The following is a 56,532-nucleotide window of genomic DNA, read 5'->3' as shown; positions in this document are numbered from 1 at the left end:
GGACTTGTCGTAGAACTTGGTACGGATCACGCTGTGCGGACAGACGAAACTGCAGTTTCCGCACTGGATGCAGGTGTCCGGGTCCCACACCGCGACCAGTTCCGAAATGTTGCGCTTCTCGTAGGCGGTGGTGCCGCTCGGGTAGGTGCCGTCCACGGGAAACGCGCTGACCGGCAAGGCGTCCCCGCGCCCGGCCATCATCTCCGCGGTGACGGTGCGGACGAACTCGGGCGCGTACTCGGGCACGATCGGCGCCGGCACCCGCGTGGTGGTCACCCGATCGGGCACATCGATCCGGTGCAGCTCTTCCAATGCCCGGTCCACCGCGGCCAGTTCGCGCCTCAGCACGTCGGCTCCGCGGTTGCCGTAGGTCTTCTCCACCGACTTCTTGATCCGGGCGACGGCCTGCTCGCGCGGCAGCACATCCGAGATCGCGAAGAAGCAGGTCTGCAGCACGACATTGATCCGCCCGGCGAGCCCGACCTCACGAGCGATCCGGCCCGCGTCGACCGCATACAGCGTGATCCGTTTGTCGAGGATCTGTTCCTGGACCCGGCGGGGCAGCGCGTCCCAGACCTCGTCCGGCCGGTGTCTGCAGTTCAGCAGGAGGGTCGCTCCCGGCGCGGCCGGCCCCAGGACGTCGATCTTGTCGAGGAATCGGAACTGATGGCAGCCGACGAGGTCCGCGCGGCTCACCAGATACGGTGCGCGGATGGGCCGTGGCCCGAAGCGCAGGTGCGAGACGGTCTGCGAGCCGGACTTCTTCGAGTCGTAGACGAAGTAGCCCTGCGCGTGCAGGTGCTCCTCGTCGCCGAGGATCTTGATGGTGTTCTTGTTGGCCCCGACGGTGCCGTCGGAGCCCAGGCCGTAGAAGATCGCCCGCACGGTGTCGGAGGATTCGATGTCGAAGGACGGGTCGTAGGTGATGCTGGTGCCGGACACGTCGTCGTCGATGCCGACGGTGAACCGGCGCCGGGGCCGCTCGCGGGCGAGCTCGGTGAAGACGCCGGCGACCATGCCGGGCGTGAATTCCTTCGACGACAGGCCGTAGCGTCCGCCGCAGACCCGGGGCATGACGGCCCGCTCACCGTCGGCATGTGCCTCGGCGAGGGCCGCGACGACGTCGAGATACAGCGGCTCGCCGAGCGAACCCGGTTCCTTGGTGCGGTCCAGCACGCCGATCGTGCGCACCGTCGCCGGCAGCGCCGCCGACAGCGCCTCGGCGGGGAAGGGCCGATACAGCCGCACCTGCACCACCCCGACCCGCTCACCGCGGGCGGTGAGCGCGGCAGCGGTTTCGGCCGCGGTGTGCGCCCCGGACCCCATCAGCACCAGCACCCGTTCCGCCTCGGGGTGCCCGGTGTAGTCGACGATGCGCATGTCGCGGCCGGTGCGCTCCCCCAACCGCGCCATCAACTCGTCCACCACCGCCGGAACCCGGGCGTAGAACGGGTTGACCGTCTCACGCGCCTGGAAGTAGGTGTCCGGGTTCTGCGCGGTGCCCCGGATGAACGGCCGCTCCGGCGACAACGCGCGTCCGCGGTGCTCGCGGATCAGCTCCTCGGGCACCAGGGCCCGCAGGTCGTCGTCGGCCAGCGTCTCGATGGTGTTGAGCTCGTGCGAGGTGCGGAAGCCGTCGAAGAAGTGCACGAATGGCACCCGCGTCCGCAGGGTGGCGGCCTGCGCCACCAGCGCCAGATCGTGCGCCTCCTGCACCGAGGCCGAGGCGAGCAACGCGAACCCGGTCTGGCGCACCGCCATCACGTCCGAATGGTCACCGAAGATCGACAGTCCCTGCGCGGCCAGGGACCGGGCGGCGACGTGCATGACCGCCGAGGTCAGCTCACCGGCGATCTTGTACATGTTCGGGATCATCAGCAGCAGCCCCTGCGACGCGGTGAACGTCGTCGCCAGTGCCCCGCCCTGCAGCGCGCCGTGCAGCGCGCCCGCCGCGCCGCCTTCGCTCTGCATCTCCACCACACTCGGCACGGTGCCCCACACGTTCGGCCGGTGCCGGCTGGACCATTCGTCGGCCAGCTCGGCCATCGCCGACGACGGGGTGATCGGATAGATGCAGCACACTTCGTTGAGCCGGTAAGCAACCGACACGGCCGCCTCGTTACCGTCCACCGTGGCACGCGTCATGTCGGCTCCGGAAACATCTCGATGGCGTGGACCGGGCACTGCTCGAAGCACTCTGCGCAGCCGGTGCACTTGTCGTAGTCGTACCGGTAGCCGTGGCCGGCACCCAGCTTGACGATCGCGTCCTCCGGGCACGCGCCGAGACAGCCGTCGCACTCGAAGCAGTTGCCGCACGACAGGCACCGGCCCGCCTCGAACGTCGCCGCCTCGGCCGATACCCCGCCGACCACCTCGTCGAACCCGGAAACGCGTTGCTCGACAGGCAGTTCGGGCTGCACCCGCCGATCCGCGTCGGCGAAGTACCACAGGTGCAGCTGGTCGAACGTCGCGATCGGATGCTTGGCAGGCCGCTCGTCGGGCACTCGGCGCAGCCAGGCGTCGATGTGGTGTGCCGCCTTCTTCCCGTGACCCACCCCCACCGTCACGGTGCGCTCGCCGGGCACCATGTCGCCGCCTGCGAACACCCCGGGGCAACCGGTCATCAGCGACCCGTCCACCCGTACGCTGCCGTCGCGCTCGAACTCGACTCCGGGCAGCGTGCGCATGAACGCCGACTCGGTCTCCTGGCCGATCGCCATGATCAGGGTGTCCGCGGCCAGGGTCTCGAAACGTCCGGTCGGCCGCGGACGACCGGACTCGTCGAGTTCCATGACCTCGACCTGCAGTTCGGGACCGTCGAAGGCGGTGACCGTGCGCAGCCAGTTGATCCGTACGCCTTCGCGTTCGGCGTCCTCGGCTTCCTCCTCGTGGGCGGACATCTGCTCGCGGGTGCGGCGATAGACGATGACCGCGTCCTCGGCCCCGAGCCGGCGGGCCACCCGGGCCGCGTCCATCGCCGTGTTGCCGCCGCCGTAGACGGCAACGTGCCGCCCGACGGCCGGGGGTTCCCCGGCGGCGACACCGCGCAGGAACGACACCGCGTCGATCATCGTGCCCGCGTCGCAGGCCGGGATATCGACCCGTTTGGCCAGATGCGCGCCGACCGCGACGAAGACCGCGTCGAAACCACCCTCGGCGCGTTCCGACGCGAGGTCCTCGACCCGGTGGTTGCAGGTCAGCTCCACGCCCAGCGCCGCGACCCGCTCCAGTTCCGCCTCGAGCACGTCGCGCGGAAGCCGGTAGTTCGGGATGCCGTAGCGCATCATCCCGCCGGGCTCGGAGCCGGCGTCGCGGATCTCGACGTCGTGGCCGCGGCGGGCGAGGTGACAGGCAGCGGACAGCCCGCTCGGTCCAGCACCGATCACCAGGACCCGCTTGCCGCTGCGGGCGGGCGGCGGCTCGAACATCCAGCCCTGCTCGCGCGCCCGGTCGCCGAGAAACCGCTCCACCGAATGGATGGACACGGCGCTGTCCAGAGTGGCGCGGTTGCAGACGGATTCGCAGGGGTGGTAGCACACCCGGCCGTGGATGGCGGCGAACGGATTGTCGGCGACCAACTGCCGCCAGGCCTGCTCGTAGCGGCCGGCCTTCGCGTGCGCCAGCCAGGCCTGGATGTTCTCCCCGGCGGGGCAGCGGGCGTTGCACGGCGGCAACAGGTCCACATACACGGGCCGACGCCGGCGCACCGGCCCCGCGCGGGGACGGCCGTGCACCAGATCCGGCAGCGGTGTGAGCTCCTCCGACGGCCGGGCCGGACGCCCGCCCGTCGCCCCGCCACTGCGCTCGTCGGCAGTCATCCCCTCACGATAGGGCTCCGGCCGGGTGTCCGGCACCGGATTGCGGCGGCACGGACGTGCCGACGACCCGTCTCCGACGGATCGGGCCCGCTACGGACGTGCGTCCGTAGCGGGCCCGTGGGTGTCGCTCAGCAGCACGTCGTCGCGGCGGGCGCCTTCTCGGTGCCGGTCGCCGGTTCCTGTTCGGCGGCGGTGCCGCAGCAGACTCCCTCCGAGTTCTCGCCCTGGTCGAGCAGCTTCGGGCTCGTGCCGAAGGTGTCGCTGTCGGCGAGGACGGTGTAGACCTCCCACTTCTCCCCCGCCGGGCCGGTGACCCACACCTTGTCCTGGGTGGCGAAGCAGCACGTGGTGCCGATCTCCTCGTCGGTGAACAGCCCTTCGTCCGTGAGGCGGGCGATTTCGGAGTGCACCTTTTCGCTCGACTCCACCTCCACCCCGAGGTGGTTGATCGAGCCGCCCTTGCCCGCGTTCTCGATCAGGACGAGCTTCAGCGGCGGCTCGGCAATCGCGAAGTTCGCGTAGCCGGGCTTCACCTTCGCCGGCTCGGTGCCGAACAGCTTCGAGTAGAACGTCACGGCCTCCTGCAGATCGTCGACGTTGAGGGCGAGCTGAACGCGGGACATGATGACCTCCACCTGTGAGACATACATCGAATTAGTACGCCCACTGTCACCCCCTTTTTGACATATGTCAAGAGGGGTGGATGATGGGGACATGCCCAAGGCGCTCCCGGTCATCGACGTCTCCGCCCCCATCTGCTGCGCGCCGGTCTCGGCCGCACCGATGAGCGAGGCAGCCGCCCTCGAGGTGGCGCTGCGGCTCAAGGCGCTCGCCGACCCGACCCGGATCCAGCTGATGTCGATCCTGCTCACCACGCGGGAGGACGACGTCTGCACGTGCGACCTGGCGTCGGCCGTGGGCCTGACGGAGTCGACGGTCAGCCACCACCTCGGCCAGCTGCGCAAGGCCGGGATGGTGCAGTCCACGCGCCGCGGCATGAACGTCCACCATCGCGCCTGCAACGAGGCTCTGCAGGCACTGCGTCTCGTCCTCGACCCCAACTGCTGCACGTGAGAGGGGCCGAATGTCACATGGGTTCGATCACATCGAACCCATGTGACATTCGGCCACACAGCCCCCGGCTCACACCGCGCCGAACAAGACCTGTGCGTTGTCCCAGCACACCGCGCGGACCCATTCGCTGCCGAGACCGAGCCGTTCGACCGCCTCGAGCTGATGGACGTACGGGTACGGGATGTTCGGGAAGTCGCTGCCGAACAGCACCTTCGAACCCAGTGCCTGCAGCCGCGGCAGCTCGTCCTCCGGGAACGGCATCGACTCCTGCGTGAAGTCGGTGAACGCCATGGTGGTGTCCAGGTGCACCCGCGGGTACTTCTCCGCCAGATCGAGGAACTGGCGGTACTCCGGCATGCCCATGTGCGCGACGATCAGCGCCAGCCGCGGGAACCGTTCCAGCAGCGCGGCGATCGGTCCGGGCCCGGTGTGCGTCCCCGGAGCCGGTCCCGATCCGCAGTGGATCACGATCGGCACGCCGGCATCCTCGAGCAGTCCCCACACCGGGTCGAGCAGCGGGTCGTTGGGGTCGTAGTCGCCGACCTGGATGTGCGACTTGAACACCCGTGCCCCGTGCTCGAGTGCCGCGGCCACGTAGCCGGCGGCGTCGGGCTCGGGATAGAACGTCGCGGTGTGCAGGCAATCGGGGGTGCGGGCCGCGAAGTCCACCGCCCACGCGTTCAGCCACGCGGCCATCGCGGGCTTGTGCGGATAGAGCATCGCCGTGAACCGGCGGACCCTGAAACCCCGCAGCCGCTCGACGCGCTCCTCCTCGGCGTGCCGGTAGGTGATGGGCCACGCCCGGCCCACCAGCGGCCCGGCGGAGTCGAAGTAGCTCCACACCTTGTCCATCACGTTCGACGGCATGAAGTGGGTGTGCACGTCGATCAGGCCGTTGAGGCCGTGCCGGGCCCGGAAGTCGGCCACCTGCTGCGCTTCGTCCATCACCCGAAGGTAGCGACCCCGTCGCCGGTGCGTCTTTTGGGCTGCCCCAGCCGCCCGAAGGACACACCGGCGCCGGAGGCGCCTCAGAAGTACACGGCGATGCGGCGGCCGTCGATCTCGTGCACGGCGATGTCCATGTCGTACACCTTGCGCAGCACCTCGGGCTGCAGGATCTCGTCGACGCCCCCGTCCGCGACGACGGCACCGTCGCGCATCGCGACGATGCGATCCGAGTGGCACGACGCGAAGTTGATGTCGTGGATCACCAGGATCACGGTCTTGCCCATCTCGTGGGCCATGCGTCGCAGCAGCTGCATCATGTGTTGCGAGTGCTTCATGTCCAGGTTGTTGAGCGGTTCGTCGAGCAGCACGTAGTCGGTGTCCTGCGCGAGCACCATCGCGACGAACGCGCGCTGCCGCTGTCCGCCGGAGAGCTGGTCGAGGAAGCGGTGCTCGAACCCGCCCAGGCCGGTGTACTCGACGGCGCGGTCGACCGCGTCGTGGCAGGCCGCCGAGAGCCGGCCCTTCGAATGCGGGAAGCGCCCGAACTCGACGAGTTCGCGCACCGACAACCGCACCGCCGTGGTGTTGTCCTGGCGCAGCACCGACAGTTTCTTCGCCAGCGCGTCCGAGGGGGTGGCCCGCAGGTCGAGCCCGTCGATGCTGACCGATCCGGCGTCGGTGTCGAGCAGCCGCGCGACGATGGTCAGCAGTGTCGACTTGCCGGCGCCGTTGGCACCGATGATCGACGTGAGGCCGCCGCGCGGGACGTCGAGGTCGACGGGCCCGAGCACGGTGGTGCCGGCGTAGTTCTTGGCGAGGTCCCGAACGGTGATCACAGGCGCGCACCCCTCACGAGCAGGGAGATGAAGTAGATGCCGCCGACGAAGTTGACGACGACGATGAGGCTCGAGTTGTAGTCGAGCAGCCGGGCGAGGACGAACTGCCCGCCGACCAGGGCGACGATCGCGACAAGCGTCGCGGCGGGCACCGTCCAGCGGTGCCGGAACGTGCCGACGAGTTCCCGGGCCAGGTTGGCCACCAGCAGCCCGAGGAACGTGATGGGCCCGACGAGCGCAGTGGACACCGAGACCAGCACCGCGACGACGATCAGCGCGCGGGTGACGACGCGCCGGTGGTCGACGCCGAGGCCGATCGCGTGCTCGCGGCCCAATGCGACGACGTCGAGTTGACGCAGCAGCGGCACCGAGAACGCCGTCGCCGCGACGACGAGCAGGGCCGACACGACGAGCAGGTCGACCTGCACGTTGTTGAAGCTGGCGAACAGCACGTCCTGCAGGGTCATGAAGTCGTTGGGGTCGATCAGCCGCGACACCAGCGACGACAGCCCACCGAACAGCGCGCCGAGCACGATGCCGACGAGCACCAGCACGTACAGGTCGCGGGATCCGCGGTCGAAGAGCCATCGGAACAGCACGAGCGCGAAGCCGACCATGGCAAGCACCTCGACCCCGAACTTCAGGCGCGGATCCAGTGTCGCGAGGGCGCTCGCGCCGAACAGGAACACCACGAGGGTCTGCAGCAGCATGAACAGGCTGTCGAAACCCATCACGCCCGGGGTGAGGATGCGGTTGTTGGTGACGGTCTGGAAGATCACCGCGGCGAAGGCGGTGGCGTAGCCGACGAGCACCATCGACAGCACCTGCCGGCCGCGGATCTTCATGGCGAAGTCCCACGAGCCGGTGACGAAGAGGAACAGGTAGGCGCACACCGCCAGTGCGGCGACGACGGCGAGCACGACGAGCACGCGGGCAGGGTTCCGGCGACTCGTCACGGCGGGTGCGGCGACGGCCGGGCTCATCGCGGTCCTCGCCGGGTGCGCAGGATCAGCGCGATGAACACGACGGCGCCGACGACGCTCGCGACGGTGCCGACCGGGATCTCGTACGGGTAGCGGAGGACGCGGCCGACGACGTCGCACGCGAGCACGAATCCGGCGCCGGCGAGCGCGGTGATCGGCAGGACGCGGCGCAGGTTGTCGCCGAGCGCCAGGGTGACGAGGTTGGGCACGACGAGACCGAGGAACGGGATGGCGCCGACGACGACGGTGACGACGGCGGTGGTGACGGCGACGACGACCATCCCGATGTTGATCACCAGCTGGTACGGGACGCCGAGGTTCTTCGCGAAGCCCTCGCCGAGGCCGGCCACGGTGAAGCGGTCGGCGTACAGATAGGCGACGGCCATGACGGCGACGACGACCCAGATGATCTCGTAGCGGCCGCGCAGGATGCCGGAGAAGTCACCGCTGGTCCAGGTGTTCAGGGCCTGCATCAGTTCGAGCCGGTAGGCGAAGAACGTGGTGACGGCCATGACGACGCCGCCGAACATGAGGCCGACGAGCGGCACGACGATCATGTCGGTGAACCGGACGCGGCGCAGGAGCCGCAGGAACAGGAAGGTGCCGACGAGGGAGAAGGCGACGGCGACGAGCATCCTGCCGAGCACGGACTGTCCGCCGAGGAACAGGGTGGCGACGAGGATGCCGAGCAGGGCCCATTCGACGGTGCCGGCGGTGTCCGGCGCCACGAACCGGTTGCGGGTCAGGTGCTGCATGATCAGGCCGGCCACGCTCAGGGCGGCGCCGGCGAGCAGGATCGCGATCAGGCGGGGCACGCGCGAGACGAAGAACACCTCGAGGGTCGCGGTGTCGCCGCGCAGCAGGTCGGCGGGGGTGACGTCGGCGACGCCGACGAACAGGGACGCGAAGGCGGCGACGGCGAGCAGCGCCGCGCCGATCAGGACGGGACGCAGACGCGCGGCGGGGCCGGCGGCCGCACGCGGGGTGCGGTCGCCGGCCCTGCCGGTCGTTACCGGGGAGCTCACGGGCGGGAGGCGGTCATGCCGCCGCGGCCTTGCCGACGGCCTGCCCGACGACGTCGATCTGCGACTGGACGGAGCTCAGCGCGCTCGGCGCCATGTACCAGGTGTACAGGTCGAGGTAGGTGATCCGGCCTTCCTTCGCGGCGGTGGTGCCGCCGACGAGCGGGTTGTCGAGGACTCGGGACGCGTTGGGGCCGGTGGTGTCGCCGAGGGGTGCCTCGCGGTCCTGAACGAACATCAGGTCGGGGTCGGCCTGGGCGATGTACTCGAAGGACACGGCGTCACCGTGGGCGACGTCGTCGGCGAAGGTCTCCGACACGGGCTTGACGCCGAGGTCGTGGATGATCCCGTACCGGGAGCCGGGTCCGTACGCGGTGACCTCGGCGGCCTCGACGCGCGTGATGAGTCCCCGCAGGTTCGCCTGTGCGGCGGCAGCGGACACCGCGTCGAACGACGCCTCGATGCCGGCGAACTTCTCCTCGAACGCGCCCTCGGCGCCGAAGATGGTGGCGAGGTTGCGGTTCTGCTTCGCGACGCTGGCGAGGAAGTCCTTGGCGTCGACGGAGAGGTCGACGGTCGGGGCGATCTCGCTGAGCGCGTCGTAGCTGGTGGCCGACCGGGCGGCGACGATGATGAGGTCGGGCTCGAGGGCGTTGACGGCCTCGAAGTCGGGCTCGAACAGCGAGCCGACCTTGGCGACGTCGTCGCCCCGGTAACGCGCGAACGATTCGGGCCAATTCGTGAGCGCGGGGACGCCGACGGCGTCGGGCAGGTCGAGGTCGATCATGGACTGCAGCACGCTCTGGTCGAAGACCACGACCCGTTCGGGATCGACGGGCACCTCGGTATCGCCCTGGGCGTGACTGATGACGACGGTCTCGCCGGTCTCCGCCGCGGTGTCGGAGGAGGTGTCGGAGGAGCAGGCGGAAAGCCCGAGCGAGGCGGCCGCGACTAACGCGACGGCGGCGGACAACCGGATACGCATGGGCAATCTCCTTGAAAATTGAACTTCCGAGGTAGACGGAGCCACCCGCGCAGCCCCACCCACCGCCTCGAACTCAGCCAAGCGTTGCCTAACTTAGCATGCCTTTACTTACCGTTGGCAAGGGTCGTGTCGCCCCACGGACGAGCGCGCCGCCACTACGGTCGGACCCATGACCTCCACCACGTTCTCCGCCTGGGTCGCGCGCGAGCACGACGACGCGCTCGACTTCGCCCCCGAGACCGTCGACGAGACGATGCTGCCCGACGACGGCATCACCGTCCGCGTCCTGCATTCGAGCATCAACTACAAGGACGCCCTCGCCGTCGTCCCGCGCGGCGGCGTGGTCCGCAACTACCCGATCATTCCCGGCATCGACCTCGCCGGTGAGGTCGTCACCTCCGATCACCCCGACTTCGCGCCCGGGGACCGGGTCCTTGCGCACGGCTACGAGATCGGCACCGGCCGCCACGGCGGCTACGCCGAGTACGCCCGCGTCCCCGCCGACCAGCTCGTCCGGCTCGGCGAGCTCTCCACAGCCGACGCCGCCGCCATCGGCACCGCCGGATTCACCGCGGCGCTGAGCGTGCAGGCCCTGCTGCGGCACGGCCTGACCCCGGACGACGGGCCCGTCGTCGTCACCGGCGCCTCCGGCGGCGTGGGCACCGTCAGCGTCGACCTGCTCGCCGCCGCCGGATTCGAGGTGGTCGCCTCGACCGGCAAGCCGGAAGCCCACGACCTGCTCACCGAACTGGGCGCCGCCTCGGTGATCGGGCGGCTGCCCGAGGACCCCGATGCGAAGCCGCGACCGCTCGGCAAGGCGATCTGGGCCGGGGCCGTGGATTGCGTCGGCGGCGCCACACTCGCCCATGTCCTCAGCACCGTCCAGTGGGGCGGCGCGGTCGCCGCCAGCGGACTCACCGGTGGCGCCGCCCTGCAGACCACGGTGATGCCCTTCATCCTGCGCAGCGTCGCCCTGCTGGGCATCGACTCGGTGCAGCTGCCCATCGGTCCGCGCCGGGCGCTGTGGGAGCGCCTCGCGGGCGACCTGCGGCCCCGGCACCTGGCCGACATCACCCGCCACATCCCCGCGCGAGAGCTGGTGCCCGCGCTCGACCTCGTGCGGGCCGGCAAGTTCACCGGGCGCGCGGTGATCGAGGTTGCCGGCGGATTCTGAGGGCTCGTCAGAAGAGGGTGAGCTCGACCTCCTCGACCACCTTCACCGTCCGGCGCACCGCCTTCTTCGCCCGCGCGGGTGCGGCGGTCGGCTCGGGCCGCGCATCCGCGGCGGTCGGCTCGGGCCGCGCACACGCGGCGGTCGGCTCGGGCCCGGCCGGTTCGGAGACGGGCGCGTTCGGGGCGGGCGGGGCCGCCGCCTGCGCGCGCGCCGCCTCGCCCGCGAGGGTGTCGGCGAGTTCGTTGAAGTGGTTGCCGACGTGTCCGCGCACCCACCGGAACCGCACCGGCCCGGACCGGTCGGCGAGGACGCGGTCGATGGCCTGGACCAGATCGAGGTTCTTCACCGGCGCGCCGGTCGCCGTCTTCCAGCCCTTGCGCTTCCAGCCCGGCAACCATTCCGAGGCGCACTTGATGGCGTACTGCGAGTCGGATTCGATGATCATCGGTTCCGGACCGGGATGGGCCTTCAGCGCCTCGAGCAGCGCCCGCAGCTCGGCGATCTGATTGGTGCCCGAGTGCTCCCCGCCCGAGCGGCTCGGTCCCTCGTGATTGACCCACGCCCATCCGATGGCGCCGCCCGGATTGCGAAGGCAGGAACCGTCGGTGCTCACGATGATCATGTGCCAGACCATATCCCGTGGCAGGGGCGACGTCGCGCCCGAGGCGCCGACGCGCCGCGGCTGCGCAGAAATCGCGGCACCCCTCGGCGTGTCGGCGCGAGAAGCGCACGCTCGGCGGGTCGCCGCCTTCGATCCGCACCTCGTCGCACGGTCACCTCGTCGCACAGTACGGTGGACCGGTGCCCTCCCCTGCTCCACCCAGCACCGGCGCGCTCGTCGTCCGCGCCGAGCTGCCCCGGCCGGTGGACGTCGCGCTGACGTTGCAACCCCTGCAGCGCGGGCCCTACGACCCTTGCCATCGCCGCGACGGGCAGGCCGTGTGGCGCACGTCCCGGTTGGCGTCGGGGCCGGTCACCTACCGGCTCGTGCAGGACGGTCCGCGCGGCGTGCGCTGCCACGCGTGGGGTGCCGGGGCCGAGGAACTGTCGGCACACCTTCCCACCCTTCTCGGTGCCGAGGACGACCCGACCGGGTTCCGGCCCGAGCATCCGAGCCTGGCCGAGGCCCATCGCCGCCTGCCGGCCCTGCGGATCCCGCGCACCGGCCGCGTCCTCGAGGCCCTGGTCCCGGCGATCCTCGAACAGCGGGTGCACAGCGTCGCCGCGTTCGCGTCGTGGCGGCGGCTCGTCACGTGGTTCGGCGACGTCGCGCCCGGTCCGGCACCGGAGGGGATGCGGGTGCCCCCGGCCGCCGAGACGTGGCGCCGCGTCCCGTCGTGGGAGTTCCACCGCGCCAACGTCGACCCCGGCCGGGCCCGGACCGTCGTGAGCTGCGCCCGGCTGGCCGACCGCCTCGAGCGGCTCGTCGACCTCGCGCCGGCCGAGGCGCAGCGGAAGCTGCGCTCGATCCCGGGCGTGGGCGTATGGACCGCCGCCGAGGTCGCGCAGCGCGCCTTCGGCGACGCGGACGCGCTGTCGGTGGGCGACTACCACCTCGCGACGATCGTCGGCTGGTCGCTGCTGGGCGCACCACTCGACGACGCCGGCATGGTGAAGTATCTGGAACCGCTTCGGCCGCACCGTTATCGAGCGGTGCGACTGATCATGGCGACCGGCGGGGCGGGGCGGGTCCCGCGACGGGGACCACGCACGCCGATCACCGATCACCGCGGGCGCTGAGCAGTTCCCCCGCGCCGGTCGCGCCGCCGGGGCCGGAATCGTCGGCCCGGTACCGCGGGGCTGCGCTGCCGCGGCGCCGACGGCTGACCGTCGGAATTCCGGCCGTCGAACCGTACCCTGGTGGCATGTCCGACCCAGACATTTCGACCGCGCCCACGAGGCTCGAGCGGCTCCCGAGCTGGCTGCTGACCCAATCCGCCCGCCACGTGCACCGGGTGGTGGTCGACCGGCTCGGCCAGGCCGACGCCCGCGGCTACCACTACCGCGCGCTCGCGGCACTCGAGGAGTACGGCTCGCTGTGTCAGACGGATCTCGGCCGTCGCGCGGGGATGGACCGCAGCGACATCGTCGCCACCGTCAACGAGCTGGCCGACCGGCGGCTCGTCGACCGCAGCCCCGATCCCACCGATCGGCGCCGCAACATCATCAGCGTCACCCGCCGCGGGCGGCAGCACCTGCGCACCCTCGACGACGTGCTCGTCGCGGCGCAGGACGAGGCGTTCGCGCCGCTCGACCCGACCGAGCGCGACCAGCTCGCCGTCCTGCTCGCGAAGGTGCTGGCCCACCACACCCGGCAGGCCGGCAGGTGAAGGGTTCCTCGCGGGAACCCTCCACCCGGGGCGGGCTCAGAGGGAGCGGGCGATGATCTGCTTCATCACCTCGTTGGCGCCTGCGTAGATCCGCTGCACGCGGGCGTCCTCGTACATCCGCGCGATCAGGTACTCGCGCATGTAGCCGTAGCCGCCGTGCAGCTGCACGCAGCGGTCGATCACCTCGCACTGCCTGTCGGTCAGCCAGTACTTGACCATCGCGGCGTCCGCGTCGTCGAGCTCGCCCTTCAGGTGCTGCTCGATGCAGTGATCCAGGAACACCTGGCACGTCCGGGCGATGGTCCGGCACTCCGCCAGCTCGAACGCGGTGTTCTGGAACTCGAACAGGCTGTGCCCGAACGCCTGCCGCTCCTTCGTGTAGCGGACGGTCTCCTCGACCGCGCGCTCCATCGCGCCGGCCGCCTGCGCGCCGATGATCAGCCGCTCCTGCACCAGCTGCGCCATCAGCTGCGCGAAGCCCTGCCCCTCGCTCCCGCCGAGCAGGTTCGCCACCGGCACCCGCACGTCGGTGAACGACAGCTCGGAGGTGTCGGCGCCGTGCTGGCCGACCTTGTCCAGCACCCGCCCGACCGCGAAGCCGGGGCAGTCGCGCAGGTCGACGATGAGCAGGGACACGCCCTTGGCACCGGCCTTGGGGTCGGTCTTGACGGCGAGCACGATGACGTCGGCCGACGAGCCGTTGGTGATGAAGGTCTTCGAGCCGTTGACCACGTATGTGTCGCCGTCGCGGATCGCGGTGGTCTTGATGGCCTTGAGGTCCGAGCCGGCGCCCGGCTCGGTCATGCCGATCGCGCCGAGGATCTCACCGGTGGCCATGCCGGGCAACCAGGTCCGCTTCTGCTCCTCGCTGCCGTACTCGAGGATGTAGTGGGCGACGATGCCGCTGTGCACCGAGATGCCCAGTGCGAGGTCACCCGAGTAGCCCTGCGCCTCGAAGACGGCCAGATCGTGGGCGAAGGTGCCCCCACCGCCGCCGTACTCCTCCGGCACCGAGCACAGCAGCAGCCCGAGCTTGCCTGCGGCGAGCCACACGTCGCGATCGATGCGCCGCTGCGCGTCCCACTTCTCGGCGCGGGCCATCACCTCGCGCTCGAAGAAGTCACGGGCGAGTTCGGAGACCGCCTGTACCTCGTCGTCGTGCCAGGACGGCACGTGCTTCTTGACCATCGGTGTCCTTCGGCCTTCCGTCGCGTGCGACCGAATGTCACACCGCTTCACTTCGATCGAACTCATGTGACATTCGGTCACGTGGTGCGCAGCTCGCGCTTGAGCAGCTTGCCACTCTGGTTGCGCGGCAACGTGTCCACGAACCGGACGAGCTTCGGCACCTTGAACGGCGCGAGCCGCTGCTTGACGTGGTCGATCAGCTCGCGCTCGTCGACATCCGCGCCGTCGCGCAGCACGACGACGGCGGTGACGGCCTCGATCCACTTCTCGTCGGGCGTGCCGATGACCGCCACCTCGGCGACGGCCTCGTGGGTGTAGAGCGCGTCCTCCACCTCCCGGGAGGCGACGAGGATGCCGCCGGTGTTGATGACGTCCTTGATGCGGTCGACGACGGTGATGTAGCCCTCGGCGTCGCGCGTGACGAGGTCGCCGGAGTGGAACCAGCCGTCGCGGAACGCTTCCGCGGTGGCCTCCGGGTTCTCCCAGTAGCCCAGGCACAGCTGCGGCGACCGGTACAGCACCTCGCCGGACTCACCGTCGGGCACGTCGTTGCCGTCGGCGTCGACGACGCGGGTCTCGACGAACAGCACCGCCCTCCCGCACGACGACGGCCGGTCCTCGTGCTCCTCCGGGCGCAGAACCGTTGCCAGCGGACCGATCTCGGATTGACCGAAGCAGTTGTAGAACCCCAGGTCGGGGTAGCGCCCGCGGAGCCGGTTCAGCACGGTGACGGGCATGATCGACGCGCCGTACTGGGCCTTGCGCAACGACGACAGATCGCGGGTCTCGAGGTCGGGGTGGTTCGCCAGCGGCACCCACACCGTGGGGGCGAGGAACAGCGAGCCGATGCGCTCGGACTCGACGAGCCGGAGGATCTCCGGGATGTCAGGGGCGGGCAGCAGCGTGATCGTGGCGCCGACGGCCAGGTACGGCATCATGAACACGTGCATGCCGGCCGAGTGGTAGAGCGGCATGCAGACCAGCGGGTTGTCGTCCGCAGCCAGGTCCAGCGCGACGATCGACGAGGTGTACTCGTGCACCAGCGCCCGGTGGGGCATCATGGCGCCCTTGGGCTTCGACGTGGTGCCGGAGGTGTAGAGCAACTGCACGAGGTCGGCGTCGGAGACGGTCACGTCGAGTTCCGGAACCTCGCCCGCGCACGCGGCGGTGAGCAGCGAGTCGTCGGCGTCGCGTAGCGGCAGGACGTGTTCGGCCGGGACGTCGGCGAGCACCTGCTCGAGGTTGCCGGCCAGGGCGGGGTCGACGAGGACGGCACGCGCCCCGGACTGGCCGAGCAGGTAGCTCAGCTCCTCGCCGCGCAGCGCGTAGTTGATCGGCACGTGTACCAGGCCGGCCCGGACGACGGCGAGGTACCCGACGACGTAGGCGTCGGAGTTGGTGCCGTACGCGGCGACGCGATCGCCCTGGTCCAGGCCCAGCGCGCGCAGCCGGGCGGCCGCCCGGGTGACCGCGTCGTCGAGTTCACGGTAGGTGAGGGTGCGGTCGCCGAACCGCAGGGCGGTGCGGTGGGGGAAGCGGGCGGCGCTGCGGTGCAGCACGCCGTCGACGGTGTTCGCGCGCGCGTCTGAGCTCATGATCGGACACGTTATAGGACGTCCAACCAATGGTCCAGACTTAACGCTCGATAAGCCTAGCGGCCCTGCCATACGGGACGGCGCTTCTCCACGAACGCGGTCATGCCCTCCTGCGCGTCGCAGATCATCGCGTTGGTCGCCATGGTCTCGGCCATCGCCTCGTAGGCCTGCTCCTGCGGCAGCTCGATCTGCCGGTAGAAGGCCTCCTTGCCGATCCGCACCGTCGCCGGCGACGCCGAGACGATCTTCGCGGCCAGCGCGGCGGTCTCGGTTTCCAGCGCCGCCGGGTCGACGACGAAGTTGACCAGCCCCCAGTCCGCGGCCGTCTCCGCATCGATGGTTTCGCCCGTGAGCAGCATCTGCATGGCCCGCTTGCGCCCCACCGCGCGGCTGAGCGCGACCATCGGCGTGGAGCAGAACAGGCCGATCTTCACCCCCGGGGTGCCGAACACCGCGTCCGACGACGCGACCGCCAGGTCGCACGACGCCACCAGCTGGCACCCGGCCGCGACGGCCGCACCCTGCACCGACGCGATCACCGGCTGCGGCACCGACTGCACGGTCTGCATCATCTCGGTGCAGGTGTCGAAGATGACCCGCTCGTCCTCGAGGGTGCGGCCGATCATCTCGCGCAGGTCGTGACCGGCGGAGAACACCGGTCCCTCGGCGCGGATCACGATCACCCGGGTCGCGGACTCCGCGGACAGCGCGCGCAGTCCCATCGTGACCTCGCGCATCGCCGCCGCGGACAACGGGTTTCGCTGATCGGGACGGTTCAGGGTGAGCAGGCCGATGCCGGAGGCCTCGTCGACAGCGATGAGAACGGCGGCGGGCTGGTCGGTGCGCGTGTCGGTCATGTGCTCCTGCCTACACGACCCCGACGGGGGTGGCCACCCCCCGAACGTGGGTGAGCAGTCGCAGCAGCGCGGCCGCCACCTCGTCGGCGCGCTCGACGATGAGCGAGTGCCCCGCGCCGTCGACCCGCACCAGTTCGGCGGCCGGCAGCCGCGCGGCGATGGCCCGCGAATGCGCGAACGGGGTCAGCTCGTCGGCCGACCCGCCGACCACCAGGACCGGGATCGCCGCGAGCACGGCCAGCGCCGCCGACTCGTCCAGCACCGCGAACGCCGCTAGGAAACGCGAGAGCGTCACGATCGACGTCTCGTTCGTCAGGGTCGTCGCCAGCGAACGCGCCCACGAGTCCGTGGTGCCGCGACGGACCACCGGCGCGCACATCCGCCCGCCGACGCGCATCGATCCCTGCATCACCCGCGGTGCCCGTCGCACCGCGCGGTGCAGCACGGACACCGCCGGGTGCCGCAGGTAGCGGCCGAGCCCCAGGTCGGCCAGGCCGCTCGCCGCGGTCGCGACGAGCGCGGCGGCGACGACGCGGCTGCCGATCGCCTCCGGGTACAGCCGTGCGTAGGCCATCGCCACCATCCCGCCCATCGAGTGCCCCGCCAGCACCACGGGCCCGCGGGGCACGACGGTGCGCAGCACGGCGTCGAGGTCGTGGGCGAGCTGCTCGATGGTGTACGTCTCGGGCGCGCCGACCCCCGACCGGCCGTGACCGCGCTGGTCGTAGGCGACGATGCGGACCGCCGCGCCGGCCTGCCCGGCAAGGCGCTCGCGCACCGCCGACCAGCTGTCGGTGCGCAGGCAGTGCCCGTGCACCAGCACGACCGTGACGGGCGCGTCGGCGGGTCCGTGCACCCGCACCGACAGGGGCAGGCCGTCGTCGGCGGCGACGGTCACCCGACGCAGATCCGGTCCAGGCATCGCGGCCTCCCAGCGGTCGATCTGCCCGGAATGTCGTCGGTGCCCGACGGGGACGTTACCGCCGCGACCGAATCGTGACGACGCTCGGCGCCGAACCGATCGGCACGGAACTGCCGCACGGTTCCCGGACAGTGGCGCGCTCGATTCGCGGTCGACCGCCCGGCGCGGATCCGGCACTCAGCGTGGGGCGAGGGCCCGGATCATCTCCGTAGGATCGCCCGCGGTGGTCATCGCGATCACGGGGGTGGTCACACCCGCCTCGACGTACCGTTCGATGTGCTCCCGGCACGCCTCCGGCGGCCCGTGCACGACCAGCTGGTCCACCACGTGATCCGGGATCGCGGCGAGGGCCGCCGACCGCTCCCCCTCCCCCCACAGCCGCCACATGCCCTCGAAATCCTCGCTGCGGCCCAGGAATTCGTGGAAGGCGCGGTAGACGGGGACGTTCATGTAGGCGGCGATCATGCGACGGCCGATGCTGCGGGCGGTCTCGGCGTCGAAGCCGGGCAGCACGAAGATGCGGGCGACGATCTCCTTGCCCGCTCCACCCTCGTGCACGTACGGCGCGACGGTGCGCACGTCGTCGGCCGAGAGCCAGTTGACGATCGCACCGTCGGCCTCGCGTCCGGCGAGGCGCAGCATGCCGGGCCGCAGGGCGGCGAGCAGCAGGGGCGGGGCGGGATCGGGGACGAGGCCGGCCCGGAACCCGCTGACCTCGAACGTGTCGTACTTGTGGGTGACCTTCTCACCGGCGAGCGCGGCGCGCAGGAACTGCAGCGTGTCGCGGGCCCGCTTGAACGGCTCCTCGAACGGGGTGCTGTTCCACTTCTCGACGATCACGTTGGACGAGGTTCCGACGCCGAGGACGAAGCGGCCCGGGGCGGCGGCGGCGAGAGTGGCCGCGGAGATCGCCAGGGTGGCCGGGCCGCGCGTGAACACCGGGACGATCGCGGTGCCCAGGCGCAGCGTCGGCGCCCACACACTCGCCAGCGCCAGGGGCGTGAAGGCGTCGGCCACGCTGCTCTCGGACGACCACACGTCGGTGTAGCCGAGGTCGGGCAGTTCGGCGATCAGGTTTCGCTGATCCGGCAGGGAAATGCCGTCGAGAGGGATAGTCAGGCCCCAACGGCGCGGCGTCGCATCATCGCTCATACGCCACACCTTAGGCTGCGCCGGTGCGTCCTTCGGGCTGCCACGACCGCCCGAAGGACACACCGGTCCGTATGCTGGCCCGTTGTGCAGGTCTCTCAGCTCTGGCGTTACCCGGTCAAGTCGTTCGGCGGCGAGCAACTGCAGTCGGCGGCGATCGAGTCCGACGGGCTGCGCGGCGACCACATGTGGGCGGTGATCGACGCCGAGACCGGCACCGTCGCGTCAGCGAAGAAGGTGCGGGCCTGGTCGCGGCTGCTCGAGTGCCGTGCCCGCCTGCTCGACGACGCCGACCCGTCGGATCCGTCCGTCCTCGAGATCACGCTGCCCGACGGCCGGTGCACCCGCGGCGACGACCCGCGCACCCCCGGGCTGCTGTCCGAGCTGACCGGGCGTGCGTTGACCCTGGAGGCCCGCCCCCGCACCTACGACGAGGCGCCGCTGCACCTGCTCACGACGGCCGCCGTGGAGGCGCTCGGCACGGGCGACACCGCCGGTGTCGCGCTGCGCCGCTTCCGGCCCAACCTCGTGGTCTCGACCGACGACACCGGGTTCGTCGAGGACGACTGGCTGGGCCGGCGTGTCGAGGCCGGTTCCGTCGCGCTCGTGCCGACGCAGCGCACGGCGCGGTGTGTGATGGTGACGCTGCCGCACCAGGAGGTGCCGGCCCGGCGCGACATGCTGCGCACCGTCACCGACCGCAACCGCGTCCCGAACCGGGCGGGCGGCAAGCCCGCCCCCTGCATCGGCGTCTACGCCGACGTGGCATCGGACGGCGTGCTGGCCGTGGGTGATTCGCTGATCATCCGCTGAAACGGATCCGCGCGCCGACCGGACGTCGACACGCGGTATGCACCGCGCCGCTGTCGAACCGGCGCGCGGATCCGGGGAGAGTCGGCTCAGCGGCCGGCGTCCTTCGCGGGCAGGATGCGGGTGCGGACCTCGCCGAAGCCGATTCGGGTGCCGTCCGGACCCGGCGCGGTCGCGGAGATCGCGATCTCGTCGCCGTCCTCGAGGAAGGTGCGGGTCTCGTCGCCGACCTGAACCGGTTCCTTACCGCCCCAGGTGAGTTCGATGAACGCGCCGCGCTGGTCCTTGTCCGGCCCGGAGATGGTGCCGGATCCGAACAGATCGCCGGTGCGGGTGGCGGCACCGTTGACGGACGTGTGCGCGAGCATTTGCGCCGGCGACCAGTACATCTGGGCGTACGGCGGACGCGAGACGACGTGGCCGTTCCATTCGACCTCGAGATCGATGTCCAGGCCCCACTTCTCGGTGCCCTTCAGGTACGGCAGCGGCTCCGGGTCCTGCACCGGGGTGTCGACGCGGGCGGCCTCGAGTGCGGCCAGCGGCACGACCCACGGGGAGATCGAGGTCGCGAAGGACTTGCCGAGGTTCGGGCCGAGCGGCACGTACTCCCACGCCTGGATGTCACGGGCCGACCAGTCGTTGAGGATGACGGCCCCGAAGCAGTGGTCGGCGAACTCGTCCGGGGTGATCGACGATCCCATCGGCGAGCCGACACCGACGACGAAGCCCATCTCGGCCTCGATGTCGAGACGGATCGACGGACCGAAGACGGGCGCCGGATCGTTGGGGCCCTTGCGCTGGCCACACGGGCGCACGATGTCCACGCCGGAAACGACGACGGTGCTCGACCGGCCGTGGTAGCCGACCGGCAGGTGCTTCCAGTTCGGCATCAGCGGCGACGGGTTGTCGGGCCGGAACAGCCGTCCGAGGTTCGACGCGTGGTTCTCCGACGCGTAGAAATCGACGTAGTCGGCGACCTCGATCGGCAGGTGCAGTTCGACGTCCGCGACGGCGTGCACGGCCTCGGCGGGCACGTCCCCGGTGACCAGGCTCTGCAGCGCGGCGCGCACCTCGTCCCAGCGGGCGCGGCCCTGCGCCATGAAGGCGTTGAGGGTGGGCTCGGCGAAGGCGGGGTCGTCGAACACGACGGAGAGGTCGAGGACGGAGTCACCGACGCGCACACCGACGCGGGGCTCCGTTCCGGCCGTGGAGAACACACCGTAGGGCAGGTTGTTCGCGCCGAAGAGCGAACCTTCCGGAATGTCGATGACGGTCATGCAAGGGATCCTTCGGTGATCGGGGACATCGTCGACGGGGCCAGGCCGACCTCGACGAGATCGGCGAGCGGCTCCGCAATGCTGCAGGTGCCGAACGAGCGGAAGCTGTTGCGCAGCTCTTCGATTCGAGTAGGCGACAGGTCGCGCAGTCGGGCGGCGAGGCCGGCGCCGTCCCGGTCGGCGAGCACCGCCGCGACGGCCGCGGTGTCCGCACCGTCGAGCACGGCGTCGACGGCGGCGAGCACGTTGAGGAATCCGTGCTGTTCGAATCCGGTGTGCGGGTCGGTGTTGCGGACCGCGTGGTGCAGGCCCGCCGTGGCCTTGAAGGGGACCTTCGTGCGGACCACGGTCGAGAGGGCGTCGGCGAGTTCCCGTTCGTCGGGGTACGCCTCCGCGACGACCCCGCCCGTGCGGAACTTCGCCGCGTAACGCGACCCCACGAGTCCCTGGAGGATCTCGGCGCGGCGCTCGTCGCGCGGGACCTCCACGAACAGTGCGACTCCGGGGTACTCGGCGGCGATCAGGTCGAGGGCGACGAGCACACCGGCGGGGCTCTCCCCGGCGGGCACGGCGATCTCGAGGGCGGCCACGGTGACGCCGTCGACGTCGCGCAGGCTCTCCATCGCGGGAACGACCGCGGACGGCCCGCCCGGAACGGTCAGGCTCAGGGTGAGGTCGCCCCCGAACGGGCGCTGTCCGAGTGCCTCGAGCAACTCCGGGATCCGCGGCGCCGGGAACACGAACGTGCCCACCAGCCCGGCATGGTCGGCGACGCGGTGCGCGGCGTGGGCCGGCAGGGCGCGATCGAGCGGGGCGTTGCCGGGCGGGAACAGCGCGGCGTCGTCGCACAGTTCCGTCAGCAGGGCTCCGAGAGTGCTCACTTCTGCAGCCCCCGGTTCCAGCTTCCGGCGTAGGCCGCATCCTCGCACGCGAGCGCACCCTCGCCGAGTTCGAGCGGCCGGAACGTGTCCACCATGACGGCGAGCTCGTCGAAGAAGTCGACGCCGATGCTCCGCTCGTAGGCACCGGGCTGCGGACCGTGGGCGTGGCCGCCGGGATGGACGGAGATCGAACCCTGGCCGATGCCGGAGCCCTTGCGGGCCTCGTAGTCGCCGCCGCAGTAGAACATGATCTCGTCGGAGTCGACGTTGGAGTGGTAGTACGGCACCGGGATCGCCAGCGGGTGGTAGTCCACCTTGCGGGGCACGAAGTTGCAGATGACGAAGTTGTTGCCCTCGAACGCCTGGTGCGCCGGCGGCGGCTGGTGGACTCGGCCGGTGATGGGCTCGTAGTCGTGGATGCTGAAGGTGTACGGGTACAGGCAGCCGTCCCAGCCGACGACGTCGAACGGGTGGTTGGGCACGAGGTAGCGGGTGCCGACGATGCCGTGCGAGGTGCGGTGCTTGACCAGGACCTCGACGTTGGTGTCCTCCACCTGGATCAGCTCGGTCGGGCCGTGCAGGTCGCGCTCGCAGAACGGCGCGTGCTCGAGGAACTGGCCGAACCGCGACAGGAAGCGCTTCGGCGGGACGATGTGGCTGTTGGCCTCGATGACATAGGCGCGCAGCGGCTCGTCGCCGGTGGGGATCCAGCGGTGCGTGGTGGCCATCGGCAGCAGCACGTAGTCGCCGGCCTTCGCGTCGAGCACACCGAAAACGGTCTCGACGCGGGCGGTGCCGGACTCGACGTAGACCATCTCGTCGCCGACGACGTTGCGGTAGAGCGGCGACTCCTTCGTCGAGACGACGTAGGAGAGGCGCACGTCCGCGTTGCCGAGGATCAGCCGGCGGCCGGTGACGACGTCGGTCTCGGCCCAGACGGTCTCCGGGAACAGATCGTGCAGCTTCAGGTGGCGCGGCTTGAGGGGGTGGTTCGGGGTGGTGGCCTGCTCGGGCAGCTTCCACTCGGTCGCGTCGACGATGGCCGACGGGATGTGGCGGTGGTAGAGCAGCGCCGAGTCCGAGGAGAAGCCCTCCTCGCCCATCAGCTCCTCGTAGAACAGCCCGCCGTCCTCGTTGCGGTGCTGCGTGTGCCGCTTCGGCGGGATGACGCCGAGCTGTCGATAGAACGCCATGAGATTCCGCTCCTCGGGCTCTGGGTGGCTGATCCGCGGAGATCCCCCGCGGTGTTAGTAAATACCTTAACTAGTTTTCGGACGTGAGCGCAACCACATCGGGAAGATCGGTTGTCAGTTGCGGTCGCGCATATCGAACCGGCTGCGCTTGGTGATGAGCTTGTTGAGCAGCATGACGAGGATCTGCTGCTCCGCCTCGGTCAGCACATCGACCCAGGCGGCCTCGCGCTCGTTCTGGGCGCGGAACGTCTCCACGATCTCCCGCTCGCCGGCCTCGGTGAGCGACAAGCGGACCGACCGGCCGTCCTCCGGATCCGGGGTGCGAGCCAGCAGGCCGGCCTCGACCAGCGGTTTCGCCAGATTGGAGACAGCGGCGCGGCTCATGCCGGTGAGCTTGGCGGCCACCTTCGGCTCGATGGGGCCGGCAAGCCAGGTGACGAACATCAGGCGGTACGCCGACCACGACCGCCCCCTCGGGCGGTGCACGGCCGCCTCCAGGTCGTACGTGACGATGTCGGAGGCCCGGTTGAGGGTCAGCAGCACCTCGGTGGCCTGCTCGTGGTAATCGCCGTATCGGCTGCTCAGGCGCCGGTTCGCGAGTTCGACGAAGGACCAGTAGTCGAGGTCGCGGGCGTCCGCTTCGGTCATGGGCGCCACCTTATCCGAGGACGGCCGCGTTAGTATATGTGTTAATCAATTCCGATACGGAAACCCGGGCTGTCCGCCGTTGTGTGTCGGCACCGCACAATCGGGCAGAACGCACGACCGCCCGGCCGACACGTGGTCGGCCGGGCGGTCCGGGGACATGTCACATCTTGCTCATCGCGTCCGCGCCGCCGGCGAGCATCGCCGCAGTGACACCCACGGCGGTCACGCCCGTCATCACGAGGGCCACGGCGGCCACCAGCGGGTACCCGCCGTTGGACCAGTACTCGAACAGGATGGTGCCCATGACCTGGGTCCGGGACGCGCGCACGAGCAGCGACGCCGTGAACTCGTGGGTGAGCAGCACGAACAGCAGTGCCGCGGTGCCGCCCAAGCTGCCGCGCATGAGCGGCAGCAGGATCTTCACATTCGTGGTGACGAAGCCCGCGCCGCTGACGCGGGACGCTTCGAGGTAGCTGTCGCCGAGCGCGAGCATCGACGACAGCTGCATGCGGGTCGCGAACGGCAGCATGAGCGTGACGTACACCAGAATCACGACCCACGGCGTGCCGTACAGGATGATCGGACCGGTGGTGTAGGTCAGCAGGAACGCTGCGCCGAAGATCACGGCTGGAACTCCGAGCGGCATCGATACCAGAACGTCGACGAGGAGGCGAAGGGCCGGGTAGCGCTGGCCGCGCACGATCAGGCCGGCCGCGACGAAGCCGAGCGGCAGCACGATCGCCATGGCCGCGAACGAGAACATCAAGCTGTTGCCGACCGCGGCCGGCACGGCCGTGCCGGAGAAGATCGTGCGGAAGTTGTCGAACGTCAGGGTCGAGAAGTCGATGGTGCCGCGCCAGTATCGGGACAGCGCGACGAACACCAGGGCGAGCAGCGGCAGGATCGTCGACAGCAGCGAGAACACCAGGATCACCGCGACGCCGGCCTTGGAGGGCCGACCCTGTGATTTGAACGCCTTGCCGCCGTGCGTGACGAACCGACGCTGATTTCCGAGCATCGCCTTCTGCGCGAACACCACGACGACACCGACGACGAGCAGCGGTGAGCCGAGCGCTGCGGCGGTCGCGAACTGCGCGGGACTGTCACTGATCTGGAAGTACATCTCGGTCGTGAGCACGCTGACGCCGGAGTTGGTGCCCAGAAGCAGTGGTCCGGTGAACTGGCCGAGACCGAGCAGCAGCGCGACACCGGAGCCGTAGATGAGGGTCGGGCGCAGCAGCGGAAGGGTGATCCTGAAAAAGACCTTCCATTCCGGCATGCCGGAAACCTGTGCGGCCTCGATCATCTCGGAGTTGATGTTCTCGAATCCGGAGCGGACGAACATGAAGACGAACGAACTCAGCGAGAAGCCGGTGATGATGACGATCCACTCGATCGAGTAGATGTCGACCGGGCCTTCCTCGAGGTGCGACCACCACGGCAGATTCCGCAGCATGGCGTTGAGGTAGCCGGGCCGCGGCGACAGCAGAAACGCCCAGCCGACGATCGAGGCGACAGCCGGAATGACGATGGGCAGAATCGGCAGGACTTCGAGGAACGCGAATCGGCGGGGCAGGCGGCTGGCCGCCCACGCCAGAGCGGTTCCCAGCACCATCGCGATGGCCAGTGATCCGATCGCCAATCCGAGCGTGTACCAGAGGATCTGACCGATACGCGACAATCCGAATGCCCGCGAGTAACCGGCAGCGCCGTCCTCGAACGCGGTCAGTTGCAGGCGCACGATCGGGAGGACGACCAGGTAGGCGAGCAACGCGGTGAACGCGACGACACCCATTCGGCGTGCCCCGGCGCGCACCGCCGTATTCCGCATGCCGTTCGGGGCGGTTGTGACGGACTCGTGCTCCTCGGTCCGTGGCAGTGTCAGAATCGCCATCGCCCTCACCCCACCAGGGCGCTGACGAGCGCCTGCTGATCCATCGGCAGCGCCCTGCCGTCGGTGTCGAAGGTGCGCCCGTCGATCGGGTCGAAGGCGAGAACCATCCGCGCATCGCGTTCGATCAGCCGCGGTGCGCGGAACGAATCGAACGTCGCGACGCGGGCGTGCAACTGGCGGCGTCGGGAGCCCTCGACCGCGACCGAGAGCATGACGTCCAGGTGCAGGCCACCGTACTCGACGTCGTCGACGTTGACGAACATGCCCGCCTCGCCGGGCTGCAGGTCCGCCACGTCCGGGACCAGGCGTACTTTTTCGGGGCGCAGGCGCACCACGAACGAGCCGACCGACGCGGCCGCACGCGGCTGCATGCCGTGGATCTCGGTGCCCAACGCGTACCAGCGGCCGTCGACGTACTCGCACGGGACCCGGTTCGACATGCCGGTGAAACCCGCGACGTACTCGTCGACCGGCTCCTCGAAGACCTCGCGGGGCGGGCCCATCTGGACGATGCTGCCCGACCTCATGATCGCCATCCGGGTTCCCAGAGCGAGGGCTTCGCTCTGGTCGTGCGTGACGAACACCGCGGTGAACGGCTTGCGCTGGTGCAGGTCGTGGAGCTCCGCGCGCACCTGGTCGCGCAGGCGGGCGTCGAGGTTGCTCAGCGGCTCGTCGAACAGCACCAGGTCAGGGTGGGAGACCAAGCCGCGGGCCAGAGCCACGCGCTGCTGCTGACCGCCGGACAGCTCGGCGGGGAGACGGTCGAGCAACCGCTCGCAGTCCACCAGCGCCGCGGTCTCCTCGACGCGCCCGCTCGCGAGAGCGTCGGTGAGCTTGCGGGACTTGAGCGGATAGGCGATGTTCTTGCGCACAGTCATGTGCGGCCACAGAGCGTAGGACTGGAACACCATTCCGATGAACCGCTTGTCCGGGGTGAGGTTGATGCCGCGCTGCCGGTCGAACACCACCTGGTCGCCGAGGGTGATGGAGCCTCCGGCCGGCTGTTCGAGGCCCGCGAGGCAGCGGAGTGTCGTGGTCTTGCCGCAGCCCGACGGGCCGAGCAGCACGAGGAATTCGCCGTCCTCGATCTCGAGGTCGAGGTGGTCGACGGCGACGGTGGGTGGTTTTCCGTCGAAGTTCTTGAGCAGCTGGCGTACGGAGACGTGGGACACGGTGTACTCGCTTTCTGAACGAGCGGGGTTCAGGACTCGGTGGAGGAGAGCACGGCGGATGCCGGCTCCTGCCTCGGATCGGTGGATGCCTCGCTGCTTGTCGCGGCGCCTGCCGCGGCCAGAGCATAGAGGCGCTGGGCATGATCGTCACCGCTCCCCCACAGGACGCCGGAAGTCAGAGCACGGCGGTAGTACAGGTGTGCGGTGTGTTCCCAGGTGAAGCCGATGCCGCCGTGCACCTGGACGTTCTTCTCGACGGCGAGGCGTGCGGCGTCCCCGCAGGCGAGGGCTGCGATCGCAGCGGCCTCGGCCAGATCGTCGTCGCTCCCCTCCACGACGGCCCACACGGCGTGGGCAACGGCGGACTCGGCGAGTTCGACGGCCACGGAGACCTCGGCGAGCATGTGCTTGATCGCCTGGAATCCGCCGATGACGCGGCCGAACTGGACGCGCCGGCCGGCGTAGTCGACGGCATTGGCCAGGCAGGTACGCGCGACGCCCAGGCTCTCGCACGCGAGGGCCACGACTGCCCTGTCGTGGATCCACCCGAGTGGAGCGCGCTCCGCGAGGACGGTCGCCGGGGCGGCCTCGGCACGAACCCGGGACAGGATCCGGGTCGCATCGGTAGTGTCCATCCGCTCGGTCGTGAGCACGGTTGCGTCGACGGCGTAGAGGCCCACCTTCCCGGATTCGTCGGCGGCGGGCATCAGCACGGTGTCGGCGACGTCGCCATCCACGACGAAACCGGCTCGGCCCGTCACGAACACGTCGTCACCCACGTGTTCAGCCCGAAATCCGGGGTCCGTACCCGGTGCGGTGACCACCGTGGCGACGACGGTCTCCCCCGTCGCGATGCCGGCGAGCAGCTCCGCGGCACGCGGCGCGCCGTCGCAGCGCGACAACGCCGCGGCGGCAACGACGCCGCTGAGGACCGGGACCCTGCACAGTTCCGCACCGAGCAGCTCGAGGACGGCGGCGACGTCGGCGAACGACGCGCCGAGACCACCGGCGGCCTCCGGAACGGCGAGTGCACCCACGCCGATCTCGGTGCCCAGCACGGCCCACAGGTCACGATCGACCGGACCGTCGCGGTATACGCGCTCCGCGCGTCCGTCGACCGGGTCCGTCCGACGGATCACCGAGCGGATGGTGTCGGTGAGCAACGCGGTGTCCTCTGCCGCGGCCGAGGTTCCGAGAATCATGCTGTCGCCTTTCGTGGATGAGGGAGCGCCGGGTGCCCGGTCAGTCCGAGGACGGGAGGGGCTTCGCCTGCTTCTGGCTGAGGACCTCGTCGCCGACCGCGAGCGGCCCGGCGCCGCCGCGCACGACCACGACCTCGACGCCGCCACCGGAGTAGCGCTTACCCATGAGAAGCTCGCCGCCCTGCGCGGGTGCGGCCGGCGCCGCATCCGCACTCATCGGCTCGCCGCCGCACAGCAGCGGCCCCGTCGCGCCGTCGTCGATACGGACGACGATGACCTCCGCGGTGCACACCGCGCTCTTCAAACGTTCACCGACGTTCATCGGAAGTTCCTCTCGTGTCAGGTCCGTACCGAACCCGGTGTGCTTATTGGGAAGCGCCGAACAACTGCTCGAACTCGGCGCGGAAGGCCTCCACATCGGCGGCGGTGACGGTCCGCGAGTTGACCCAGATGTTCTCGGCCGGAGTCGCCGCCGTCGCGATGTCGGGCAGGACCGCGCCGGCCCGGTTGGCGACCGCTTCCTGACCGGCCTTGGTCACGAGGAAGTTCGCGAACAGTTGCGCCGCGTTGGGATGCGGAGCGGCGCCGCTGACGCCCGTGTAGAAGGCCGCACCGAACACCGGCTTCGGCATGGCCGACTCGACCGGAGCGCCGGCCGCCTTCTCGGCGGTCAGCGGGACGGTGTAGACGGTGGCGGCGAGTTCCCCGGAGGCCAGGGCCTGACCCATTGCCTGCGCACCCGGATAGGTGCGTGGTTGCTGCGCGGCGAGTTTCGCGACGAAGTCGGGTGAGACAGTGTCGGCGAGGTAGTCGTAGAAGTCGACGATCGCTGCGGATACCGGCAGGATCACGCCGATCTTGCCGCCGGCCAGCTCGGGGGCGAGCAGGTCCTCGTAGCTGTCCATGCCCTCGGGGACCCGGTCGGTGTTCCAGCCGTAGGTGAGCACGGCCGCCGACGAGGTGAAGATCGTGTCGCCGATCATGAACTTCTCACTGTCGAACTCGGCTGCGTCGAACGCCGGGCCGGTGACCGGGGCGTAGTAGCCCTCGGCGATACGCTCGTCGACCCACGGGCGGGCCGCCGAGGCGACGACATCGGCGACCTGCCGGCCGGTCGAGGCCTCCGCGGCCAGTTTGGTCTGCAGATTCGCGTCGTTGTCGCGGACGATGTCGACCGTGATCCCGTACGCCGACTCGAAGCGGTTGGCGAGGTTCTCGAGATTGTCGGTCGCCTGCCCGGTGTAGTACGTCACCGAGCCCTCCTGCTTGGCCGCCTCGATCACCTCCTGCCACGCGGCATCCCCCTGCGGGCCCAGGTCCTCTGCGGCGACCTCGGTGGTGGTGCCGGAACCGCAGGCGACCGCGGTGAACGTCAGCGCGGCGACCCCCAGTCCGGTGATCGTGCGGCGCAGCGTCGAGATTCTCATGGAACACGGCCTTTCGTGAAGAGCAGTACTCGAGGACTAGTACACAAGGGTGATGTTCGGATCGTGGCGTCGAGCGTCGGCTCAGGCGGTCGCGGCGGCGGCACGGGCGCGCGCTTCCCGCCAGGTCACTCCGCGGTCGACTCGAACTTCCGCCGGCAGTCCGAGCAGTCGCTCGGCAACGATGTTGCGCTGGATCTCGTCGGAGCCACCGGCGATGCTGTACCCGGGCGCGCCGAGCACGTGCGCGTTCCAGCCGAACGTGCCCGGCACGCCGGTGTCCGCGACGAGATCACGTCCGAGGATGATGCGCGCAGCCTCGGAGACCGCGGCGAGCTTGTCGACCCACTGGATCTTGCGCACCGACCCGACCGCCGTCGGGGCGGCGTCGGCCTCCCGGGCCTGACGATCTCGCAGCATGTCGACCTGGGCGAGCTTCTGCCGCAGGTAGACCCGCGCGAGTAGCTCGCGCACCCGCGGATCGGTGTCGCGGCCGAGAGTGCGGGCGGTGGCAAGGAGCTGGTCGAACTGCCCGCCGACGTTCGCCGAGTTGGACCCGCCCTCCCGCTCGAACGCCAGCGTGGTCAGCGCGACGGACCAGCCCTTGCCGATTCCACCCAGGCGCAGCGAATCGGGGATGCGCACCCGGTCGAGGAAGACCTCATTGAAGCTGCTGCCACCGGACATCTGCCGGATCGGGCGGATCTCGACACCCGGGGCGTCCAGCGGAATCAGAAACGCCGTCATGCCCGCATGCTTGGGCTGGTCCGGGTCGGTGCGCGCGATGAGTTCACCCCAGTCGGCGAACTGTGCGCCCGAAGTCCACACCTTCTGTCCGGTGATCACCCAGTCGTCGCCGTCGCGCACGGCTCGGGTACCCACGTTCGCCAGATCGGATCCAGCCTCGGGCTCGGAGAAGAGCTGGCACGCAAGCAGGTCGCCTCGCAGCATCGCAGGCAGGAACTCGCGCTTCTGCCCGTCCGTTCCGAGGAGCCGTATAGTAGGAGCGATCAGATGCATTGTCACGGAGAATAATTCGTGCGGCCGCAAAGGACAGTGATCGTTCTCGATACGGGAGAACGCCTCCGCGACATCGGCGCCGAGACCTGCGCCACCGAACTCCTCCGGCCAGTCGAGGGCGCCGTAGCCTGCTTCGAGCTTGACCTTCTGCCACACGCGGTGCTGATCGAGTAGTGCCTTCTCCTCGTCGAATCCGAGATCGTGGAACACGGCCACGTCGTAAGGGTCGTCGACCCGGTCGAACCCGAGCCGGGCGACGTTCTCGACGACCCACGCGCGGGCGCGGGACTCGAACTCCGAGAGGGACATCTTTCCTCCACAGTGCTGGGCCGTGCGAATGCGCGGCAGACGGGGTAGCGGCGGGGCTGCGGACTCAGGAGTCCAGGTTGTACAGCGCGGCGGCGTTGTCGTGCAGGATCTTCCGGGCGTCCGCCTCGGACAGGTGTGCGAAGTTGCGACGCAGGTACTCGTCGGGAGCCAGCGCATCGGAGGCCGGACCGGGCGACATCGACGTCGGGTGCGGGTAATCGGTTTCGTACAGGACGTTGTCGGCGCCGAGCTGCTCGATCGCGCTGCGGGCCGAGTCCTGCTCGAACCAGAAGCAGCCGTAGATCTGCCGCTTGAAGTACTCGCTGGGGAGCAGTTCGTACTCCGGGTGCTCCTTGTGCACACCCGAGTTCTTCCACTGCCAGTCCAGGCCCTCGAGCGCGAACGGGATCCAGCCGATGCCCGACTCGACCGAGACGAACTTCAGGTCGGGGAATCGATCGCAGATGCCGCCGCAGATGAGCTGAGAGATGGTGCGGGCGTTGTCCATGAAGAACGAGATGCCCATCATCGCGTAGTTGGCGTGCACGCCGTTGCTCTCGTGGCCGAAGCCGCTGAGGTCGACCTCGCCGGACGCGATGTGGAAGTTGATCGGCAGCTTCTTCTCCTGCGCCGAAGCCCACAGGCGGTCCCAGTACGGGTCGGTGAGCATCGGCAGACCGAATGCCGCCGGATTCTGCGTGAAGACCAGCCCCTTGTGACCCGCCGCGGCGACGCGCTCGACCTCGGCGAGCGTGGCCTCCATGTCCCAGAAAGGCAGAATGCCGACCGGAATGTACCGCCCGGGAGCGAATTGCGCCCACTCGGTCAGGTAGTCGTTGTAGGCCTTGATGCACGCGATCTGCAACTCGTTGTCACCGTTGGACTGCAGCGTCTTGGAGCTGAACACCGCGACGTTGGGGTAGAGGATCTGCGCGTGGATGCCGTAGTCGTCCATGATCGTCAGGCGCTTGGCCGGATCCCACGAGCGCGGGTCGGTGTCCTCGAATCGCGGCGGGCAGCTCGGCGGGTACTCGTGCCAGCCGGCCATCGCCGGCGAACCGACCGCGCTCATGCGCTTGCCGGCAACGAACCACGCCTGGTCACCGCGGTGATCGTCCCAGCGCACGTGCGGCACCAGATCGCCCCACTTCTTGGTCGACATCCGCGATGTCCACAGGTCCGGGGGCTCGACGACATGGGTGTCGGTGTCGATGATCTTGATATCGCGAAGGTCGTACACGTAATCCTCCTGAGAATCGGATGGAGTTCGAACGGAAGATCCGCTCGGCGGATTGCATGCCCTTACTATTAGGAACATGCGAATATTAACGGAGATTTAGATCACAGTCCATACCCGGAAGCGTTCCGCGTCACGAGGGCCGAGTCACTCGGCCAGAGCCGGGAATACGTCCGTTCCCAGCAGCCGGATCGACTCGCGGGTCGCTGCATCGTCAACTCCGGGGAACACCACGCACCGTCACGTGCGCGCTCACCGTCTGCGGCAGCGCCCTCAGCAGTTCCCACCACGGACGCAGTTGGTCGACACACTCTTCGGGCGTGCCGGCCACGACATGGTCCGGCCGCGTCGAGACGGGCACGTTCGTGCCCGGCCCGTCCGGGACGGCGCCGTCCCCGACCTGCGCCATCCAGCGCCGGTACCGGTCGCCGACAAGGGAATGCCCGGCCGCCACCGTCTCCCACGCCCCCGAAGCCGCGGTGAACGCGCACATCGTCAGGGCGATGTGGAAGGGCCGGTCCAGGTCTGCGAGTTCGAGCGTCCCGATCCGGCGGGTCAGCTGCGCGACGGACGCGAGCTCGGGCGCGATCCAACCGTCGGCGATGCGCGCCGCGCGGCGCACACCCCGACTCGCGAACGCCCCGAGGAGAATCGGCGGTCCCCCGGTCTGTGCGGGGAGCGGGCGCACCGGCACAGCATGTCCGGTCCGTCCGTCCGTCACGACCGCCTCACCCGACCAGGCCGCACGCAGTGTGCAGACGGTCGTCTCCAGAATTCGTCCGCGCCGCGAACGATCGACGCCGAGGGCCGCGAATTCCTCCGGGCGATAACCGAGTCCGAGGCCCAGAATCACGCGCCCGCCGCTGAGCTGGTCGACGACCGCGACATCCTCGGCCAGCCGCAGCGGATCGTACAGCGGCCCGATCGCGACGTTGGTCGCGAGGTCGACAGCGGTGGTCTCGCGAGCGAGCGCACCCATCACCACCAGGGGACTGGGAAGATGGCCGTCCTCTGCGAAGTGGTGCTCGCTGAGCCAGACCGAGTCGAACCCGGACTTCTCAGCGGTCACGGCATGCCGCACGAGGGCGTCCAACGCCCGGCCCGACTCCGCCGCGGTCCCGCCGACAGTCTGGGCGGTCAGCGCTCCCAGGCCGACCCGGATGCGACGGCGTCGGTGGCCCACCGTCGCGTCCCGGAGCCGGCTCACTTGATCGCGCCGTCGACCTTGAGCTGGACGATCTGATCCCAGTCGAGGCCGTGCTCGAGCAGCACCTCCTCGGTGTGTTCACCGTGCTGGGGGGCACGGGTGAGCACCGGCGCCTCGTTTCCGAACCGCATCGGCGCCGTGACGAGATCCAGAGTGCGCCCGTCTTCGTACTCGACGGTGCGGACGTACTCGTTCGCGATCGCCTGCGGGTCCGTCAGCACGTCGAGGGGCTTGCGGAAGACGTCCCACTGTCCCTCCTGCTTGCCGAGGATGTCCGTCCACTCCGCGAGGGTGCGGGTCCGGAACACCTCGGTGAGCTCGGCGGTGCACTCGCGAGTGTTGCGGGCGCGGTCCTCGAACGTCGCGTAACGCGGGTCGTCGATCAGGTCGGGTCGGCCGATCGCCTCGCACAGCCCGGGCCAGTACTTCTGGCTCTGCAACAACGCCAGATGGATGTACCGGCCGTCGCTGGTCCGGTAGATGTTCGAGACCGGGTTCACCGGCGCGGACCGGTCCGGATAGGGCAGTTCCGCGGCCCCGACGAGCTGGGCGCCGGCGATGGTCGCCTGCATCGCCCACGCGCCGACCGCGAACAGCGACGTGTCGACGACGATGCCCTCCCCGGTGCGTTCGCGGTGCAGCAGTCCGGCCGCAATCCCGCCGGCGAGCGCCATGCCGCTCTGCACGTCGCCGAAGGCCGGGCCCGGCATGTTGGCCGGCCACTCGAGGTCGCCGGGGGCGATCGACCCCGCCGCACCGGAGCGCGCCCAGTAGGTGATGCCGTCGAATCCCCCCTTCTCGGAGTCGGGTCCGGCCACCCCCTGGGCGGTGCCGCGCGCGTAGACGATGCGCGGATTGCGCGCCATGATGTCGTCGACGTCGATACCCAGCTTGGTCCGCGCATCCGGCAGGAAATTGGTGGAGAAGACGTCGGCCGTCTCGACCAGCTTCATGAGGACCTCGCGACCCTGCGGGGTGGCGATGTCGAGGGCGATGGCGCGCTTGCCACGGTTGTTGATCTCCCACAGACCCGACATGCCGTCGACGTCGCCGGGCACGCCCCACGCCGCGGTCGTGCGCATCGGATCCCCGAAGTCGGAGTGCTCGACCTTGATCACGTCGGCTCCCCAGTCAGACAGGATCGCGCCGGCCGAGGGGACGAACGCATACAACGCGACCTCCACGACCTTGATTCCGTTCATCACCTTGGTCATCGAGCGTTCTCCTTCGTCGTACCGCAGTCACGTTCTACTGCAAAGATTTTCGGGCCACACGGCAGCTACGCTGCGTGTGGTGGTGGTTCCGTCGGCCGGCGCGGCGACACACGGGCGCGGATTCGACGGAGCGGCCTCCAGAGCCGGGGTGAAAAACACCGTAACTATAGCAATGTTTTATGAGTTGTACATCACATCACCGGTGAAGGCCTGTTCGATACGCACGGGATCCGGTCCCGCGGCTTCCGCGTGACAGGTCAGTACAGGGACTCCCCGCCGTCGACGACGAGGTTCGTCCCGGTGACGAACGCCGAGTCCGGGCCCGCGAGGTACAGCGCCGCGCTCGCCATGTCCGCCGGCGTACCGGCGCGCCCCATCGGCACGGTGGCGGCACGCTCGTCGAACAGCGAATTGCGCTCCTGCGTAAGTGGCGTCGCAGTGATCCCGGGGGACAGTGCGTTGACCCGAATGCCCGTGGGGGCGAGCTCGTAGGCAGCCATTCGTACCAACTGGTTGAGACCGGCCTTTGCGGTGCCGTACGGCACCAGGCTCGGCCGCACTCCCAGCGCCCGGATCGACGAGACCACGACGATCGAGCGATTCGTCCCCTCTCGGCGGACCATCGCGCGGGCCGCGGCCTGCACGCACCGGAACGTGCCGGTGAGATTGAGGTCGATGCAGGCCTGCCACTGCTCCTCGGTGAGTTCGAGGAACGGCGCCACGGTGCCGCTGCCGGCGTTCGCGACCAGGACGTTGAGCGAACCGAACTCCCGCTCGACCCGTTCGAACATCGCCGCTACCGAGTCGGCGTCGGCGATGTCGGCCACGATGCCCGCGACCCGCGACTCGTCGCCGCACCGGGCGCGCAACGATGCGACGGCCTCGTCGAGGATCTCGGGGCGGCGGGCCGCCACCGCGACCGTCGCGCCGGCGTCGAGCAACCGCTCCGCGATACCGCGACCGATGCCTTCGCTACCGCCGGTGACCAGGGCATTCTGCCCGACCAGCGCCTGGTGCCGCGAGCCGGAGTGCGTCGAATAGGGTTCCACTGTGTGCTGCGTCATAGCTTTGGTATAGCATTAGATACGAAATATTGGCATGGTTAAGGAGGAGTGCCCGGTCGGGACGGTCCGCGTCCCTATACTCATCACCACCCCGATCGCCGACCGAACAACCGACGAGGACATCGAATGACGCGCAACACCATGGGTTCTCCCACAGGAACCGCCGCCCTCCGACGCGCCATCGCGATGACACGGAACGAGAAGGTCTCGCGGACGGTCGCGCGCATGGTCGCCAAGGACATCGCCGACCGCCGGCTCGGCCCGGGTTCCGCGCTCGAGTCCGAGAACGACATGGCCAAGCGGTTCGGGGTCGGCCGCGCGTCGGTGCGAGAGGGCCTGCGCCTGCTCGAGGCGCAGGGGCTGGTGACGGTCCGGCAGGGCCTGGGCGGGGGCCCGATCGTGTCGGAGCCCTCGGGCTCCGAGTTCGGCGACACGCTGTCGATGTATCTGCAGGCGAACGGCATTCAGTTCCGCGAAGTCGCCGAGGCCGCCCTGGAGATGGAGGGGCTGGCCGCAGCAATGCTCGCCGATCGGATCGCCGCCGGAGAGGACGTCGACCTCACTCCCCTGGCCGCCCACGATCTCAGACCGGACATGTCGAACGAAGAGGTCACCGAGACCGCCACCGGATTCCACAGCGCGCTGCGGAACCTGACCGGCAACTACGTCCTCGACCTCACCGGTTCGGCCCTGGCCCACCTGTATACCGACCGGATGCTCGGCGCCCACCCCGAGGAGTGGAACGAGAAGGAGCGGGAGGCCTTCACCGAGCCGCACCGCCAGATCCACGACGCCATCGCTGCCGGCAACGCCGAACTCGCCCGCACTCTGACCCGCGCACACATGCGCGAGGTCATCGACCGCATCAGCCGCCAGAACCCGCGCATCCTCGACGAGCGGGTGGAGTGGCTCTGACCGACTAGCCTGCCCTTCGTAGTCCGGCCGCCGCCTCCCCGGGTCCACCCGGCAGGTGCGGCCCGTTCGTATGCGGCATGACCGTATCCGGAGGAGTTCCGCGGCGTTCTCGGTCGAGCGTGTCCCGTCGGGTGACGAACGAGAGCGGAGACCCCTTGACGACCAGACCCTCCATACCCGCCGCCGAGACTTCCCTCCCGGCGCGTCCGGCAGAACCGCCCACAGCCGCTGCCGCGCCTCCCCCGGGTGCGGCACCGGGACAGCCGAAGCAACCGCGCGCGGTATGGGCGATCACGTTCGCCGTGATCGTCGCGTTCATGGGTATCGGCGTGGTCAGCCCGATCCTGCGCCCGCTGGCCGAGCAGCTCGGCGGCACGCCGTCACAGGTGTCGTTGCTGTTCACCGGCTACATGGCCGTGATGGGTCTCGCGATGCTGGTCACCGGCGCGATATCCAGCCGCATCGGCACCCGCAAGACCCTGTTGCTGGGCCTGTTCGTCATCGCCGGATGCTCCCTGGGCGCGAGCCTGTCGGGGACGCTCGGCCAGATCATCGGCTTCCGCGCCGGATGGGGACTGGGTAACGCGCTGTTCGTCGCGACCTCGCTCGCCGCGATAGTCGGCGCCGCGACCGGCGGTGCGCCGAAAGCGATCGTGTTCTACGAGTCGGCCGTCGGCATCGGCATCGCGACGGGCCCGCTCGTCGGCGGACTTCTCGGCCAGATCTCCTGGCGCGCCGCCTTCCTCGGCGCCTCCGTACTCATGGCCGTGGCCTTCGCGCTGCTCGTCGTCCTGCTGCCGCCCGCCACGACGCCCGACCGGCCGATCCCGCTCATCGCACCGCTCCGGGCGCTCGGGCACGCGGGCCTGCTGTCGATCGCCCTCGTCTCCCTGCTGTACCACCTCGGCCTTTTCGCCCTGTTCGCATACGCGCCGTTCGTCCTCGAACTCGATCCACTTCGGCTCGGATTCGTCTTCTGCGGCTGGGGCGTGTGCGTGGTGATCTCGTCGGTGTCCGTCGCGCCTCGGTTGCGCACCGCGCTCGGCGCGATCGGCGCGACCGCCCTGGGCCTGGCCCTGTTCGCCCTCACCCTTGCAGTCGTGGCCGTATTCACCGGCAACCGACCGGCGGTCGTGACGTGCATCGTCGTCTCGGGCCTGTTCCTGGGCGTCCTCAACACCCTGGTGACCGAAATCGGTATGGACGCCGCGCCGGTGGACGGGAGCACCGCAGCCGCGGCGTACAGCTTCGTGCGCTTCGGCGGCGGCGCGGTGGCCCCGTGGCTCGCAAGCCGGATGGGCGAGATCTTCAACCCTCACGTTCCGTTCGCCGCCGCCGCCGGCGCCGTCGCGCTGGCGTTGGGGGTGCTGGCCCTCGGCCGGCGCCGACTGCCCGTTCACCACCGTCGGCAGCGTTGAACCGCAAAGCCTTACAGCGACCCGGTGACTTGCGCCACAGCAAAGGATACGGTACATATCGATAACCACACCAAATATTGCAATATTTAGTCGGGCGCGCGGTTACACCGTCGGCCGGCGCCGGACTCCGTGAGGACCGTGATGACCGACTACCAGTACCTGACCTACGAGTCCCTCGACGCGGGTCGCATCGTCCGCATCATGCTCGACCGTCCGAAGCAGCGCAACGCCCAGAACCGGGGCCTGCTCGTCGAACTCGGCAAGGCCTACGCACGCGCCGAGGCCGACGACACGGTGCGCGTGGTCATCCTGGGGGGCCACGGACCGTCCTTCTCGGCCGGGCACGATCTCGGGTCCTCGGACGACGTGCGCGAGCGCGCTCCGGGCTCGGGCCAGCACGTCTCCTACGCCTGCAACGGAGCCACCTACTCCGAGATAGAGATGCGGCTCCACCAGGAGTGGCACTACTACTTCGAGAACACCCGCCGATGGCGTAACCTCCGCAAGATCACCATCGCGCAGGTGCACGGAGCCGTGTACTCCGCGGCGCTCATGTTGATGTGGAGCTGCGATCTGATCGTCGCAGCCGAGAACACCACGTTCGCGGACGTCGTCGGCACCCGGTTGGGGATGTGCGGCGTCGAGTACTTCGCACATCCGTGGGAGTTCGGTCCCCGCAAGACCAAGGAACTGCTCCTGACCGGTGACTGCCTCGACGCGGCCGATGCCCATGCCCTCGGCATGGTCTCGAAGATCTTCCCCGAGAACGAACTCGCCGACTCGACCCTCGCGTTCGCGCGTCGAATCGCCCGGATCCCCACCATGGCAGCCCTGCTGATCAAGGAATCGGTGAACCAGAGCCAGGACGCCGGCGGATTCCAGTCCGCCCTCGACGCGGGCTTCACCCTTCACCAACTCAATCACGCCCACTGGTCCGCGCTGACCCGTGGCGAAACCTGCATCGGCACGGTCGAGCACGGGCTGGACGACTGGCGCGCGGCCCCCGAGATCCGGCGCGCCGACCCTCGCGTGCCCTGACCGCACCTCCCGATACCACCCGTTCGCACCTCGAAAGGCTCTGCCCATGAACGAGACGTCCCCCGCCCGCACCGTGATCGTCACCGGCGGCACCGGCGGCCTCGGCGCCGCGGTCACCCGCCACCTCCTCGACGCCGGCTGGCGGCTGGTGGTCCCCTGGTACGTCGAGGCCGAACTCGACCGCGTCGCTCCGCACCCGAACCTCGAGACGATCCGCGCCGATCTGTCCGACGAGCAGGACGTCGAGGCGGTCGTGGAGTGCGCGACGAAGGACGAGGCCCGGCCGCTGTACGGCGTGGTCAACCTCGTCGGCGGATTCGCTGCCGGCCGCCGGGTCCACGAAACGCCCATCGAGGTCCTCGAAGCCCAGTTGTCGATCAACCTCACGATCGCCTACCGCGTCATCCAGGCCGCCCTACCCGAACTCATCCGCCACGGCGGCGGGTCCGTGGTGTGCATCGGCTCCGCCGCCGCAGTCCGGCCCTTCCCGGGCGCCGCCACCTACGTCGCTTCCAAGGCCGCCGTCTCCGCCCTGGTCCAGGCGCTCGCAGTCGAATACGCCGGCGACAACATCCGCGTCAACGGTCTGCTGCCTACCATGGTCGACACCCCCGCCAACCGGGACGCAATGCCCGAGGCCGACCGCTCCAGCTGGGCCCGCCCCACCGACATCGCCGAGGTCATCGGCTTCCTGCTCGGTGATTCCTCGCGCGCGGTCAGCGGCGCGTCGATCCCGGTCGTGAACGTCGCAGGCTCGGACTGACTCTCACACCCGCGACGGTCCCACACCCAGGCGATCGGCGGCCGCGGTCAGGAAGGCGCGGCGCTCTTCGGCGGAGTCGCCCTTCCAGACCGAGTCGGCCCAGACCACGAGGTCCTCGATGCCGTGGTCGCGATACCGGCGCAGGTCCGCCGAAGTCGCCGCGTCGACGCGCACGTAGCACGGAAACTCGCCGATCCGACCGAATTCGCGCCGCAGCCTGCGAATCTCGTTCACCATCTCCACCGCCTGCCCGAAGCTCGGGGTGCCGGAGGAGAACCATCCGTCTCCCAGCCGCGCCGCGCGGGCAAGCGCCTTCGGGCCGTTACCGCCGTGGATGACGGGCACGTGCACGGGGCGAGGATGCAGTTGTACCTCATCGAACCGGTAGTGCTCGCCCTCGTGGGAGAACGGCCTGCCCGACCACGCCTTCCGCAGGATCGTCACGCACTCGTCGGTGCGCGAGAAACGTTTGCGGAACGGCACGTCCAACGCTGCGAACTCCTCCTCGAGCCATCCGGCGCCGACCCCGAAGAGCAGACGACCGCCGCTGAGTTCCTGCACGGTGATGGTGGTGCGCGCAGTGTGCAGTGGGTGCCGCAGGGCAGTGACATACACGGCCGTGCCCAGTTTGATGCGGTTCGTGGTCGCGGCCACGGCCGCGTGCACCGCCCACGGATCCGTCAGCTCCGTCGACACATCGACGATGGGTCCCGTGTGGTGCTGCGCCGTCCCCGTCGAAGGGTGGCTGCTGGAGTAGGCGACCGGATGGAGCACGTGCTCCCCCAGCCACAATGCGTCGAATCCCAGGTCGTCGGCGCAGACCGCCAGTTCGACGAGTTCGGTGGGATTCATTCCGTATGCGCTCAGTCCGATGGAGGCCATGGGGTTCGCCTTTCGTGTGATCGATGGTGAGACGACTCGTCCGCGCGGTGGCCGGTGCCACCGCGCGGACGGGCGTGCGGAGGCGGGGTCAGGCGGGGAGCAGGCCGAGCGCGCGACGGGCCAGGGGCGCGACGAATTCGCCGCGTTGACCCATCCGCGCGTCGGTGGTCTCGCCGCGCACGAACCGTGCGTAGAGCTGCTGCAGAATGACCACGGTCTTCCAGCATCCGAACGCCTCGTACCAGTCGATGTTCGACAGGTCCAGATCGCTACCGGCCGCGTACCGCGCGACCACCTCCACTCGCGACGGCAGGTCGAGGCCGTGCATACCGGGCACGACGATGAACGCCGCGTCCGAGGCCGGATCCACGGTCCGGTCCGGCCAGTAGTTGAGCAGCGTGCCCAGGTCGACCAGCACGTCCCCGGTCGTGGCCATGTCCCAGTCGAACACCGACTTGACCCGGTCCGGGTCGCCGTGCGGGAATTGGCAGTTGTCGACCTTGTAGTCGTTGTGGACGATCCCGGCCCGCTGGCTTGCCGGAATCGCCGCGCGGATCCGCCGGGTCGCCTCGGCCACGAGCGCCGCGGTCTCGGCCGGGGCGTACTCGGCGACGGCGTCCCATCGTGCCGACCAGCCCTGCACCTGGCGCTCGAGGTAGCCCTCGGGCCGGCCGAGGTCCGCCAGGTCGCATGCGGCGGGGTCGACCGCATGCAGGTCCGCGAGCGCGTCGATCACCGCGAAGCCGATCCGCCGTCCGGCGTCGTCGACGCCGGACATCGAGTCGGGCACCGAATCCCACACCACGACGCCGTCGCGGTACTCGGAGACGAAGAACTCGGCACCGACGACACTCTGGTCCGCACAGTGCAGCAGCGCCCGGGGGGCGCGGTCGTACTCGCGGTGCAGCCGGGACAGCACCCGATATTCGCGGGTCATGTCGTGGGCGCCCCGAGCGAGCTGGCCGAAGGGCGGGCGGCGCACGACGAGGAGACGGTCGCCGAAGCCCACGCGGTAGGTGAGATTCGCCGAGCCGCGCGGGAACTGCAGGACGGAGAACTCCCCGTCGACGTCGTCGAGGTGCATCCGCAGGTATGTCTCGAGCGCGGCCCAGTCGAGGTCCTCCCCCGTCCGGACCGGCGCAACCTCCGTGCGCGGCTCCCCGACGTTCGAGGCCGACGGCTGCTCGCCGGACACGACCGAGCCCGTCATCACTGGGCTCCCACCGCGGGCAGGCCGAACTTGAGTTCGGCGGCCGCGTCGAGCGCCGGCAGGTGCGTCGTCGGGAACAGGCCCGACGCCGGCGTGGCGTTCTTCAGCAGCTGCTTGGCGATCTGCTGCTTGTGCAGCTCGGTGGCGCCGTCGGCCAGGCCCATGTGGTAGCTCTCGAGCAGCCACTTGCCGAACGGCATCTCCTTCGAGATGCCGAGGGAACCGTGCAGCTGGATCGCCCGGGACACGACGTTGTTGAGCACCTTCGGCATCACCATCTTCACGGCGGAGATGTCGGCGATGACCTTCTTGTAGTCGTCGAGCTTGTCGATCTTCCAGGCTGTCTGCAGGACGAGCAGGCGGAACTGCTCGAGCTCGGCCCACGACTCGGCGATCATGTCCTGCACCAGCTGCATGTCGGCGAGGCTCCGGCCGCGCGTCTCACGAGACACCGCGCGCTCGAGCATCATGTCGAGCGAGGCGCGGACCAACCCGACGGTGCGCATCGCGTGATGGATGCGCCCGCCGCCCAGGCGGGTCTGCGCGACGGCGAAGCCCTCACCCTCCTCGCCGAGCAGGTGGTCGGTGGGCACCCGCACATCCGTGTAGCGGATGTAGGCGTGCGTGCCCTCCGACTCGTTGTGTCCCCACACCCCGACGTTGCGGATGATCTCGATGCCCGGGGTGTCCATGGGGACGACGAACATCGACGCGCGCTTCGTCCGCGGGGCATCGGGATCGGTCACGGCCATCACGATCAGGAACGACGAGAACCGTGCGTGCGAGGAGAACCACTTCTCACCGTTGATGACGTAGTGGTCGCCGTCCCGGACGGCACGCGTGACGAAGCTGGTCGGATCCGAGCCGCCCCGCGGTTCGGTCATCGAATAGCACGACATGATGTCGCCGTCGATGAGCGGGCCAAGGTACCGCTCCTTGAGTTCGGGTGTGCCGTAGTGCGCGAGGATCTCGGCGTTGCCGGAGTCCGGGGCCTGGCAGCCGAAGACCACGGGGCCACTGTGGGTGGCGCCGAGGATCTCGTTGAGCAGTGCGAGTTTGAGCTGGCCGTAGCCCGGGCCGCCGAGCTTCGGGCCCAGGTGGCACGCCCACAGGCCCTGCCCGCGCACGACGTCCTGCAGGGGCCGGATGAGCTTGTTCCGGGTGGGGTCGGTGACGTCCCATGCGTGCTCGACGACGCGGTCGACCGGGGCGACCTCCGCGTCCACGAACCGCTGCACCCAGTCCAGCTTCTCCTGGAACTGCGGATCGGTCTCGAAATCCCATGCCATATCGGTGGTCTCCTACTCGGAAGGTGAAAGTCGGGATGCGCCGGTCAGCGCGTGAGGACGGTGCAGGCGCTGATGCCCGGCGCGCCGTAGACGTGGGTGAAGCCGACCTTCGGCTCCCCGGGGACCTGCCGGTCCCCTGCCACGCCGCGGAGCTGTACGACGTTCTCGTAGACCTGGCGCAGGCCGGTCGCGCCGATCGGCTCGCCGTTGGCCAGGCAGCCGCCGTCGGTGTTGACCGGGATCGAACCGCCGATTTCGGTGGCACCGGACCGGATGAGGGACTCCTGCTCGCCGTGCTTGCACAACCCCGTCTCGGCGAGGTGCATGATCTCGGCTCCGGCCTCGGTGTCCTGGATCTGGGCGACGTCGACATCGCCGGGTTCGATGCCGGCGGCCTCGAACGCCGCGCGGGAGGCCGTGACGGTCGGGCCGTCGGCCCGTGCGGGCGACGTCCACGGGCTGAACACCTCGAACGAGCCGAACTCCCGGGACCGCAGTTCCGCGGACTCGAGAAACACCGGGGCATCGGTGTATTCGTGAGCCCGGTCCGCGCGGGCGAGGACGAGAGCCACCCCGCCCTCGGCGGGTGAGCAGAACATGTACTGCGTGAGCGGGTCGTTGACCATCGTGGAGCCGGCGATCTGTTCCTCCGTCATCGGCGTGCGGCGCCACGCGTGTGGGGCGAGCGCGCCGTTGCGAAAGGCCTTGGCGGCGACTGTCGCGAGCAGCGACCTGGGCAGGTTGTGTTCGACGAGGTAGCGCTGGGTCTTCATCGCGAAGAACTGGGTGGTGACCATCATGCCGCTCTCGCCGTACCAGCGGCCGATACCGTTGTCCTCGGGGCGGGCATTGAACGCGCCACGCGGATGTTTGTCGAACCCGACGACCAGGCCCAGATCGGACTCGCCGGAACGGATCCGGCTGACCGCGGAGGTCAGGGCACTGCCACCGGTCGCGCAGCCGTTCTTGACGTTGACGAACGGCAGCCCGGTCAGGCCCAGGGCAGAGACGAGCGTGTCGGCGTTGCCGGCCGAATCGCTGCCACCGTACGCGAACTGGATGTCCTTGAACTCGACTCCGGCGTCGGCGAGTGCCTGCCGTGCCGCATACGCGCCCTGCTCGAGCCCGCTCACGCCCTCCGTGCGGCCGAACTTGTGGATGCCGACGCCCACGATCGCGACCTTCATCGCTGCTCCTCACTGCTCGGGGCGAACGCGAACGTGACGATCTCGGTGCCATCCTCGTCCACGTGGTTGACGATCGTTTTCAGCCGCATCGGCATGTCGATCCGCAACGCATCCGCATCGGCGACAGTCAGCCGCGCCTCGACGATCACGTCACCGAGGTCGACATAGCCCACGCCGAACGGTTCGAACGGCTCGACGCACACGAACGGGTTTTTCGGCGGGAAGGACTGCACGGTGTAGGACCACAGAGTGCCCTCGCGCGGCAGTTCGAGATCCGTCATCGCATTCCGGCCGCACCGCGGGCAACCGCTCTGGTACGGGAAGGTGACCGTGCCGCAGGACGGGCAGCGGGCGCCCCGCAGCGCGGCCCCGGGGTCGCCGCCGACGAACAACTCCGGGTCGATGGGGCGCCACGTTGCGGTGGAGGCGCTCATCGGCCGGCTCCATCCGTAGCGGCCGTGCGTTCGGTGTCGATCTCCCACACCGGCAGCACCACAGGGTTGCCCGCCGCGTCGGTGCCGAGGTCCTCGAACGCACTACGCACGGGGGTACCGGCCGCGACGTCGATGCGGCCGGGCAGGTTGCCGATCAGCCGAACCCCGTCCGCCTCACCGTCGACGTCGACGACGATCACCGTGTACGGCACCGGAAACAGCGGATGGACCTGATGCTCGACGATCGTGTGGGCATAGACGGTGCCTGTGCGGGCGACCGGCTTCCAGCGCACCGACGTGCTCGCGCAGTACACACAACGCGGCCGGGGCAGGTGTATGCGGCGGCCGCAGTCCTCACAGGTGAGGATCGCGAGCTCTCCGTCCGCGGCGGCGTCGAAGAAGCCCTTGCTGCCGCGCTCGGTGACGAGGGGCCGCAGCCGGTCCCGCGTGGTGTCCGCCGGTACGGCGGTGCCGCGGGCGCTCATGCCGACACCAGGATCAGCGCGCTGGCCGCCGGCGGCGGCGCGGAGGTGACGAGGGAGACCCGGGCTCCCTCGACCTGGCTGGTGGAGGTGCCGCGGATCTGCCGCACTCCCTCCACGACGTGGTTCATTCCGTGGATGTATCCCTCGGACATGTGTCCTCCACTCGTATTGATCGGGATCGACCCGCCGAGGTCGATCTGCCCGTCGGCAAGGAAATCGCCGGTGTCCCCGCGCTTGCAGAATCCGTAGTCCTCGAGCTGAATCAGCGCAGTGATCGAATAGCAGTCGTAGATCTGTGCGACGTCGACGTCGGCCGGGCCGAGACCGGCCCGCGAGTACAGCGTCTCCTGGCACACCCTCGACGGCAGGGCGGTGATGTCCTCACGCATGAGCGTCGGGTACATGAGGCCCGGCTGCGGGTGCGGACAGGTGGACATCGCGACCGACCGGATCAGGGCCGGTGTCTGCCTCAGGTCCTCGGCCCGTTCGGTGGTGGTGACGACGACCGCGGCGGCACCGTCGGTCTCGAGGCAGTAGTCGTACAGACGCAGCGGCGACGACAGCATGCGCGAGTCGAAGTAGTCGTCGAGCGTCATGGTGCGCTCGTACATCTGTGCGGCCGGATTGGAGTTGGCGCGGCGGCGGGTTACCAGGGCGATCTGCGCGAGCTGCTCGGAGGTCAAGCCCGTTTCGGACATATAACGCTGCGCGACCAGGGCGAAGTACTGACCCGACGACAGCAGGCCGTAGGGGCCGAAGAACTCCTCGAACGTCTCATTACCGCCGACCTCGGGGGTGGCGACCGGGGACAGACCGAAGCGACGGCCGGAGCGGCCGTTGAGGGAGCGGAACACCACGACGGTAGTGGCCTGCCCGCTCATGATCGCGGCGACGGCCTGCGCGACCATCGCGGCCGGGCCGGAGCCGCCCGGGCCGGCCTCGCCCCAGTAGGTCAGGTTCGGAACGCCCAGTCCGTCGGCCAGGGCCGCGCAGGAGACCAGGTCCATGTCGTTGCGGACGATGCCGTCGACATCGGCCGGGGTCAGTCCGGCATCGGCGAGGGCGTTCGCTGCGGCCTCGACGGCCAGAGCCGTAACCGACACGCCGGAGTCGCGGGAGTACTCCGTCGTGCCGATGCCGGCGATCGCGCAGGCATCCCTGCGCCAGGTGGGGTCGGTGGACATAGGCGGTCACCTCTGCGTAGCGCTCGCCGGGAAGCGGCGGGCGGATGGGTTCTGTCGTTTTCGGAATGCTCGAGGTCGAGGCCGGATTCCACCGGTCTCGTCAGTTCGCGGTCAAGCCGCCGTCCGCGGCAATCGCGGCTCCGGTCATGAACGAGGCGTCGTCGGAGAGCAGGAACGCGACCACCGACGCCATCTCGCCGGGGTCCGCGGACCGCGCCAGCGCCGTGTTCTCGACCACCCGGCTGCGCGTGGCCTCCGGCTCCGGGCCCTGCAGCGCGGCGGAATTCGCGCGCAGTCCGGTGCTCACCAGACCCGGGCACAGGCAGTTGGCCCGGATCCCCCGGGCGGCGTATCCCATGGCAACCGAGCGGGTCAACTGCAGGACGCCCCCCTTCGACGCGTCGTAGCCGGGGGTGTTCAGATTCGTGGACACCAGCGACGCGACCGATCCGACGGTGACGATCGACCCCCCGTCCGCGTCGAGCAGGTGCGGAATCGTCGCGCGCAGCGGCAGAAATGTGCCGGTGAGGTTCACCCGCAGGATGCGCTCCCAGTGGCCCAGGTCCATCTCGTGCAGCATCGCGGTCCCGGAAATGCCCGCGCACGTGACCACCCCGTCCAATCCACCGAACTCGGCGACGGCCGCTTCCACGGCCGCGGCGACGGAAGCCTCGTCGCCGACGTCGCACACCGACCCGATCACGGTGCCGCCGGCCGCGCGCACCGCATCGGCGACCTCCACGGCCGCGTCCTCACGGGCGTCGGTGACCGCGACGGCCGCGCCCTCGGCGGCGAGGCGGTGTGCGACGGCCGCGCCGATTCCGCTGCCGCCACCGGTGAGGAACACCCGCCGCCCGGCGAGCCGCTGCGTCAGGTCCGCGGACGTCGTTCCGCTGGTCTCGGTGATCGTCACAGCCGCACCCCCATGTCGACGGGGAGCGCGACCCCGGTGATGTACTGGGCCTCGTCGGAAGCCAGGAACAGCACCGCGTTGCTCAGGTGGGCCGCCGAAAGCCACCCGACGCCCATCGGATTGCGGTTCTTGGAGCGTTCCCACAGGTCGTCCGGCCCCGGGTTCTCCAGATCCGGGCCGAAGATGCGGAAGGTGGCCTCGTTCAGCAGCATCGGGGTTTCGACGGCGCTCGGGTTGACGGTGTTCACCCGGATGCCGTGCGGGCCGAGTTCCGCGGCGAGCGTGCGCATCAGGCCCATGACGCCGCTCTTGGAAGCGTTGTAGTGGGCGATGTTGGCGGAGCCGAGCATGGCCTGGATCGAGCTCGTGATGACGATCGAACCACCCCGGCCGGCCTCGATCATCGCCGGCACGACCGCCTTGACGGTATGGAAGGCGCCGGTGAGGTTGACGTCGAGCATGTCCTGCCACTCGGTGTCGCTGAGCTCCCACGTAGGACGGAAGCCGACGATGCCGGCGTTGGCGGCGACGATATCGATGTGGCCGAACTCCGCGAGGGCCTCGTCGACGACCGCGTCGAGCTGCTCCTGGCTGCGCACATCGGCGGTGCGTGCCAGTACGCGCCGCCCGGTCGCGGCGACCAGCGCCTCGGTCTCCTTCAGTTCCACCTCGGTCGGGAGTGGGTAAGGCACCGAGTCGATCTCGGTGCATGCGTCGAGGACGACGACATCCGCGCCCTCCTGAGCGAGCCGCAGCGCATGCGACCGGCCCTGTCCGCGGGCTGCGCCCGTGACGAGCGCAACCTTGCCTTCAACTCTTCCCATCGATCCGTCTCCTTCTCGGAATACCACTGGTTGTCGAGACCCGCTCGAGAGCGCTCGGTGAACGGAAGTCACTGCCGGCAGGGATCACTGGTTGAACAGCTGGCCGAACCGGACCTTCAGGGCCTCCAGCGCCTCGGGCGTCATCGCGCTCAGGTCCTGCGGCGCCACCGTGTCGATCGTCGTCACGGCCGACGAGACGTTCGGCAGCACGGCCGCGTTGCGGAACGAGAGCGCCTCCTGCCCGGCCGGGGTAACCATGTAGTTGGCCAGGAGCTGAGCAGCGTTGGGGTGCGGAGCTTTCGCCAGAATCGACGTGTACATCGGGGCCCCCCACACGAGCTTGTCGAACCCGCTGTCGACCGGTGCGCCGTTCTTTTTCTCCACCGTCTGGTCCTGGGCGAACACCGTCGCGGCGATCTCACCGGAGGCGAGGGCCTGCGCGACCGGCAGCGCGCCCGGGTAGATCCGCGGCTTCTGCGCGGCGAGCCTTTCGACGAAGCCCTCACCACCGACCTGCTCGAGGTAGCTGCCGTAGAAGTCGACGTGCGCGGTCGACGTCGGCAGCACGATACCGATCTTGCCGTCGGCAAGCGCCGGGTCGAGCAGGTCCTCATAGCTTTCCAGTCCCGCGGGGTACCGGTCGGTGTTCCAGCCGAAGGTCAGCACGGAGGCGCCGGTGACGAAGTCGCCGGACCCGCGCAGCAACGTGTCGGTGTCGTATTCGGAGGACGGGTCGGTGAAGGCCGGACCGATCGGCTCGGCGATCCCACCGGCGGCCGCGAGCTCGACGACCCAGGGTGAAGTGGCCTGGGTGACGATGTCGGCGACCTGGTTGCCGGTGTCCGCCTCCGCGCCGACCTTCTGGTGGATGTTCGCATCGACGTCGCGGACGACGTTCACGCGGATCCCGTAGTCCGCCTCGAAGCGGCGGCCGAGTTCGGCGAGGGCATCGGCCGCGTTCGAGGAGTAGATAGTTACCTCACCTTCCGCCTCGGCGGCCCCGACGATCTTCTGCCACGACTCGTCCCCGGCGGGTCCGGTCGCTCCGACGGCCTCGGAGGTGATGCGATCGTCACCGCCCCCGCCGCACGCGGCGAGCAGCGTGGACACGACGGCGACGGCGATCACGGCGGTGGGTCGGGTGAGAGAGAACCGGCGACGGACGGTGCGGTCAGCGTGCGAGCGCCGGGAGGGAATACGCATGTGGGACGACTCCTGTCGAACGGTCGGCACGGCCGACGTAAAGGTGATCACCGCGTTCCGGCGATCACGGGTTCGCGATCACGGGTTCGCCCGATCAGGCGGTCGACGTCCGACCACCGTCGACCGGGATGATCGCGCCGGTGGTGTAGGTGGACCCAGGGCCGGCCAGGTACAAGGCGGCACCGACGATCTCGTCCGGATTCCCTGCTCGCTGCAGCGGCAGGGCCTCGAAGATCTCGTTGGCGTAGTCCATGTCCCATGCCTTGCTGATGTCGGTGAGAAACGCACCGGCCATGACCGTGTTGACGCGCACCGTTGGCCCGTACGCCTGCGCGAAGCCCTTGGTGAGGGCGTTCAGTCCCGCCTTTGCCGCGGCGTACGGCAGGTCGTTCGGCGTCGGGCGTTCGGCCGCGATCGAGCTGATGTTGATGATCGAACCGCCTGCACCGGCGGCCATCCGCGGCGCGATCAGTGCGGTGAGGCGGAAGGTGCCTTTGAGGTTGACGTCGATGACCTTGTCGAACAAGGCTTCCGAAACCTGGTCAAGGCTCGGGTACAGCGGGGCCATACCCGCGTTGTTGACGAGGACGTCGATGCGGCCGAATTCCTCGTAGACACGTTCGACGAGCGGTTGGTGAGCGTCCCAGTCACCGACATGGAAGGCCAGCGGAAGGGCCCGGCGACCGGTGGTCTCGGCGACCTCCGCGGCCAGTTTCTCGCAGCTTTCGACCTTGCGGCTGACAATCACGGTGTCAGCACCGGCACGGGCGAACGCGAGGGTCATCTCCCGGCCGAGGCCGCGGCTCCCGCCCGTGACGAGGGCGACCTTTCCTTCCAACGGCAGCGCCTGGTCGGTCATCGTGTGACTCCTTCGGGTATGGGGCCGCACCGTGTACTTCGGGTGCTGTGCCGGATTTTCGGTAGGTTCGAGGCCGGTACCGCAGCAGCGGTGCCGATCGAGGTGTGCTTTCGGGTTCGGTTCGGTCAGCCGCCGGCGGTGTCCGCGGCAAGCGGGACCACGGCCTTCCCGGTGGCGGTACCGTCGAGCATGCCGAGGAATGCGTCCCACGCGCCCGCGACGCCACCGGTGAACTCGGTGTGCACCGAGCGAATCCGATCCGAGCGGACGAGACCGGCCATTTCCGACTCGAATTCGTCGCGGGCATCGAGGTGGTCGCCGAGCAGGAAACCCTCCATGCGCGCGCGCCGCCAGATCAGCTTGAGGAGATTGCTAGGGCCGGGTTGCGGCGCGGCCGCGTTGTAGATGCTGATCATTCCGCACAGCGCGATGCGGGCGTGATCGTTGATCACCCGGATTGCGGCCTCGAGATGTTCTCCGCCGACGTTGTCGAAGTACACGTCCACGCCCGTGACACCGAGTTCGGTCATCGCACGGCGCAGAAGGTCCTTGATCGGGCCGTCGTGGTAGTCGAACGCGGCGTCGGCTCCCAGGCTCCGCGTGAGCGCGACCTTCTCGGGCGACCCGGCACTCGCGATCACCGTGGCACCGCGCAGTTTCGCGAGCTGGACAACCGTCGAGCCGACCGCTCCGGCGGCGGACGACACGAACACGACATCGCCGGCCACGACGCGAGCGATCCGCTCGACGCCGACCCATGCCGTCATGCCGGGAGTCCCCAACAGTCCCAAATGCATGGCGGGCGGGAGGTCGTCGTGCCGCAGGACACGGCACTCGGATGCCGGGACCAGCGAATGCTCCCGCCAGCCGTGGTCGTGCAGGACGAGAGCACCGACGGGGACGGCGCTGTCGAAGGATTCGGTGACGCGCCCGACGGTCGGGGCGAGCATCGGCTCGCCGATCTCGTAGGGCTCCGCGTAGGTGGCCTCGCCGCCCATGCGCCCCCGCATGTACGGCTCGACCGACATCACCAGGTTCGCGACGCGGACCTCGCCGGCTCCGGGAGCGCCGATCGTCGTCGCCACGAGTTCGACGTCGGTGTCGCGTGGCCGGCCGCTCGGCCGGGCGCGCAGCACCCACGCCTGCTGAGTCGGATCTGCTGTGCCGGTGAGGTTCACGTCGGTCTCGTCCTCCATGTCGGATCGGGAACTGCGAAAGAGCTGATGAGCGCCCGGGGCGGTACCCGGAAGTGGCGGTCAGGCGACGGCGCAGATCCGGTCGACGAGGTCGCGCCGCACGAGCTTGCCGGTCGGCGTCCGCGGCAGCTCGTCGACGAACACGACGTCGTCCGGTGTGCGGGAGCCGCGCAGCCGCTCACGGCACCAGGCCCGGAACGACTGTGCATCGTCGTGAACCTCGCTGTTCGGCACGATCACCGCGCAGATCCGCTCGCCCCACTCGTCGTCCGGCACACCGATCACGGCCGCCTCACGGACCTGGCCGTGATGCACAAGGACGTCCTCGATCTCGGCCGGTGCGATGTTCTCACCGCCCCGAATGATGGTGTCGTCGGCGCGGCCGCCGATGTAGAGGAAGCCGTCCTCGATCCGGGCGCGGTCGCGGGTGGGGAACCAGCCGTGCGCGTCGAGCACCGAACCCTTGCCCATGTACTCGCCACTGACCTGTGCGCCGCGAACCCAGAGCAGCCCCGTCTCCCCCTCGGCGAGGACGGTCACGTCGTCCTCGTCCCGGACCTGGGCCTGCATCCCGGGAACGATGCGTCCCGCAGAAGCAAGCCGACCGCGGAGGGCAGGGTCGGCGAACGCTGCCCGATGGTCCTCGGGACCGAGCACGGCGATCGTCGAACTGGTCTCGGTGAGACCGTAGGCATTCACGAAGCCGGTGTCGGGGAAGGCCGTCAGGGCCTTTTCGAGCACCGGCTGTGGCATGCGGGCTCCGCCGTACGCGAGAGACGCGAGGGACGGTGTGTCGGCGGGTGCGCCGTCGAGATGTTCCACGATGCGCGCGAGCATCGTCGGCACGACCATCGCGCTCGATACCTCCTCCTCTCGGACGAGATCGAGCCACGCCTGGGGCGAGAAGTCGGGCAAATGCACCATCCGACGGCCGGCGTAGATGTTGCTGAGCACCGCCCCCAGACCCGCGATGTGATAGGGCGGGGTGCTGACGAGCGTCGCCTGTTCTTCTCCCGCAGAACCGAATTCGACGGTATTGAGCAGATACGACAGCAGATGTCGGTGACGGAGCAACACCCCTTTGGGTGCCGAGGTCGTTCCCGACGTGAACAGCACGATCGCCGTGTCGTCATCGGCCGAGCGATCCCCCGTCGCCCGCTCCGTCGTGCGTGCGAGCTCGAGGAACTGCGAGGGCGTGACGATCCGGTGCGAGAGCCCGGAGAGCTTGTCGACGTACACGTCGTCGGCGACGACGATCGGCTGGTCGAGCCGCTCGATCAGTTCGCGTAGCTGGTCGGCGCCGAGTCGGTAGTTCAGCGGCGCGAGCGGGATGCCGGCGCGTGCCGAGGCGAACATCAGGACCGGCAGAACGGGGCCGTTCACGCCCACGAAGACGACATGGCGGGCCCCGAGTTCCTCCAGGACCGTAGCTCCCCTCGACGCGATCTCGTCGAGCTGCCCGTAGGTAGCCCCATCGGCCCGGCGTCCCATTGCGAGCCGATCGGGTGTGGCCGACGACGCCATATCCAGGACCATTGCGATGCCCATTTCACCACCTGTCTGAGAACACGCTCACGATGCGACGACCTCATCTGTGCTTCCGGCCGACGCCCTCCTCGAAGGAACAGGGAAGTGCTTCACGTCACTTCTCCCTCCCGATGTGAACCATAGCAACTATGGCAATATTTGTGAAGGTAATAGTAGTTCTGCGTCCCGGTGCGGCATAACCCCAGGAAGACGACCTGCCGAGGCGGCAAGAGGCACTCCTGACGCAGCGCAGCCCTCCGACCATGAGGTCGAAGGGCTGCGTCAAGCCTCGGGCTCAGACATTTGTGGGCCTGACCAGTTTCGTGGTGTCCGCCGGCGCCGCAACCCGCGGCAGCTTCACCAGCGCCAGCATCACTCCTGCCACGAGCAGGCACCCGATCGGGAAATACAGGCCGATGGTGACGTCGTCGGCGGTGGCGTTCTTACCGATGACGGCGCGCCCTGCGGGATGAACAGCGAATGTATCGCTCACTCGATCAGACCGACAGCACGATACATTCGCTCACTCGGCCCCCAGCGTGCCCATGAGTGAGCCATCTCGCGCGAGAGGCGGGGACGTGTCTCCTGCCACGAGTGGGCCGAGTAGGACGCTTATCTGCTCACGGGCGTGCACAATTGAGTGGCCGGCCCGTTCCGACCGGCCACTCGCACTACCCGACTGCACAACCCATGGAAGGCCCGGAATGAGTTCGACGGAGATCAGCGCCGACCCCCACGCCGGCACACTGCGCAGCCCCCGCTTCTGGCTGGCGCCGGTCGTCGTGGTGACCGCCGTGATGGCGGCCCTGGCGGCCCTCTACATCGGCAGCATGATCAATCCGGCCGACAATTTGCACAAGTTCCCGGTCGCGATCGTGAACCAGGATGTCGGCGACGTGCTCCCCGGTTCGGATCAGCAGCGCAACCTCGGCGCCGAGATCACCGCCGCCATCGCCGACGGGGTCGATCCGGAGGAGATCGATCTGCAACAGGTCGGGATCTCCGCGGCGACCTCGGGACTCGATTCGGGCCGGCTCTACGGGGCGATCGTGATTCCGAGCGACTTCACCAAACGCACGTCGATTCTTGCGCAGGGCAGCGTGATCCCCGGCGACATCGAGAAGCCGATCATCACCGTCTACACCAACCCGCGCACCGGCACCTTCGGCAAGGGCATCGTCGAGTCGATCGCCGACCGCGCCCTGACCACCGTGAACACGACCGTCGGGGAGCAACTCACCACCACGGTCACCGATACCCTCGCCACCAGCGCCCCGGATCTGCAGTTGTCCGGCGGAAGCCGCTTGGTGCTGGCGGATCCGATCGACATCCGCTTCGTCGAGCACAAGCCCCTGCCCGACGGCACCGGACTGGGCCTGTCCGCGTTCTACTACACGCTGCTGCTCATCCTCGCGGGCTTCACCGGCGCCACCATCGTCAACTCGCTCGTCGACAGCGCCCTCGGCTTCGTCCCCACCGAGTACGGGCCCTGGTACGTCGACCGGAAGACGGCGCACCTGTCGCGGTTGCGGGTCCTGCTCGTGAAGTGGGCGATCATGGTGATCCTGGGACTGATCGTCTCCGCGCTCTACCTCTGGATCGCCACCCTGCTCGGCATGCCCGTGACCCGCGCCCTGCTGCTGTGGGAGTACGGCGCCCTCGCGATCACCGCCGTGGGTGTCACCTCGATCTCGGTGATGGCCGTGTTCGGTTCCGCCGGACTGCTGGTGAACCTGTTGATCTTCATCATCCTGGGCCTGCCGTCGTCGGGGGGCACCGTGCCACTCGAGGCCATGCCGCCGTTGTACTCGTGGCTGTCGACGTTCGAACCGATGCACCAGGTGTACATCGCGACCCGGGCCATCCTGTACTTCGACGGCAGCGGGCCGGCGGGCCTGACCCGGGGCGCCCTGATGACACTCCTCGGACTCGGCATCGGCCTCGTGCTGGGTGGGGTGGTGACCCGGATCTACGACGTGCGCGGATTCCACCGCCGCAGCGACGCGGAGCCTGTGTCCGCCGCAGCGTAACGACGCGAAAGACAGGACCCCGCTGCTCCTCGAGGGCAGAGCAGCGGGGTCCCAGGTCTCGAACGTAGCGCTCCGATTCCGCCCGGCCCAGCCGCGACGGGGTGAAACGGGGGATGAAACGGGTCCTCGACGGTGACGCCGGGCGGGCACATCGGGTGCCTGCAGGACGGTATCGGAGTACGCTCATTAATGAGTCCACTCATTTTGGGAGGCGCGGGATGGTTACCTCATCGGGAACTCCGGGTCGTCGAGACCGGAACATGCGTGACAAGCAGTCCCGCATCTTCGCCGCCGCCGCATCGTTGTTCGCCGAGAAGGGCTTCGCGGGAGTCACGACACAGCAGATCTCCGAACGTGCGGACGTCGCGGCTGGAACGTTGTTCCGCTACGCGATGTCCAAGGGCGAACTGCTGATGATGGTCTACAACCAGCAGTTCCGGTCGGCCCTGAGCGCCGGCGACCGCGAGTCACGATCGCGGCGCGACCCGGTGGACGCGGTGCAGGCCGTCGTCCGACCTATTCTCGAGGCCGCCGACAGCCACGTCGAGAACACGGTGAACTACCAACGTGAGCTGCTGTTCGGCTCCGCAAGCGAGAAATACCGTTCCGAGGGACTCGATCTCGTCGCCCGCTTCGAGGAGACGATCGCGCGTCGGCTCGTCGAGGCCGCGCGGAACCGCGGGCTGGACGAGAGACGAGCGGAGGACCAGGCCCGGCACGCCGGCCGGAGCATCTTCGCGATCCTGCACCTGATACTTGCGCGCGCATTCACCGGTGCGCATCCCGACGACGACCCCGAGGCCGACCTGCACGCCCAGATCGACCAGATCGTCACGGGTTTTTTCGCGGCACTCGACGACGACCGCCCGGCCCGCAGCGGGCCGGAACCGGGCGCGTCCTCCCCACAACGAAAGAAGGAAGCATGACCAGCCGGATCAGCAAGGTGACCGTCCTCGGGACCGGAGTCCTCGGCGCGCAGATCGCGTTCCAGTCCGCCTACAGCGGATTCGCCGTCACCGCCTACGACATCAGCGACGACGCCCTCGCCAACGCGCAGAAGCGCTTCGGCGAGCTCGCCGAGACGTACCAGCGTGAGGTTCCCGGTGCCGGCGACGGGAAGGCGGAGGCGGCCGCGACCGGCATCCGCCTGTCCTCCGACCTCGCAGACGCCGTCCGGGACGCCGACCTCGTCGTCGAGGCCGTGCCCGAGGTACTCGACATCAAGCGGGACACCTACACGAAGCTGGGCGAGGTCGCACCCGCGGAGACGATCTTCGCCACCAACTCCTCCACACTCCTGCCGAGCGACATGAAGGACTTCACCGGCCGTCCCGACAAGTTCCTCGCGCTGCACTTCGCCAACCAGGTGTGGAAGTTCAACACGGCCGAGATCATGGGCACCGACGACACCGACCCCGCGGTGTTCGACCAGGTCGTCGACTTCGCCGCGGCCATCGGCATGGTCCCGGTCCCGATCCACAAGGAGAAGGCCGGCTACGTCCTGAACTCGCTGCTGGTGCCGTTCCTCAACGCCGCCGGTGAGCTCGCCGCGGGCGGCTACGCCGACCCCGAGGACGTCGACAGGGTGTGGCGGATCGCCACCGGCGCACCCATGGGTCCCTTCCAGATCTACGACGTCATCGGACTCACCACGCCTTACAACATCCTGTCCCACGGCGACGAGAAGGACCGGACCATCGCCGCATGGTTGAAGGAGAACTACATCGACGCCGGCAAGCTCG

Annotated in this window: 54 protein-coding genes (2 of these 54 running past the window's edge); 12 read left to right on the top strand and 42 right to left on the bottom strand. The window is 69.2% G+C overall.

Annotated features, from left to right (window positions below; all coding sequences use genetic code 11):
* The 3 genes from nifJ to JYA75_RS07720 form a co-directional block, all read right to left on the bottom strand.
* Positions 1-2,145: the 5' portion of a pyruvate:ferredoxin (flavodoxin) oxidoreductase gene (gene nifJ / locus JYA75_RS07730; RefSeq protein ID WP_203329850.1), read on the bottom strand. It extends 1,428 nt beyond the left edge of the window; 2,145 of the gene's 3,573 nt are visible here — the first part of the coding sequence; its start codon is at positions 2,143-2,145; its stop codon lies off the left edge, out of view.
* Positions 2,142-3,818 (bottom strand): NAD(P)-binding protein, encoded by a 1,677-nt coding sequence (locus tag JYA75_RS07725; RefSeq protein ID WP_185713155.1) that lies wholly within the window; start codon positions 3,816-3,818, stop codon positions 2,142-2,144. The genes nifJ and JYA75_RS07725 overlap by 4 nt, the downstream gene beginning before the upstream one ends.
* A gap of 128 nt (positions 3,819-3,946) precedes the next feature.
* Entirely contained in the window at positions 3,947-4,441 is a 495-nt protein-coding gene (locus JYA75_RS07720; protein WP_029546394.1) for an ArsI/CadI family heavy metal resistance metalloenzyme, read from the bottom strand.
* A 91-nt stretch (positions 4,442-4,532) separates the two neighbouring features.
* Between JYA75_RS07720 and JYA75_RS07715 the strand changes: the two genes are divergently transcribed.
* Positions 4,533-4,892: an Rv2640c family ArsR-like transcriptional regulator gene (locus JYA75_RS07715; RefSeq protein WP_006935749.1), complete on the top strand. Its 360-nt coding sequence runs from the start codon at positions 4,533-4,535 to the stop codon at positions 4,890-4,892.
* Positions 4,893-4,961: 69 nt separating this feature from the next.
* Here the strand turns inward: JYA75_RS07715 and JYA75_RS07710 are convergent, their stop codons facing one another.
* The 5 genes from JYA75_RS07710 to JYA75_RS07690 form a co-directional block, all read right to left on the bottom strand.
* Positions 4,962-5,837: an amidohydrolase family protein gene (locus JYA75_RS07710; protein ID WP_044475904.1), complete on the bottom strand. Its 876-nt coding sequence runs from the start codon at positions 5,835-5,837 to the stop codon at positions 4,962-4,964.
* An 83-nt stretch (positions 5,838-5,920) separates the two neighbouring features.
* Positions 5,921-6,676 carry an ATP-binding cassette domain-containing protein gene (locus JYA75_RS07705; protein ID WP_006935734.1) on the bottom strand — a complete coding sequence of 252 codons (756 nt, stop codon included), beginning with the start codon at positions 6,674-6,676 and terminating at the stop codon, positions 5,921-5,923.
* A complete protein-coding gene (locus tag JYA75_RS07700; protein WP_235431124.1) occupies positions 6,673-7,659 on the bottom strand; it encodes an iron chelate uptake ABC transporter family permease subunit in 987 nt (328 codons plus the stop codon). The genes JYA75_RS07705 and JYA75_RS07700 overlap by 4 nt, the downstream gene beginning before the upstream one ends.
* Positions 7,656-8,684, bottom strand: coding sequence for an iron chelate uptake ABC transporter family permease subunit (locus JYA75_RS07695; RefSeq protein WP_203329849.1), 1,029 nt, complete (start codon positions 8,682-8,684; stop codon positions 7,656-7,658). Before JYA75_RS07695 ends, JYA75_RS07700 begins: the two co-directional genes overlap by 4 nt.
* Positions 8,685-8,697: 13 nt before the next feature.
* The gene (locus JYA75_RS07690) at positions 8,698-9,666 is read right to left on the bottom strand and encodes an ABC transporter substrate-binding protein (protein WP_006935723.1); all 969 of its coding nucleotides are present in this window, start codon (positions 9,664-9,666) and stop codon (positions 8,698-8,700) included.
* Positions 9,667-9,835: 169 nt separating this feature from the next.
* On the opposite strand from JYA75_RS07690, the gene JYA75_RS07685 reads away from it, so the two are divergent.
* Positions 9,836-10,840 (top strand): acryloyl-CoA reductase, encoded by a 1,005-nt coding sequence (locus tag JYA75_RS07685; RefSeq protein ID WP_203329848.1) that lies wholly within the window; start codon positions 9,836-9,838, stop codon positions 10,838-10,840.
* A 7-nt stretch (positions 10,841-10,847) separates the two neighbouring features.
* Here the strand turns inward: JYA75_RS07685 and JYA75_RS07680 are convergent, their stop codons facing one another.
* Positions 10,848-11,462 (bottom strand): ribonuclease H, encoded by a 615-nt coding sequence (locus JYA75_RS07680; RefSeq protein ID WP_203329847.1) that lies wholly within the window; start codon positions 11,460-11,462, stop codon positions 10,848-10,850.
* A gap of 179 nt (positions 11,463-11,641) precedes the next feature.
* Here JYA75_RS07680 and JYA75_RS07675 point away from each other — a divergent pair, with 179 nt between their 5' ends.
* Both JYA75_RS07675 and JYA75_RS07670 read left to right on the top strand, forming a co-directional pair.
* The gene (locus JYA75_RS07675; protein WP_006939802.1) at positions 11,642-12,580 is read left to right on the top strand and encodes a DNA-3-methyladenine glycosylase; all 939 of its coding nucleotides are present in this window, start codon (positions 11,642-11,644) and stop codon (positions 12,578-12,580) included.
* A 125-nt stretch (positions 12,581-12,705) separates the two neighbouring features.
* On the top strand, positions 12,706-13,170 hold the full coding sequence (locus JYA75_RS07670) for a MarR family transcriptional regulator (protein ID WP_006939806.1): 465 nt from the start codon (positions 12,706-12,708) through the stop codon (positions 13,168-13,170).
* A 36-nt stretch (positions 13,171-13,206) separates the two neighbouring features.
* Here JYA75_RS07670 and JYA75_RS07665 read toward each other — a convergent pair whose 3' ends face one another.
* From JYA75_RS07665 to JYA75_RS07645, 5 genes are all read right to left on the bottom strand, one after another.
* Positions 13,207-14,358, bottom strand: coding sequence for an acyl-CoA dehydrogenase family protein (locus tag JYA75_RS07665; RefSeq protein WP_006939807.1), 1,152 nt, complete (start codon positions 14,356-14,358; stop codon positions 13,207-13,209).
* Between the two features lie 77 nt (positions 14,359-14,435).
* Entirely contained in the window at positions 14,436-15,953 is a 1,518-nt protein-coding gene (locus JYA75_RS07660; protein WP_185713157.1) for an acyl-CoA synthetase, read from the bottom strand.
* Positions 15,954-16,009: 56 nt separating this feature from the next.
* Positions 16,010-16,810 carry an enoyl-CoA hydratase gene (locus tag JYA75_RS07655; RefSeq protein ID WP_050035992.1) on the bottom strand — a complete coding sequence of 267 codons (801 nt, stop codon included), beginning with the start codon at positions 16,808-16,810 and terminating at the stop codon, positions 16,010-16,012.
* Between the two features lie 10 nt (positions 16,811-16,820).
* On the bottom strand, positions 16,821-17,732 hold the full coding sequence (locus JYA75_RS07650) for an alpha/beta hydrolase (protein ID WP_072636401.1): 912 nt from the start codon (positions 17,730-17,732) through the stop codon (positions 16,821-16,823).
* A gap of 177 nt (positions 17,733-17,909) precedes the next feature.
* Positions 17,910-18,884 (bottom strand): LLM class F420-dependent oxidoreductase, encoded by a 975-nt coding sequence (locus JYA75_RS07645; RefSeq protein ID WP_006939812.1) that lies wholly within the window; start codon positions 18,882-18,884, stop codon positions 17,910-17,912.
* An 84-nt stretch (positions 18,885-18,968) separates the two neighbouring features.
* Between JYA75_RS07645 and JYA75_RS07640 the strand changes: the two genes are divergently transcribed.
* Positions 18,969-19,694, top strand: a complete 726-nt coding sequence (locus JYA75_RS07640; protein ID WP_203329846.1) for an MOSC N-terminal beta barrel domain-containing protein — start codon at positions 18,969-18,971, stop codon at positions 19,692-19,694.
* An 86-nt stretch (positions 19,695-19,780) separates the two neighbouring features.
* Here the strand turns inward: JYA75_RS07640 and fahA are convergent, their stop codons facing one another.
* The 14 genes from fahA to JYA75_RS07570 form a co-directional block, all read right to left on the bottom strand.
* On the bottom strand, positions 19,781-20,968 hold the full coding sequence (gene fahA, locus JYA75_RS07635) for a fumarylacetoacetase (RefSeq protein WP_065922002.1): 1,188 nt from the start codon (positions 20,966-20,968) through the stop codon (positions 19,781-19,783).
* Positions 20,965-21,849 (bottom strand): hypothetical protein, encoded by an 885-nt coding sequence (locus JYA75_RS07630; protein WP_065922001.1) that lies wholly within the window; start codon positions 21,847-21,849, stop codon positions 20,965-20,967. Before JYA75_RS07630 ends, fahA begins: the two co-directional genes overlap by 4 nt.
* Positions 21,846-23,042: a cupin domain-containing protein gene (locus JYA75_RS07625; protein WP_006939821.1), complete on the bottom strand. Its 1,197-nt coding sequence runs from the start codon at positions 23,040-23,042 to the stop codon at positions 21,846-21,848. The genes JYA75_RS07630 and JYA75_RS07625 overlap by 4 nt, the downstream gene beginning before the upstream one ends.
* Positions 23,043-23,156: 114 nt before the next feature.
* The gene (locus tag JYA75_RS07620; RefSeq protein WP_006939823.1) at positions 23,157-23,690 is read right to left on the bottom strand and encodes a MarR family transcriptional regulator; all 534 of its coding nucleotides are present in this window, start codon (positions 23,688-23,690) and stop codon (positions 23,157-23,159) included.
* A 160-nt stretch (positions 23,691-23,850) separates the two neighbouring features.
* Positions 23,851-25,584, bottom strand: a complete 1,734-nt coding sequence (locus tag JYA75_RS07615) for an iron ABC transporter permease (RefSeq protein WP_029546405.1) — start codon at positions 25,582-25,584, stop codon at positions 23,851-23,853.
* A 5-nt stretch (positions 25,585-25,589) separates the two neighbouring features.
* Positions 25,590-26,756, bottom strand: a complete 1,167-nt coding sequence (locus JYA75_RS07610; protein ID WP_050035994.1) for an ABC transporter ATP-binding protein — start codon at positions 26,754-26,756, stop codon at positions 25,590-25,592.
* A 29-nt stretch (positions 26,757-26,785) separates the two neighbouring features.
* The gene (locus JYA75_RS07605) at positions 26,786-27,958 is read right to left on the bottom strand and encodes an acyl-CoA dehydrogenase family protein (RefSeq protein WP_029546407.1); all 1,173 of its coding nucleotides are present in this window, start codon (positions 27,956-27,958) and stop codon (positions 26,786-26,788) included.
* Between the two features lie 40 nt (positions 27,959-27,998).
* Positions 27,999-28,280: a hypothetical protein gene (locus JYA75_RS07600; protein WP_006939834.1), complete on the bottom strand. Its 282-nt coding sequence runs from the start codon at positions 28,278-28,280 to the stop codon at positions 27,999-28,001.
* Positions 28,281-28,323: 43 nt separating this feature from the next.
* Positions 28,324-29,385: an extracellular solute-binding protein gene (locus JYA75_RS07595; protein ID WP_043797983.1), complete on the bottom strand. Its 1,062-nt coding sequence runs from the start codon at positions 29,383-29,385 to the stop codon at positions 28,324-28,326.
* An 81-nt stretch (positions 29,386-29,466) separates the two neighbouring features.
* On the bottom strand, positions 29,467-30,711 hold the full coding sequence (locus JYA75_RS07590) for an acyl-CoA dehydrogenase family protein (RefSeq protein ID WP_203329845.1): 1,245 nt from the start codon (positions 30,709-30,711) through the stop codon (positions 29,467-29,469).
* Positions 30,712-30,775: 64 nt separating this feature from the next.
* Positions 30,776-31,951 carry an amidohydrolase family protein gene (locus tag JYA75_RS07585; protein WP_050035997.1) on the bottom strand — a complete coding sequence of 392 codons (1,176 nt, stop codon included), beginning with the start codon at positions 31,949-31,951 and terminating at the stop codon, positions 30,776-30,778.
* Between the two features lie 211 nt (positions 31,952-32,162).
* On the bottom strand, positions 32,163-33,155 hold the full coding sequence (locus tag JYA75_RS07580) for an LLM class flavin-dependent oxidoreductase (RefSeq protein WP_239010545.1): 993 nt from the start codon (positions 33,153-33,155) through the stop codon (positions 32,163-32,165).
* Entirely contained in the window at positions 33,152-34,369 is a 1,218-nt protein-coding gene (locus tag JYA75_RS07575) for a CoA transferase (protein WP_006939844.1), read from the bottom strand. The genes JYA75_RS07580 and JYA75_RS07575 overlap by 4 nt, the downstream gene beginning before the upstream one ends.
* A gap of 257 nt (positions 34,370-34,626) precedes the next feature.
* Complete coding sequence (locus JYA75_RS07570; RefSeq protein WP_065921998.1) at positions 34,627-35,433, bottom strand: SDR family NAD(P)-dependent oxidoreductase; 807 nt, start codon at positions 35,431-35,433, stop codon at positions 34,627-34,629.
* 126 nt (positions 35,434-35,559) lie between these two features.
* On the opposite strand from JYA75_RS07570, the gene JYA75_RS07565 reads away from it, so the two are divergent.
* The 4 genes from JYA75_RS07565 (at position 35,560) to JYA75_RS07550 (ending at position 39,567) form a co-directional block, all read left to right on the top strand.
* Positions 35,560-36,348, top strand: a complete 789-nt coding sequence (locus JYA75_RS07565; RefSeq protein ID WP_006939847.1) for a GntR family transcriptional regulator — start codon at positions 35,560-35,562, stop codon at positions 36,346-36,348.
* A gap of 302 nt (positions 36,349-36,650) precedes the next feature.
* Complete coding sequence (locus JYA75_RS07560; RefSeq protein WP_006939852.1) at positions 36,651-37,766, top strand: MFS transporter; 1,116 nt, start codon at positions 36,651-36,653, stop codon at positions 37,764-37,766.
* A 141-nt stretch (positions 37,767-37,907) separates the two neighbouring features.
* Positions 37,908-38,804, top strand: a complete 897-nt coding sequence (locus JYA75_RS07555; RefSeq protein ID WP_168580202.1) for an enoyl-CoA hydratase — start codon at positions 37,908-37,910, stop codon at positions 38,802-38,804.
* A gap of 46 nt (positions 38,805-38,850) precedes the next feature.
* Positions 38,851-39,567 carry an SDR family oxidoreductase gene (locus JYA75_RS07550; protein WP_043797999.1) on the top strand — a complete coding sequence of 239 codons (717 nt, stop codon included), beginning with the start codon at positions 38,851-38,853 and terminating at the stop codon, positions 39,565-39,567.
* Between the two features lie 3 nt (positions 39,568-39,570).
* On the opposite strand, the gene JYA75_RS07545 is transcribed toward JYA75_RS07550, so the two are convergent.
* The 14 genes from JYA75_RS07545 to JYA75_RS07480 all read right to left on the bottom strand — a co-directional run bounded on the left by JYA75_RS07545 (position 39,571) and on the right by JYA75_RS07480 (position 53,253).
* On the bottom strand, positions 39,571-40,449 hold the full coding sequence (locus JYA75_RS07545; protein WP_029546416.1) for a TIGR03619 family F420-dependent LLM class oxidoreductase: 879 nt from the start codon (positions 40,447-40,449) through the stop codon (positions 39,571-39,573).
* A gap of 88 nt (positions 40,450-40,537) precedes the next feature.
* Entirely contained in the window at positions 40,538-41,659 is a 1,122-nt protein-coding gene (locus JYA75_RS07540; RefSeq protein WP_203329844.1) for a phosphotransferase family protein, read from the bottom strand.
* Positions 41,659-42,948: an acyl-CoA dehydrogenase family protein gene (locus tag JYA75_RS07535; protein WP_029546418.1), complete on the bottom strand. Its 1,290-nt coding sequence runs from the start codon at positions 42,946-42,948 to the stop codon at positions 41,659-41,661. The genes JYA75_RS07540 and JYA75_RS07535 overlap by 1 nt, the downstream gene beginning before the upstream one ends.
* Before the next feature lie 44 nt (positions 42,949-42,992).
* Entirely contained in the window at positions 42,993-44,135 is a 1,143-nt protein-coding gene (locus tag JYA75_RS07530) for a thiolase family protein (protein WP_203329843.1), read from the bottom strand.
* The gene (locus JYA75_RS07525) at positions 44,132-44,569 is read right to left on the bottom strand and encodes an OB-fold domain-containing protein (protein WP_203329842.1); all 438 of its coding nucleotides are present in this window, start codon (positions 44,567-44,569) and stop codon (positions 44,132-44,134) included. Before JYA75_RS07525 ends, JYA75_RS07530 begins: the two co-directional genes overlap by 4 nt.
* Positions 44,566-45,054: an OB-fold domain-containing protein gene (locus JYA75_RS07520; protein ID WP_029546421.1), complete on the bottom strand. Its 489-nt coding sequence runs from the start codon at positions 45,052-45,054 to the stop codon at positions 44,566-44,568. Before JYA75_RS07520 ends, JYA75_RS07525 begins: the two co-directional genes overlap by 4 nt.
* Positions 45,051-46,238: a lipid-transfer protein gene (locus JYA75_RS07515; RefSeq protein WP_043798010.1), complete on the bottom strand. Its 1,188-nt coding sequence runs from the start codon at positions 46,236-46,238 to the stop codon at positions 45,051-45,053. The genes JYA75_RS07520 and JYA75_RS07515 overlap by 4 nt, the downstream gene beginning before the upstream one ends.
* 100 nt (positions 46,239-46,338) lie before the next feature.
* Positions 46,339-47,151 carry an SDR family NAD(P)-dependent oxidoreductase gene (locus tag JYA75_RS07510; RefSeq protein ID WP_050036000.1) on the bottom strand — a complete coding sequence of 271 codons (813 nt, stop codon included), beginning with the start codon at positions 47,149-47,151 and terminating at the stop codon, positions 46,339-46,341.
* The gene (locus JYA75_RS07505; protein ID WP_043798012.1) at positions 47,148-47,975 is read right to left on the bottom strand and encodes a mycofactocin-coupled SDR family oxidoreductase; all 828 of its coding nucleotides are present in this window, start codon (positions 47,973-47,975) and stop codon (positions 47,148-47,150) included. Before JYA75_RS07505 ends, JYA75_RS07510 begins: the two co-directional genes overlap by 4 nt.
* Before the next feature lie 84 nt (positions 47,976-48,059).
* Positions 48,060-49,178, bottom strand: a complete 1,119-nt coding sequence (locus tag JYA75_RS07500) for an extracellular solute-binding protein (RefSeq protein WP_051446008.1) — start codon at positions 49,176-49,178, stop codon at positions 48,060-48,062.
* A gap of 94 nt (positions 49,179-49,272) precedes the next feature.
* On the bottom strand, positions 49,273-50,037 hold the full coding sequence (locus tag JYA75_RS07495) for a glucose 1-dehydrogenase (protein ID WP_029546425.1): 765 nt from the start codon (positions 50,035-50,037) through the stop codon (positions 49,273-49,275).
* A gap of 125 nt (positions 50,038-50,162) precedes the next feature.
* Positions 50,163-51,233 carry an NADP-dependent oxidoreductase gene (locus tag JYA75_RS07490; protein ID WP_051446009.1) on the bottom strand — a complete coding sequence of 357 codons (1,071 nt, stop codon included), beginning with the start codon at positions 51,231-51,233 and terminating at the stop codon, positions 50,163-50,165.
* A gap of 60 nt (positions 51,234-51,293) precedes the next feature.
* A complete protein-coding gene (locus tag JYA75_RS07485; protein WP_029546427.1) occupies positions 51,294-52,781 on the bottom strand; it encodes a class I adenylate-forming enzyme family protein in 1,488 nt (495 codons plus the stop codon).
* 274 nt (positions 52,782-53,055) lie between these two features.
* Positions 53,056-53,253, bottom strand: a complete 198-nt coding sequence (locus JYA75_RS07480) for a hypothetical protein (protein ID WP_161994728.1) — start codon at positions 53,251-53,253, stop codon at positions 53,056-53,058.
* 211 nt (positions 53,254-53,464) lie between these two features.
* Between JYA75_RS07480 and JYA75_RS07475 the strand changes: the two genes are divergently transcribed.
* The 3 genes from JYA75_RS07475 to JYA75_RS07465 all read left to right on the top strand — a co-directional run.
* Complete coding sequence (locus JYA75_RS07475) at positions 53,465-54,790, top strand: DUF3533 domain-containing protein (RefSeq protein ID WP_203329841.1); 1,326 nt, start codon at positions 53,465-53,467, stop codon at positions 54,788-54,790.
* Between the two features lie 260 nt (positions 54,791-55,050).
* Positions 55,051-55,716: a TetR/AcrR family transcriptional regulator gene (locus tag JYA75_RS07470; protein WP_203329840.1), complete on the top strand. Its 666-nt coding sequence runs from the start codon at positions 55,051-55,053 to the stop codon at positions 55,714-55,716.
* Positions 55,713-56,532, top strand: partial view of a 3-hydroxyacyl-CoA dehydrogenase gene (locus JYA75_RS07465; protein ID WP_203329839.1) — the 5' portion only. Its footprint extends 47 nt past the window's final position; 820 of the gene's 867 nt are visible here — the first part of the coding sequence; its start codon is at positions 55,713-55,715; its stop codon lies off the right edge, out of view. Before JYA75_RS07470 ends, JYA75_RS07465 begins: the two co-directional genes overlap by 4 nt.

This window comes from Rhodococcus sp. PSBB066, from assembly GCF_017068255.1.
In the GTDB taxonomy this organism is placed as follows: domain Bacteria; phylum Actinomycetota; class Actinomycetes; order Mycobacteriales; family Mycobacteriaceae; genus Rhodococcus; species Rhodococcus aetherivorans.
The sequence above is the reverse complement of the archived record's forward strand: the minus strand, read 5'-3'. Positions and strand labels throughout refer to the sequence as shown.

Excerpts from the sequence above, each read along its gene's own strand:
- JYA75_RS07725 (WP_185713155.1), bottom strand. The coding sequence starts at position 3,818 with ATGACTGCCGACGAGCGCAGTGGCGGGGCGACGGGCGGGCGTCCGGCC.
- JYA75_RS07720 (WP_029546394.1), bottom strand. The coding sequence starts at position 4,441 with ATGTCCCGCGTTCAGCTCGCCCTCAACGTCGACGATCTGCAGGAGGCC.
- JYA75_RS07715 (WP_006935749.1), top strand. The coding sequence starts at position 4,533 with ATGCCCAAGGCGCTCCCGGTCATCGACGTCTCCGCCCCCATCTGCTGC.
- JYA75_RS07710 (WP_044475904.1), bottom strand. The coding sequence starts at position 5,837 with ATGGACGAAGCGCAGCAGGTGGCCGACTTCCGGGCCCGGCACGGCCTC.
- JYA75_RS07700 (WP_235431124.1), bottom strand. The coding sequence starts at position 7,659 with ATGAGCCCGGCCGTCGCCGCACCCGCCGTGACGAGTCGCCGGAACCCT.
- JYA75_RS07690 (WP_006935723.1), bottom strand. The coding sequence starts at position 9,666 with ATGCGTATCCGGTTGTCCGCCGCCGTCGCGTTAGTCGCGGCCGCCTCG.
- JYA75_RS07685 (WP_203329848.1), top strand. The coding sequence starts at position 9,836 with ATGACCTCCACCACGTTCTCCGCCTGGGTCGCGCGCGAGCACGACGAC.
- JYA75_RS07680 (WP_203329847.1), bottom strand. The coding sequence starts at position 11,462 with ATGATCATCGTGAGCACCGACGGTTCCTGCCTTCGCAATCCGGGCGGC.
- JYA75_RS07670 (WP_006939806.1), top strand. The coding sequence starts at position 12,706 with ATGTCCGACCCAGACATTTCGACCGCGCCCACGAGGCTCGAGCGGCTC.
- JYA75_RS07665 (WP_006939807.1), bottom strand. The coding sequence starts at position 14,358 with ATGGTCAAGAAGCACGTGCCGTCCTGGCACGACGACGAGGTACAGGCG.
- JYA75_RS07660 (WP_185713157.1), bottom strand. The coding sequence starts at position 15,953 with ATGAGCTCAGACGCGCGCGCGAACACCGTCGACGGCGTGCTGCACCGC.
- JYA75_RS07655 (WP_050035992.1), bottom strand. The coding sequence starts at position 16,810 with ATGACCGACACGCGCACCGACCAGCCCGCCGCCGTTCTCATCGCTGTC.
- JYA75_RS07650 (WP_072636401.1), bottom strand. The coding sequence starts at position 17,732 with ATGCCTGGACCGGATCTGCGTCGGGTGACCGTCGCCGCCGACGACGGC.
- JYA75_RS07645 (WP_006939812.1), bottom strand. The coding sequence starts at position 18,884 with ATGAGCGATGATGCGACGCCGCGCCGTTGGGGCCTGACTATCCCTCTC.
- fahA (WP_065922002.1), bottom strand. The coding sequence starts at position 20,968 with ATGACCGTCATCGACATTCCGGAAGGTTCGCTCTTCGGCGCGAACAAC.
- JYA75_RS07625 (WP_006939821.1), bottom strand. The coding sequence starts at position 23,042 with ATGGCGTTCTATCGACAGCTCGGCGTCATCCCGCCGAAGCGGCACACG.
- JYA75_RS07620 (WP_006939823.1), bottom strand. The coding sequence starts at position 23,690 with ATGACCGAAGCGGACGCCCGCGACCTCGACTACTGGTCCTTCGTCGAA.
- JYA75_RS07615 (WP_029546405.1), bottom strand. The coding sequence starts at position 25,584 with ATGGCGATTCTGACACTGCCACGGACCGAGGAGCACGAGTCCGTCACA.
- JYA75_RS07605 (WP_029546407.1), bottom strand. The coding sequence starts at position 27,958 with ATGATTCTCGGAACCTCGGCCGCGGCAGAGGACACCGCGTTGCTCACC.
- JYA75_RS07600 (WP_006939834.1), bottom strand. The coding sequence starts at position 28,280 with ATGAACGTCGGTGAACGTTTGAAGAGCGCGGTGTGCACCGCGGAGGTC.
- JYA75_RS07595 (WP_043797983.1), bottom strand. The coding sequence starts at position 29,385 with ATGAGAATCTCGACGCTGCGCCGCACGATCACCGGACTGGGGGTCGCC.
- JYA75_RS07590 (WP_203329845.1), bottom strand. The coding sequence starts at position 30,711 with ATGTCCCTCTCGGAGTTCGAGTCCCGCGCCCGCGCGTGGGTCGTCGAG.
- JYA75_RS07575 (WP_006939844.1), bottom strand. The coding sequence starts at position 34,369 with ATGACCAAGGTGATGAACGGAATCAAGGTCGTGGAGGTCGCGTTGTAT.
- JYA75_RS07570 (WP_065921998.1), bottom strand. The coding sequence starts at position 35,433 with ATGACGCAGCACACAGTGGAACCCTATTCGACGCACTCCGGCTCGCGG.
- JYA75_RS07565 (WP_006939847.1), top strand. The coding sequence starts at position 35,560 with ATGACGCGCAACACCATGGGTTCTCCCACAGGAACCGCCGCCCTCCGA.
- JYA75_RS07555 (WP_168580202.1), top strand. The coding sequence starts at position 37,908 with ATGACCGACTACCAGTACCTGACCTACGAGTCCCTCGACGCGGGTCGC.
- JYA75_RS07550 (WP_043797999.1), top strand. The coding sequence starts at position 38,851 with ATGAACGAGACGTCCCCCGCCCGCACCGTGATCGTCACCGGCGGCACC.
- JYA75_RS07545 (WP_029546416.1), bottom strand. The coding sequence starts at position 40,449 with ATGGCCTCCATCGGACTGAGCGCATACGGAATGAATCCCACCGAACTC.
- JYA75_RS07540 (WP_203329844.1), bottom strand. The coding sequence starts at position 41,659 with ATGACGGGCTCGGTCGTGTCCGGCGAGCAGCCGTCGGCCTCGAACGTC.
- JYA75_RS07535 (WP_029546418.1), bottom strand. The coding sequence starts at position 42,948 with ATGGCATGGGATTTCGAGACCGATCCGCAGTTCCAGGAGAAGCTGGAC.
- JYA75_RS07530 (WP_203329843.1), bottom strand. The coding sequence starts at position 44,135 with ATGAAGGTCGCGATCGTGGGCGTCGGCATCCACAAGTTCGGCCGCACG.
- JYA75_RS07525 (WP_203329842.1), bottom strand. The coding sequence starts at position 44,569 with ATGAGCGCCTCCACCGCAACGTGGCGCCCCATCGACCCGGAGTTGTTC.
- JYA75_RS07520 (WP_029546421.1), bottom strand. The coding sequence starts at position 45,054 with ATGAGCGCCCGCGGCACCGCCGTACCGGCGGACACCACGCGGGACCGG.
- JYA75_RS07515 (WP_043798010.1), bottom strand. The coding sequence starts at position 46,238 with ATGTCCACCGACCCCACCTGGCGCAGGGATGCCTGCGCGATCGCCGGC.
- JYA75_RS07505 (WP_043798012.1), bottom strand. The coding sequence starts at position 47,975 with ATGGGAAGAGTTGAAGGCAAGGTTGCGCTCGTCACGGGCGCAGCCCGC.
- JYA75_RS07500 (WP_051446008.1), bottom strand. The coding sequence starts at position 49,178 with ATGCGTATTCCCTCCCGGCGCTCGCACGCTGACCGCACCGTCCGTCGC.
- JYA75_RS07495 (WP_029546425.1), bottom strand. The coding sequence starts at position 50,037 with ATGACCGACCAGGCGCTGCCGTTGGAAGGAAAGGTCGCCCTCGTCACG.
- JYA75_RS07490 (WP_051446009.1), bottom strand. The coding sequence starts at position 51,233 with ATGGAGGACGAGACCGACGTGAACCTCACCGGCACAGCAGATCCGACT.
- JYA75_RS07485 (WP_029546427.1), bottom strand. The coding sequence starts at position 52,781 with ATGGGCATCGCAATGGTCCTGGATATGGCGTCGTCGGCCACACCCGAT.
- JYA75_RS07475 (WP_203329841.1), top strand. The coding sequence starts at position 53,465 with ATGAGTTCGACGGAGATCAGCGCCGACCCCCACGCCGGCACACTGCGC.
- JYA75_RS07470 (WP_203329840.1), top strand. The coding sequence starts at position 55,051 with ATGCGTGACAAGCAGTCCCGCATCTTCGCCGCCGCCGCATCGTTGTTC.